Source organism: Bacillus sp. BF2-3 (assembly GCF_008368795.1).
Lineage (GTDB): Bacteria > Bacillota > Bacilli > Bacillales > Bacillaceae_G > Bacillus_A > Bacillus_A cereus.
In genome coordinates this window covers 169,762-227,432 of record NZ_QOSA01000010.1, presented here as the reverse complement: position 1 = coordinate 227,432, position 57,671 = coordinate 169,762, and the positions used below count along the sequence as shown (strand labels likewise).

Here is a 57,671-nt window from a genome sequence, read left to right as displayed (position 1 = left end):
ATAAGAAAATTGAATTGGAACATATAGATATGAAAGTTAGTAAAGTAGGGTATGTTATTGTTGAAACGAAAGAAAAGGAAGTAGACGACAGTATCACTCTTCAAAAAAAAGTACAGTATGCCCTTGGAAAAGAAGAGGATAAATGGAAGATTGAAGAGGTTCGAACAATAGAGAAAAAATAACGTGAAACTTTAATAAGTGTAGGAGTCGTACTTCCCAAAATGGTAGAAAAAAGGTTCTCATTGGCGAGAACCTTTTTTTATAGTGGTAGCATAATTTGATTTGAGCATGCCTCAATATCATCAATATCTTGACGGATTGTGGCCATTTTATTATCAAGATCTTCAGCTTTCATTGCTGCATCATGTAGTTCATCTTTTAAATACTCCGGTATTTTCCCTTCATATTTATAATAAAGTTTGTGTTCTAAACTTGCCCAAAAGTCCATTGCTAGTGTACGTAACTGAATTTCTGCAAATACATCTTTTGTACCAGAATTTAGTGATAAAGGGTATTTAATAATCATGTGTAAACTTTTATATCCGTTTCGTTTTGGGTTAGCGATATAATCTTTTACTTCTATGACTTCCATATCTTCGCGTTTTTGAATGACTTCTTTCAAATGATAGATATCTTCTACGAAGCAACATGTAATACGAATACCAATAATATCTTGTAAATGTGTTTGAGCGTTTTCAACTGTTGGTAATAAGCTTTTGCGCTCTAGTTTTTTAATAATACTTTCAGGTTGTTTTAGTCTTGTTTTTATATGTTCAAACGGGTTGTAATCCTCTAGAAATTGAGCTTCCCGGTTCATAATTTCAAATTTAGTTTTTAACTCTTCTAAAGCAAATGTATATGGTAATACAAAAGCTTTCCAGTAGTTAACTGTTGATTGATTATATTCCATTTATATACACACCTTTTCCTATTTGCAAGTGAGGTCGTTATTATACTAAATACCAAATCATATAAGCGCAAGCAGCAAATGATGAGATCATAAAGCGATATTTAGTTTTCATACTTTCAACTCCTTTCGAGTAAGATTTTATATAAATAAACGTGATTGTTAATAAGTTCACTATGTACAGTTTCTATAGTAATAGATTCGTGTGAATTTCGTATGAACTAATTGTTTCAGCTTTTTGTCTTTTTTGCTGTTAATCATAATTATTATTCGGATTTAAAGTGTTTTTATTTGATTTATCTATTTGTATAAATTAATGTATATTTGAATTTATAGTTATTAAGGAGGATATATGGTGAACTTTGAAGAATTAGCAATTGCTAGACGTTCTGCAATGAAATTTATACAAGGTATAGAAATCCCTAATGAGGATTTAAAAAAAATATTTGAGTTAACTAAGCTTTCTCCATCTTGCTATAATTTGCAGCACACACATTATGTTGTAATTCGTGATCAAGAGCGAAAAGAAAGATTAAAAGAATTAGCTTTCGGTCAATATAAAGTATCGAGTGCATCAGCGGTAGTGCTCGTTTGTGGTAATAAAAAAGCATACCAAAATGTTGAAAATATTTACTTCGGTATGAAAGTTTTAAAAATGATTGATGAATGTGAATATGAAGATACAATTAGGCAAACGAAAGGTTTATATGAAGGAAAAGGAGAGCGTTTCATGGAGGATGAAGCGATTAGAAATGCTTCGTTAAGCGCGATGACTTTTATGTACGCAGCTAAATATTATGGCTATGATACATGTCCAATGATTGGTTTCGATGAAAAAGCAGTACAAAGTGAATTAAATATGCCGGAGCATATAGTACCTATTTTAATGATTACGATCGGAAAAAGTGATATGACTAAAACTCGCCCACGAGGATATCGAAAGCCGATTAGTGAATTTGTTACATACGAATCGTTTTAATAACGTGAAACTTTTAATTAGTGGGGGTCTTACTGCCCGTTAATGCGGGAGAAAATTGATTTAACTATAAAAACAAGGGGATTCTAAATGGAATCTTCTTGTTTTTGCAATTGACAAATAGAATGAAGTTTTATAATATATAAATCGTAATCATTACGTTTTAGTTGCGATCTTTGAAAGAAAGGAGAATTAAATATGCGTGTAAATATTACATTAGCTTGTACGGAGTGCGGCGATCGTAATTACATTTCTAAGAAAAATAAACGAAACAATCCAGAACGCATCGAACTAAAAAAATATTGTCCACGATTAAAGCGAGTAACGTTACATCGTGAGACGAAGTAAAAGACTAGAGATATCTCTAGTCTTTTTTTTATAGTTCCTTGGTTTTGTTTGTTATAATTACCTTAAAATGTAATAAAGGGAGCGGTATGATGAATCAAAAAGATAAGGAAAGAAAAGAGCGAGTGGCTCATATTATTAACATTCCAGATGAATATAGTCTTGTTGTAGATGATCAAGAAGGGGTTGATGACCCGTATCATCTATTATGGTGGGAGCATAAAGAGGATCAGGAGAGAACGATACAAATTACATTGAATAGACATACTGGTAATTTAATTGAATTTAGGATAGATGATGGAAATTATTTTTCGAGTGATAAGGAAGTTATAGAGGAGAATAGGGTAAGAGAGATTGCAAATGTATTTATAAAAAAACATGTGGAAGAAGGATTAGAGTTTTATACATATGTAACTATCCAGGATGATTGGCGTGGCTGGAAAGAAATAAATTATATGCAAGAAGTAAATGGATATCCATTACCGGATACAGGATGTGTGGTGCAAGTGCATCCTTCAGGGAATGTTGTGAATTTTCATTATAACGGACGAGAAAGCATAAAAGAAAAGCCGTTATGGCCAAGTGAGATTGTTGAGGAGAATATCGTTTTAGACAACTTAAAGGCCAAACAAGATATGAGGCTTGTATTTGTAGATTTAACACATTCTTTATGTAAATATGAAAATGGAGAAGAAGTAAAAGGGTACCACCTTGTGTATGTACCAGAACCTAGTCATGTATTTATTGATGCAAGTACAGGTAAAGATTTATTTGGACCAGATCATTATAAATTACCGCCAACAGTGGCTGTTAGAAAACAAAAAAAGGGTAGCCAACAAGATGATGTATTCGATTTATTTGACTGGGATAAAGAAAGTTTTACAAAAGTAGTTGAGACGGAAAATGATGATGAAATAAGGATGAAATTTGTTCCGAAAGAGGAATTACAAAAACAGAAAGAAGAAAAGAATCCATATTTAATGAATGAATTCTTTAACAAGCATTTACCGATGTTGAAATATAATAATTTAGTTAGCGTTACAATTGATAAATTAACCAATGAATTAACTGGTTTTATAAAACTGACAGATGATAAAGAAGTAAAGCAAATACTGTCTAGAGAGGAATGTTTACAAAAAGCACTTCAATTTTTAGAACGAGTTATTCCAGATAGCAAACAATATCTGCGTCTTTGGGAGGAACGGGAAGCAGAAGAAGATGGGATTGAAAGATTTATCTTTTCTGTATATATAAATGATATTCTGGCAGAGTATAACCAATTTATGATCAACATCAATGCAGAAAATGGTGCTGTTATGCACTACTCGGGGGAGTCTAGCAACTTTATAAAAAAATTACTTACATATGAAACAACACCAAAAGTAACAAAAGAAAAAGCGTTAGAAATATACAGAGCGGCTATCCGAGTTAAATTAGAATGGTTTGTAGATCATGATGCAGAGGAAACGAAATACAAACTACTGTACAAACAAACGACAGATGAAAAATATAAAGAACCTTTTGATTGTAGTCGGGAAATTCGTTATATTGATGCCCAAACTGGGAGAAAGATTTGGAGTAAGTAAAATAAAAAGAGTTATTTTCTTTGAAAAATAACTCTTTTTATTTTTATAATTTGCCTGTTCGCTTTTCAAAAGTAAATGTGATAGGAAGATTGGAATGAGAACTATCACTTTTAAATATTACTTTCCATTCTTTAGTATGGGCTTTAATTTCAAAATTAAGAAGATTTATCGCTCTACGTTTATCTATTTCTAAAAACATATTATGAATTTCTGGTTCTTGCTGTAAATTAAGAGCCTTTAGTGTGACTGTAAATGTGAAAAAATTCTGCCCTTCATATACTATTTTTGATATTTTTGTTTTTTGTGTATTTAACAGCACATAAAAACGGTCTGATGGAGTTAATTGTACAGAGTCATCAGTAATTTCATTCTCGCTATTATGAAGTTCAACTAAGAAAGATGTACTATGGGAAGAATCTTTTTTGCTTGTAATCTGTAATTCAGTAGGAATCATCGGTATTTCATAAAAGTCATTCCTTATTATGTTATTGTAATCCTCTGAAAATTTACGGACTTCTTTTGGAAAAGAGTCTTCTTGTGTACTTAAAAAAGTTTTATGTTGCTTTGGAATTTTTTTACTAAAATTTAATGTTTCTTTAAAGTAATAATTGGATCCAGTTAAAAATAAAAAACTACAAATTAATAAAAAAATTCGATACAGATTTTGAAAATGAAAGAACAATAGTATACATGTAATAATTCCAATTACATAGAAAATAAAGATAAGTAGTTCTAGTTTTGAGTGAAACGAGAAACCATAGTTATGAAAAAATTTTATTCCAGTTATAATTTGAGCTCCAAAAAATAAAGAAATTCCAAATTGAAAAAATAATAAATCAGGCCCTCTTTTAATAACAAAAGTAATGAACGAAATGAAAAGTAAAAATACTCCTAAATAAATTGTTACATTTAATAATCGTTCTAATGTAATCATGAATAATGTCCCCTTTAATAGCATATTCATATATAAATAACAATTTTATATAATTATAATATAACAATAAATTATTTTAAATGTTGGAAGTGTTGAGTTTTATAAATAAACTGTACAGACACAAACAACCTCACGCCCACATACACATAATAAAGACCACTATTTTGGCGGAGGTGAAAGGTTTGAGTCTATTCGCCGCAATTGGATATATGGTTCGAGAAGTGTTTGTCTTTGTTTCTTATGTGAAGAATAATGCGTTCCCGCAGCCGTTATCATCAGATGATGAGAGAAAGTACTTAGAGTTAATGGAGCAAGGTGATGCTCAAGCGAGAAATCTTTTAATTGAACATAATTTACGGCTTGTAGCTCATATCGTTAAAAAATTTGAGAACACAGGAGAAGATGCAGAAGATTTAATTTCAATTGGTACGATCGGGCTCATTAAAGCGATCGAGAGCTATTCTGCTGGAAAGGGAACGAAGCTTGCGACGTATGCAGCACGCTGTATTGAAAATGAAATTTTGATGCATTTACGTGTACTAAAGAAAACGAAAAAAGATGTTTCACTTCATGATCCGATCGGGCAAGATAAAGAGGGCAATGAAATATCGCTTATTGATATATTAAAATCAGAGTCTGAAGATGTAATTGATATGATTCAGCTTAGTATGGAGTTAGAAAAAATTAAAGAGTATATCGATATTTTAGACGAAAGAGAAAAAGAAGTGATTGTGAAACGTTTTGGACTTGGGCTAGATAAGGAGAAAACACAGCGGGAAATCGCTAAGGCGCTTGGTATTTCTAGAAGCTACGTATCACGGATTGAAAAGCGTGCTTTAATGAAAATGTTCCACGAGTTTGTAAGGGCAGAGAAAGAGAAAAAAGCGAAAGAGTAAAGTGTATTAGAAGCAGCCATATTTAAAATGGGCTGCTTTTCTTATTGTAAATAAGAAAAGAAAACGCGTTATGCTAAGAAGAAATACATGTTCACTGTTGAAAATGACGGATTCTATCTGTAATATTAGAAGGTGCTAAATAATTTAAGAATAATACCATACTTAGTTTTCTGTATGTATAATAAGGCTGCTTTATATGATATGTGGGAATAAGAACCAATTTTACATATGATATAGAAAGAAAAGAAGGGAAAACTAAAGTTATAGACTGATTAGGGGGTTTCGCAATTTGCGACGTACATTATATCGACTTATGATAGAACTTACAAATGGTCGCTTTACTTCTTATATATTACGTAAATTTGCACAATCTCGTTTGAGCTCTATCATTATTCCATCGTATGCGAAAGTTTTTCAAATTAATCAAGATGAGATGGAAAAGGGTTTGAAGGAATATAGAACATTGCATGAATTATTTACGCGTAAGCTAAAAGAAGGAAAGCGTAGTATTGATACAGATGCATCGAGTATCGTTAGTCCTGTTGATGGTGTTTTTGCAGATCAAGGTCCTATTGAGGATACAAAAACATTTGATATTAAAGGAAAGCGCTATTCAATTGTGGATATGCTAGGTAATGAAGAACGTGCAACGCGATATGCAGGCGGTACATATATGGTAATTTATTTGAGTCCAAGTCATTATCATCGCATTCATAGTCCGCTTTCTGGTTCTGTGACTGAAAGATTTGTACTCGGTAGAAAATCATATCCGGTAAATGCAGCTGGTATGGAATACGGGAAAGAACCACTGTCAAAAAATTATCGTTCTGTTACAGAAGTAAGCAGTGATGGCGAGCATATGGCTCTTGTAAAAGTAGGTGCCATGTTTGTTAATAGTATTGAGCTTTTGCATGAGAGAGACACTGTTCAAAAAGGTGAAGAAATGGCATACTTTACATTTGGTTCAACAGTTGTGTTATTGTTTGAAAAAGATATGATAGAAGTAGTGCAGGAATTAAAGAGTGGACAAGAGCTTCGTCTTGGTCAAAAAATAGCTACTCGCTTAGCTCATAAATAAAGAAAAGCTTTTATAACCGTAAGTAAGAGTTATGGGCAAAGATACTTAATGATGAAATCCCCTAGATGGGAGTACTTGTTTATTCGAGAGCCATCGTAGGATGGCTCTTTTTACAGGGCATCCAATAAATTATCCTTTAACTGTTTAATTGGTAAGGGCTGATTAAACTTTCACTTTATATGTAATCAAGATGATTTGACAAGCTTGTCCTCTAATGAGCGTCTAATGATTTCTTGTTTTATAAGTAAAATGAAGTCGGGATTTAATTTTAGTTCTTTTGCTTTATAATAAGACTCAGTGAGTAACTCAGTGGATAACTGTTCCATATGTTTTGTTTTCAAGGTGAGTCACCTCCTAATAATATAAGGATTGATTCGTTGATGCATTTAATGTACCAAAAAAATATGACAGTCACAAACGAGTGGTTATCCACATACCTAGGTGGATAAAGTGTGTATAGTTTGTTAGTAAATTCCAAATTAACTGAAAAATTAATGTGGAAAATGTGTACAATTTTATCCACAGGTTATATATCGAAAAATGTTGTCGAAAAATTTTATGAAAAATCCTCAAAGAGGTGAAAGAAATTGAAACTATTTTTACCAAATGAATATGTGAAAAATGTATATCATGTTCAACCAGAAGATTTAAAAAAACGTGGGATTAAAGGCGTTATTACTGACTTAGATAACACTTTAATTGAATGGGATCGTCCCAATGCAACACCGCAACTTGAAAAATGGTTCTTGGAAATGAAAGAGCAAGGCATTCAAGTAACGGTCGTTTCAAATAATAATGAGCAACGTGTAAAAGATTTTGCTGATCCATTAGGTATTCCATTTATTCATAGTGCACGTAAACCATTTGTTCGCGCATTTAAGCGTGCGATACAAGAGATGCGTTTGCAGCCAGATGAAGTTGTAGTAATTGGAGATCAGTTACTGACGGACGTGCTTGGTGGCAACCGAGTAGGCCTTCATACAATTTTAGTTGTACCGGTAGCACAAACGGACGGATTAGTAACGCGCTTTAATCGAAAAATTGAACGAAGAATTATGAAAAATATGAAGAAAAAAGGTTTAATTAACTGGGAGGAATAAAGTTTGACTGAAACAATTAAATGTATTGGTTGCGGTGTAGAAATTCAAACAGAAAATAAAAACGAAGTGGGGTATGCTCCTGCCTCATCTTTAGAGAAAGAACAAGTTATTTGTCAACGTTGTTTTCGCTTGAAGCATTACAATGAAATTCAAGATGTATCGTTAACAGATGATGACTTCCTACGCATTTTAAATGGAATTGGAAAATCAGATGCATTAGTAGTCAAAATTGTAGATATTTTTGATTTTAATGGTAGCTGGTTACCTGGCTTACATCGTTTCGTAGGGAATAATAAAGTATTACTTGTTGGAAATAAAGCTGATTTAATTCCAAAGTCAGTAAAACATGATAAAGTAAAACATTGGATGCGCTATAGTGCAAAGCAGCTAGGATTAAAACCAGAAGATGTCTTTTTAATTAGTGCAGCGAAGGGACAAGGAATCGCTGAACTAGCAGATGCTATTGAGTATTATCGCGGCGGCAAAGATGTTTATGTTGTTGGATGTACGAATGTAGGGAAATCGACATTTATTAATCGTATGATTAAAGAATTTAGTGATGAGACTGAAAATGTAATTACAACATCTCATTTCCCAGGAACAACACTTGATTTAATTGATATTCCATTGGACGAAGAGTCTTCTTTATATGATACGCCAGGTATTATTAACCACCACCAAATGGCTCATTATGTTGGAAAGCAAAGCTTAAAGCTTATTACACCAACAAAAGAAATTAAGCCGATGGTATTCCAATTAAATGAAGAACAAACGTTATTCTTTAGTGGATTGGCACGTTTTGATTATGTAAGTGGTGGTCGTCGTGCATTTACTTGTCACTTCTCGAATCGCTTAACAATCCATCGTACAAAGCTTGAGAAAGCAGATGAATTATATAAAAATCATGCCGGGGATTTACTAAGCCCACCAACGCCAGAAGAATTAGCAAATATGCCTGAGCTAGTGAAATACGAATTTAATATTCGTGAACCTAAAACGGATGTTGTATTCTCTGGATTAGGATGGGTTACTGTGAACGAACCAGGAGCAAAAATTGTTGCACACGTACCAAAAGGAGTAAGTGTTTCACTACGTAAATCTTTAATTTAATATGGAGAGGGATTTATGAAACAATTATATGGTGTAATCGGAAATCCAATTGGACATTCATTATCACCCGTTATGCATAACGATGCATTTGAACACTTGAATATGGATGCCCATTATCATGCGTTCCTTGTTGAAGAGGAATTGCTAGGGGAAGCAGTAAGAGGTTTAAAAGCATTAGGTATTTCAGGATTTAATGTAACAACTCCGCACAAGGTTGCTATTATGGAGTATTTGGATGAGATTGACCCATTGGCAAGGAAAATCGGTGCAGTAAATACAGTGGTTCATAAGGATGGAAGATTAATTGGCTATAACACAGACGGGATTGGTTTTGTTCGAGCGCTGCAGTCAATTAGTAATGAACCACTTCAAGGGAAACGTATTTTGTTACTTGGTTCAGGTGGTGCTAGCCGAGCTATTTATTTTTCTCTTGCTGATGTAGGTGTAAAAGAGATTGATGTAGCCAATCGTACAGTAGATAAGGCAAAGGAACTTATTGCTGCACGTACGGCCGATGTTAATTCTGTTGCTTTGTCGTTAGAAAAAGCGACAGAAGAACAAGGAAATTATGATATTATCATTCAGACGACAACGATAGGTATGCATCCACACGTAGAACATACGCCATTACAAATTTGTTCGTTAAAAAAAGGAACGATTGTATCAGATATAATTTATAATCCATTTGAAACGAAAATTTTATGTGAGGCAAAAGAGCAAGGTGCAATCATTCAAAATGGTATTGATATGTTTGTTTATCAAGGAGCACTTGCATTTGAAATGTGGACAGGACGCACGCCAAATATTGAGAGAATGAAACAATTAGTTATAGAAAAGCTTGGAGGCTAACATATATGTTAACAGGAAAACAAAAAAGATTTTTACGTGCACAAGCACATCATTTAACACCAATTTTTCAAGTAGGAAAAGGCGGAGTAAATGAAAATATGATTAAACAAATCGCAGATACTTTAGAAGCTCGTGAGTTATTTAAAGTAAGTGTATTACAAAACTGTGAATTTGATCGCCGTGAGGTTGCGGAAGAACTTGCAAAAGGTGCACGTGCTGAAATCGTTCAAGTAATTGGAAGCACAATCGTTTTATACAAAGAATCAAGAGAAAATAAACAAATTAAGCTTCCTCGATAAAAAGACTAGCATGCGCTATTTTTATCGTTTATGCGTAATGATGTAGAGAGCGAAACCAATTGAACTTTTATTAATAGCAACTCTCTTCATTCCTAACCGAGGAGAGTTGCTGTATGTAAAAGGAAGGGGCGTTTCTTTTGAGAAAAATTGGCATCATTGGCGGTACATTTGATCCGCCTCACTATGGACATTTGCTAATTGCAAATGAAGTATATCACGCTTTGAACTTGGAAGAAGTATGGTTCTTGCCAAACCAGATTCCGCCACATAAACAAGGGCGGAATATTACAAGTGTAGAAAGTCGTTTACATATGTTAGAGCTCGCGACTGAGGCAGAAGAGCACTTTTCTATTTGTTTAGAAGAGCTAAGTAGGAAGGGCCCATCTTATACGTATGACACTATGTTACAATTGACGAAGAAGTATCCGGATGTGCAGTTTCACTTTATTATTGGTGGGGATATGGTTGAGTATTTACCGAAGTGGTATAACATTGAAGCTTTATTTAATCTTGTAACGTTTGTTGGAGTTGCAAGACCTGGGTATACATTGCATACACCATATAAGATTACTACAGTGGAAATTCCGGAATTTGCAGTTTCTTCATCCTTATTACGTGAGAGATATAAGGAGAAGAAAACGTGTAAATATTTACTTCCCGAAAAAGTACAGGTATATATCGAGAGGAATGGGTTGTATGAATCGTGAGAATGCACTGCATATTGTCAAACAACAAATGCATGAAAAACGTTATATACACACAATTGGTGTAATGGAGACAGCGATTGAGCTTGCTAAGTTATACGGTGTGGACGAAAAAAAAGCAGAGATGGCAGCTATATTCCATGATTATGCGAAATGTAGAGCAATTTCAGAGATGGAAGAGATTATTAAACGTGAAGATTTGCCGAAAGATTTACTTTGCTATAACAAAGAGTTATGGCATGCACCTGTTGGGGCATACTTAGTAGAAAAAGAAGTAGGCATTACGGATTCTGAAATTTTGCAAGCTATTACATATCATACAAGTGGTCATGAGAATATGACGATGTTAGATAAAGTGATTTATGTAGCTGATTACATTGAACCTGGGCGAAAGTTTCCAGGAGTGGAAGAGGCTCGTAAACTCGCATATACGGATATAAATCAAGCTTTATTATTTGCGTTAAAGAGAACAATTCAATTTTTAATGGAAAAAGATCAGACGATTTATCCATTAACATTCCAAACATACAATGCAGTTATCAAGGAGGAAATGAGTAAATGAACGATAAAGATTTATTAGTATTAGCGGCAAAAGCAGCTGATGATAAGAGAGCAGAAGATATGGTTGTCCTAAATATGCAAGGTATTTCACCAATTGCAGATTATTTCATTATTTGTCACGGGAATTCAGACAAACAAGTGCAAGCAATTGCACGTGAAATTAAATCAAAAGCACATGAGTTCCAAATCGACGTACAACGTATGGAAGGGTTTGACGAAGCACGTTGGGTATTAGTTGATCTTGGAGATGTAGTTGCTCATGTATTCCATAAAGATGAGCGTAATCACTATAATTTAGAGCGTCTATGGGGCGATGTGCCACGTGAAGATATTACAGAAGAGTTAGGCCAATGAAATACGAACAATTTGCATTGTTGTACGACGAACTAATGAATGATGTCCCTTATGATAAATGGGTGGAATTTACAGAGGAAAGTTTACAGCAGGCAGATATGAAAGAGGCAAAAATTCTTGATGTAGCATGCGGTACAGGTAATGTAACCCTGCCGCTTGTGCAAAAGGGTTACGATTTAATAGGTGTCGATCTTTCAGAAGAAATGTTAACAGTCGCTCAGCAAAAACTAGGAGGAGAGGGATACTTTATTCCTTTTTATCAACAAGACATGCGAGAGCTTGATGTTCCAGGTGAGTTTGATTGTGTAACCATCTTTTGTGATTCATTAAATTATGTATTGCAAGAAGATGGAGTACAAGAAACATTTAGAAGAGTATTTCATCATTTACGTCAAGATGGTTTGTTTTTATTTGATGTACATTCTTTATATAAAATACATCATGTATTTCAAAATGAAACGTATACAGTGAATGGAGAAGAAATATCTCTTATTTGGAATTGCTTCCCTGGTGAAGAATCAAATAGTGTAGAGCATGATTTAACATTCTTTGTTCAAGATCCGGAAGAAGATGTGTACCATCGGTTTGACGAATGTCACGTGCAACGTGCATATCAAGTGGAAGAGTTAACGAAATGGCTTGAAGAAGCAGGTTTTACAGTGCTTCGTGTAACAGGTGATTTTGAGCGACTTGAAGTTACAGAACAAACAGAGCGTATTTTCTTCATGGCGAAGAAAAACGGATAAAACAAAAGCAACCGAGAAGGTTGCTTTTGTTTTATAAAGAAGATGTATTTTTAGTTCTAGCATAATCTGAAGATTGTATGCGTAAAGTGTGGGAATAGTAGTTGAAGTGAAAATGTATTGTAAAAAAGTAAGTATTTATAAAAAGGATTTGGAATGAAAATGACGTATTTATTATGTGTGTTTATTGAATTGCTGATCAACGCATTCTAAATCTTCATCAAATTTTTCATGTGTTCGCTCGATTAACTTATGGAACATATCTCCAACGTGCTCTTCTAAAACCCGAATGCCCTCCCCAGTAACGCCGCCTTTCACGCAAACCTTTTCTTGTAAGGTAGGTAATGTGAAGATTTCTTTTTCAAGTAATTTCCCCATCCCCACGACCATTTCACTTACTAAAGTAGTAGCCTCTTCGTGTGTAATATTTGTTTTATCTACAGCAGCGTTAATGAAGCATTGTAGTAAATAACTAAAGAAAGCAGGACCGCAACTTGCTATATCAGATGAAACGCGCGTTATATCTTCTTCTATTACAAGAGGTGTAGAAATGTTTTTGAATAGACGAAGTAGTTTTTGTTGCCATTCTTCAGAGCAATTATCTCCAAATGTAAATAGTGAGGCGCCAGAGAGCGCGCGATTTGTGATACTTGGAATGATACGCGCGACGTGGCAAGGTACGAGAGTCTCTAATTGTGATGGAGATATTGGACTTGTAATAGAAACTAAGCACGTTTCATCAGAAAAATGTTCAGCGTATTTTTTTAGGATAGGGTATATATCTATCGGCTTGACACAAATAAAAATAAGTTGTGATTGTTCGATTACTTCCGGGATTGTTTTTGCTATATGAACAGAAGGGTATTTTTCTTTTATATGATATGCTTTTGCAGGCGTCCGATTAATGATTGTAAGGCACGAAGGTTTGACAGCACGGGTTTCTAAAAATGCATCGATTAGTATATTCCCCATGTTTCCTGTCCCTATAATTCCTATGTTCAAAGTTTCATCCCTCCTTCGTAACAGCTTTCTCCTAAACAATATGAATGATGTTATAAATTTATGATTAGAGGTGTAAAATGATGTGGGATTTTCCGAAAAAGTGGTTAGGTTTAGTAGCTATTATTGGAACTTTACTTTTTCTTGTTTTTTGGAAAACGAATCAGAGTGTAGAACGAATGCCTATTACAATGAATGTACAAGAGAAGGAGATCGAAAAAAAGGGTAAACCGAAAATATCGGATACAAAGGAACAGAAAAGAACAATTATAATTGATGTGAAAGGAGCGGTTAGTAAAGAAGGGGTATATGAAATGAAGGAAGGAGATCGCGTAAAGGATGCGGTTCAAAAGGCTGGTGGTTTTTTATCAGAAGTAGATATGAAAAAAGTGAATTTAGCACAAATTGTACAAGATCAAATGCTTCTTTATATACCGAGTAAAAATGAATCAGAACAAGGGGTGCTTACTTCTTCTAAGGAAGATGGCAAGATTCGAATAAATACAGCGGCGAAAGAACAACTAGAAAAAATTACAGGGATTGGCTCTCGAAAGGCAGAAAGTATTTTGAAATATCGAGAAGAACATGGTCCGTTTCAGAAAATAGAAGATTTATTAGAGATTGATGGGATTGGTGCGAAGTCTCTTGAAAAGATAAAAGATCAAATTATTATTCCGTAAAAGATTGACGAAGTTTTTCTTCTTTCGCTACACTACAAGTAGACAAAAAAGTAGGTGAAAAATATGGAACGAATTTCATGGGATCAATATTTTATGACGCAAAGCCATCTACTATCTTTGCGTAGTACATGTACAAGGCTTGCGGTAGGAGCGACAATCGTTCGCGATAAACGAATTATTGCTGGTGGATATAATGGTTCAATTAAAGGTGGCGTACATTGTATAGATGATGGTTGTTACGTAATCGATAATCATTGTGTTCGGACAATTCATGCCGAAATGAATGCTTTATTACAATGTGCCAAGTTTGGTGCGAAAACAGAGGAAGCAGAAATTTACGTTACGCATTTCCCTTGTTTACAATGTTGTAAGGCAATTATTCAAAGTGGTATTACAGCGGTTTATTATGCGCAGGATTATAAAAATCATCCATACGCCATAGAGTTATTTGAACAAGCGAATGTAACAGTGAAACACGTTCCGCTAGAATATGATATTGCTGCATTAGAGGATCAAAAACGTTATACAGAGTTGAAAGAATTATTTGCGTCTTTAGAAAAAGATAATTTATCAATGGAAGAATTACAGCATGTATTCACGAAAGCAAAAATGATGCTATAAGGAGTGAGTATAAGTTGCAAGAACAATGGGGGTATGTTGCAATCTCGTTTATAATAGGGATTGCAATTGCCTTTTCCTCGTCACTTTTATTGATAGTTTTTTGCCTCTTTTTAAATGTTTTCTTCTGTTTATATCGCACTTCGCGTAAAACCTTCATTTTTTGTATTGTAGCGTGCTTTAGTAGCGTTATATACACTTCCTATGTTCAAGTATGGAATAAGCCTCTAGGGAAGCCCTATGCAGTTACAAGAGGGGTTATACAAAACACACCGCTTGTTAATGGGGATCGCCTATCTTTTCAATTTGAAGATCAGAATAAAAATATAGTGCAGTTAAGTTATAGAATAAAATCAGCTTTGGAAAAGAAAAAAATGCAACAATTATACGCAGGGATATCATGTGTATTCGAGGGTGAGAGGAAAGAACCGGAAACAGCTCGGAATTTTCATGGTTTTAATTACCGTGATTATTTATACAAGCAACATATTCATTTCACATTTGAGGCTACATATATTTCTGAATGCTATAAAACATCATTGTCGCTCACGCAATGGATTCTTCTTTTAAGGCAACAAGCAATCTCGAAAGTTACAGAAATGTTTCCAGAGCAATCAGGTGCTTTTATGAATGCATTACTCTTTGGTGATAGACAACAAATGACGTTTGAAGTGGAAGAGCAATATCAACAATTTGGTCTTGTACATTTGTTAGCAATTTCAGGTTCACACATTGTATTGTTGATGGTGATAGTATATTTTATTTTGCTAAGAAGCGGTGCGACGAGGGAGGTAGCAACAATTTGCCTTATCATTTGTATTCCTTTGTATATGGTTTTAGCAGGGGCTTCACCCTCTGTTATAAGAGCTTCTATAACAGGGGTTTTGATGTTGATTGCTTTTATGTGCTCGATTCGTTTATCTAGTTTAGATGCTTTAAGTGTAACAGCTATATGTATGCTTATATATGACCCTTATCTTGTTTTTAATATTGGATTTCAGTTTTCTTTTGTAGGTAGCTTCGCTTTACTTTTGTCTGCTCCGTTATTGTTAGGGAGTAGCAACGGAGTAATCCGAAATTCTATTTATATTTCTATCATTTCACAGCTCGTTAGTACTCCGATTTTGTTATATCACTTTGGTTATTTTTCTCCATATAGCATTCTCCTCAATCTCTTATACGTTCCGTTTTTATCTATCATTGTATTACCATGTAGCATTATTATTTTACTGTGTATGCCAATTGTCCCGTTTCTCGCAAAAGGATTTGCGGATGTATTATCAATAGGCTTGAGTATGTCTAATGATTTTCTAAGTTATTGTGAAAGTTTACCATTTACCCAGTTTATCTTCGGGGAAACGCCCTTCAATCTTGTAGCTGTATATTGCGCGAGTATTGTCAGTATATTGATGGTTTGGGAAAGAAGAGCGCCGAAAAAAATGGTTTGTATAGTTGCGAGTGTATTTATTTTTATTAGCACATGTCATTATGTATATCCATATTTTAGGGGAAGCGGAAGTGTAACATTTATTGATGTTGGACAAGGTGATGCAATATTAATTCGCCTTCCGTATGATAAAGGGATTTATCTTATTGATACAGGTGGAACGCTTCGTGTGAATAAGGAAGAATGGCAACAAAAAAAGCATGAATTTGCTGTTGGGAATGATGTTTTAATACCCTTTTTACAAAAAGAAGGTATTAAAACAATTGATAAATTAATCGTAACGCATGGAGATGCAGATCATATAGGTGCTGCGCAAGAATTATTATCACATATACCTGTAAAAGAAGTGGTATTTGGCCGAAAGGGAAAAGATGCAGTATTAGAAAAAGTAGTCAAGAAACAGGCATTAGAAAAGGAAATGAAAATAACTGAAGTGGGGGAAGGGGCGAGTTGGAGTGTAAATGAAGCGGAATTTTTCGTTTTAGCTCCAAAAGGAAAAGAAAAAAGCGAAAATAACGCTTCAATTGTAATATGGGCAAAATTTGGAGGGTTGAAGTGGCTATTTACAGGCGATTTGGAAGAAGAAGGGGAAAAGATTTTAGTAGAGGCATATCCAGATTTACAAGTGGATGTTTTAAAAGTTGCTCATCATGGGAGTAATACGTCATCTATAGAGCCTTTTTTGAACGTCATACAGCCTCGGGTAGCGATTATATCTGTTGGTAAGCAGAATAGGTATGGACACCCGCATAAAGAAGTGATAGAGCGTTTTGAGAAGATGGGGAGTGCGATATGGCGCACGGACAAGCAAGGTGCTATTTCCTATGTTTTTAAAGGGGAAAATGGAACCTTTAAAAGTAAAATCACATATGATAAAACACATAATAGATGAAAAAGAGAAGACTGCCATGAAGTGGCAGTCTTTAAGAACCGATAAATTTAATAACAGTTGCAATGATGAAAAGTGTTGCGAAAAAACCAAATGAGACGATAAATCCTACCCCTGAATCAATAGCGTCATTGCGTTTACTTTGAACGTTTTGTTCAAAATCATTCATTTAGAATCCCTCCCCAACATTCCACTTTAGTATAAAATATTGTCAGAAAAAAATCTACAATTTCCATATGAAGAGAAAACGAGCTTTTTTGCTACTTTTAAATCATGAAGTAATGTGAGTTTTTCGTTTCCAAGCATGTTAACAGTTGGCACTTATACTCAAATTTTTATTGCGAATAATAAAGGGAAGGTGATTACCGCACACCAATAAGAAACCCGGGGCTTATTGCGTGGCGTTTAATATAAATAAAGGGACGGGTTATAAAGCCTGTTCCTTTGTACTTGTAAAACAAAAGCTAGGGCATTAGTATAAATATATATTGCCAAGTTAGGGAGTAGGAAAAAGTATGAGTGATATACATAAAAAAATTAAAAAGAAACAGTTTGCTCCGTTATATTTACTATATGGAACGGAAGCTTTTTTTATAAATGAAACGATAAAGCTTATTACGACAGAAGCACTTGAAGAAGAAGATCGAGAGTTTAATGTTGTGACATACGATTTAGAAGAAGCGTATTTAGAAGATGTGGTTGAGGATGCGCGTACGCTTCCTTTCTTCGGAGAACGGAAAGTACTGTTAATAAAATCACCGCTATTTTTGACTTCGCAAAAAGAAAAGTTAGAGCAAAATATAAAAATTTTAGAAGAATACATTGGTGAACCTTCTCCATTTTCTATTCTTGTTTTTGTTGCGCCTTACGAAAAACTTGATGAGCGAAAAAAAATTACAAAACTATTAAAGAAAACAGCAGATGTAGTAGAAGCAAATGCGATGCAAATACAGGATGTTCAGAAGTGGATTGTTGCTCGTGCAGATGAAGTGCATGTGCATATTGATAACGCGGCTGTTAGTTTGTTGCTAGAGCTTGTGGGAAGTAATGTAACAATGTTGGCGAAGGAAATGGACAAGTTAACGTTATACGTTGGTATGGGCGGAGAGATTACGACGAAACTTGTTGCAGAGCTTGTACCAAAATCCGTTGAGCAAAATGTATTCGCTTTGACAGAAAAAGTGGTGAAAAAAGATATTGCAGGTGCAATGCAAATTTTGGATGGATTATTTACGCAGCAGGAAGAGCCGATTAAATTGCTTGCGTTATTAGTGAGTCAATTCCGCTTGTTGTATCAAGTGAAAGAGCTACAGCAACGTGGTTATGGACAAAATCAAATTGCGTCTCATATTGGTGTACATCCGTATCGCGTGAAGTTGGCAATGAATCAAACGAAGTTTTTCTCTTTTGAAGAATTAAAAAAAGTGATTATAGAATTAGCGGAAGCTGATTATAGTATGAAGACGGGAAAGATGGATAAGAAACTTGTGCTCGAGTTTTTCTTAATGCGATTAAATCATATGTGATGACACAAAAAAGTTCATGTACTAAGTACATGAACTTTTTTGTGTATAAAAAAACGATCCAAATGGATCGTTTTTTAAACGCCTTACGCGTTTACTTGTTTCGCTAAGCGAGATTTTTGACGAGCTGCAGCGTTTTGGTGGATAAGACCTTTACGAGCTGCTTTGTCAAGTTTTTTAGAAGCAGTTTTGAAAGCTTCTTTAGCATTTTCAAGATCGTTATTAGTAACTAAAGCTTCTACAGTTTTAACAGCAGAACGCATGTCAGACTTGATAGAAGCGTTATGTGCACGACGCTCTTCGCTAAGTTTAGCGCGTTTGATAGCAGATTTGATGTTTGCCATACTTTTCACCTCCCTGGTGCAATCGAATGACTCGATTCTTACATAGAACAAGTGATATTCTATCAAACGGTGAAGAGAATTGCAATAGTATATCCATGAAATTTCACGTAAAGGAAAGAATGACCTTATATAACTTTGGGAAATCTAACGATATTTACTATGAATTACGGAGGAGATACGATGAAAGAACCATTAGATTTAAGTAAATATAGCATTAGAACTGACCTTGCTGTAGAAGCCCATCAAATGTTGCAAGAAAGCCAAGAGGAACAAAAAGGGATACAGGGAGTTATTGTAAAAGAGAGAGAAGAAGAGGGGACTATAATTACAAAAGTAACAATTGATGAAGCTGCCTCTGAAGCGATGGGTAAAAAGCCTGGAAATTATTTAACGCTTGAAGTTCAAGGTATACGTCAGCAAGATACAGAACTTCAACAAAAAGTGGAGCGTATTTTTGCAAAAGAATTTTCTAATTTCTTAGAAGAGGTTGGCGTTACAAAAGAAGCAAGCTGTTTAATTGTAGGTCTTGGGAATTGGAATGTAACACCAGATGCTCTTGGACCGATAGTTGTAGAAAATGTATTAGTAACGAGACATTTGTTTCAATTACAGCCTGAAAGTGTAGAAGAAGGGTTTAGGCCTGTTAGTGCAATTCGGCCGGGGGTAATGGGAATTACAGGAATCGAAACGAGCGATGTTATTTATGGGATTATTGAGCAGACGAACCCGGACTTTGTAATTGCGATTGACGCATTAGCTGCCCGTTCTATTGAACGAGTAAATAGCACGATACAAATTTCTGATACTGGAATTCATCCCGGATCGGGGGTTGGGAATAAACGTAAAGAACTAAGTAAAGACACATTAGGTATCCCTGTAATCGCGATTGGTGTTCCGACTGTGGTCGATGCTGTTTCGATTACAAGTGATACGATTGATTTTATTTTGAAACATTTCGGCCGAGAGATGAAAGAAGGAAATAAACCTTCACGCTCTTTGTTACCAGCGGGATTTTCATTTGGAGAAAAGAAAAAATTAACGGAAGAAGATATGCCGGATGAAAAGAGCAGAAATATGTTTTTAGGTGCTGTTGGTACGTTGGAAGAAGAAGAAAAAAGAAGGCTGATTTATGAAGTGCTATCTCCTCTTGGTCATAATTTAATGGTAACCCCAAAAGAAGTAGATACTTTTATTGAGGATATGGCGAATGTAATAGCGAGTGGTTTAAATGCGGCGCTGCATCATCAAATTGATCAAGATAATACGGGAGCATATACACATTGAGGGGAACAGATGATTATCGTTTGAGTCGCTTTACGCTTTTGTGTATATGTAGTGTGGCTTTATGTTTACTTATGATGATAGCAGGAGTGGCACTTGCTAATCATGGTTTGAAAAGTATGAAAGGCTATCAGCAACTGTCATATGAACAAATAGCTCATATGACAGGGACAGAAAGTACAGGTGCTGAATCAGAAATTTTGGGTAGCTCGTTTTCGGCCTCAGAAAAACAACAACAGTTAGAACGTTTAAGAAGTTTTAATGTTGTAGAAGGAATTGGGATGGCAGTAGCTAGTGTAGCTTATGAAATGACGAAGTTCGGAACGGATATCGTTGTTGGGAAAATAAAAGGAATTTTTAGCTAAGAGTAACATGGGAGGCGGTTGTTTTACTGGTTTGTAAGACAGCCGTTTTAAAATTTGAAAAGGGTTTGTCTCTTATGGTTTATTCGCATAAGATATAGATAGAATGATTTGTATCGTAAGCAGCACGAGTTTTCATTGAATCTTTGTTGCTCTATTGATATAATCAGTGCTAGTGTATATTGGCGAGACTATTAGGAGTTGAGAACATAGATGAATAAAGAAGAAAGAGCAAAAAGACAGTCCAAAATTCGTAATTTCTCTATTATTGCTCATATTGACCACGGAAAATCAACGTTAGCAGACCGTATTTTAGAGAAAACAAACGCGTTAACACAACGTGAAATGAAAGCTCAGTTGCTTGACTCTATGGATTTAGAGCGTGAGCGTGGTATTACAATCAAATTAAACGCAGTACAATTAAACTATAAAGCAAAAGATGGTGAAGAGTATATTCTTCATTTAATTGATACACCAGGACACGTCGACTTTACGTACGAAGTATCTCGTAGTTTAGCGGCTTGTGAAGGCGCGATTCTTGTAGTAGATGCAGCGCAAGGTATTGAAGCGCAAACGTTAGCAAACGTATACTTAGCGCTTGATAATAATTTGGAAATTTTACCAGTTATTAATAAAATCGACTTACCGAGTGCGGATCCAGAACGTGTACGTCAAGAGGTAGAAGATGTAATTGGTTTAGATGCATCAGAAGCGGTACTTGCTTCTGCGAAAGCTGGAATTGGTATTGAAGAAATTTTAGAACAAATCGTTGAAAAAGTACCAGCTCCGTCGGGTGATTCAGAAGAGCCATTACAATGTATGATTTTCGACTCTTTATATGATCCGTACCGCGGTGTAATTGCTTATATCCGTGTTGTAAATGGAACAGTAAAAGTTGGCGATAAAGTACGTATGATGGCAACGGGTAAAGAATTTGAAGTAACAGAAGTAGGTGTATTTACACCGAAAACTACGCAACGTGACGAGTTAACAGTAGGTGATGTAGGTTTCTTAGCAGCATCGATTAAAAATGTTGGTGACACACGTGTTGGTGATACGATTACACATGCGAAACGTCCAGCTGCAGAGCCGTTAGCAGGTTACCGTAAGTTAAACCCGATGGTATTCTGTGGTCTGTATCCAATTGACTCTGCTCGTTATAACGATTTACGTGATGCATTAGAAAAATTAGAGTTAAACGATTCTGCTCTTGAGTTTGAACCAGAAACATCTCAAGCGCTAGGATTTGGTTTCCGTTGTGGTTTCTTAGGGCTTCTTCACATGGAAATCATTCAAGAACGTATTGAACGTGAATTTAAGATTGACTTAATTACAACAGCGCCAAGCGTTATTTATAAAGTTTATTTAACTAACGGTGAAGATGTTATTGTTGATAACCCATCTAATATGCCAGATCCACAGTCTATCGATCGTGTAGAAGAGCCGTTTGTGAAGGCTTCAATTATGGTTCCGAATGACTATGTTGGAGCTGTAATGGAGATTTGCCAAGGTAAACGTGGAACGTTTATTGATATGCAATATTTAGATGAAACGCGTGTTACATTAACATATGAAATCCCGTTATCAGAAATCGTATATGACTTCTTCGATCAATTGAAATCAAATACGAAAGGGTATGCATCATTTGACTACGAGTTAATTGGCTATAAGCCATCTAAACTTGTGAAAATGGATATTCTTTTAAATAATGAACAAGTGGATGCTTTATCATTTATCGTACACCGTGATTCAGCGTATGACCGTGGTAAAGTAATCGTAGAGAAATTAAAAGAATTAATTCCGAGACAACAGTTCGAAGTGCCAATTCAGGCGACTATCGGAAATAAAGTTGTAGCACGTTCTACAATTAAAGCGATGCGTAAAAACGTACTTGCAAAATGTTACGGCGGTGACATTTCTCGTAAGCGTAAACTTCTTGATAAGCAAAAAGAAGGTAAAAAACGTATGAAGTCTGTTGGCTCTGTAGAAGTACCGCAAGAGGCATTCATGGCTGTACTGAAAATGGATGACAACTAATATTTGAAATAAAAAAGAAGTCGTTTGTGCGGCTTCTTTTTTCTGTATAATTACTTTTTAGACATCTGAGCAGCTCTCATTTACAATAATGAGAGAGCTTTTTAGTTCATATAGAGTTAGGAGATTGTTAATGTCCGAAAATATTCGAAAAGATATTCAAGATAAAATACAAAATGGTAATTTTAATTGTGAAAAGGAATTGACGCTTTCTATTATTAGTGGAAAGTGGAAAGTTGTGATACTGTGGCATCTTGGTGTGGAAGGGCCGCATCGTTTCAGTGAATTACAACGGTTATTCCCAAGCATTTCTCATAAAGTTTTGTCGAACCAATTAAAAGAGTTAATGGAAGATGGGATTGTTGATCGGACAGTATATCCCGAAATTCCTCCTCGCGTTGAGTATTATATGACGGAACTAGGCATGTCACTTTTACCGATCGTTGAAATGATGTATGATTGGGGAAAAATGCGAATGGAACAAATTCGTAATACGTTAGAGAAGTAGAGAACCCTCCGGAGTGCGGAGGTTTTCTTTTTAGAAAGGTAGGAGTTATATTTGGTACAAGCTGCATACATTCATATTCCGTTTTGTCAGCACATTTGTCACTATTGTGATTTTAATAAAGTGTTTATTGAACGCCAACCGGTTGATCAATATTTAGATTATTTAGAGAAGGAAATAATAAATACGGTTCAAAAAGTTCCATTTGATAGTATGAAAACGATTTTTGTGGGTGGGGGAACTCCGACAGCGTTAAATATGGAACAGACAAAAAAATTACTCGAGATTATTAATCGTCATTTGCGTCCGTTCGCCCCGAATTGTGAATTAACATTTGAAGCGAATCCAGGAGATTTACCGAAAGAGAAGCTAAATGTACTGCTAGAAGGTGGAGTAAATCGAATTAGTTTTGGTGTGCAAACGTTCCGTGATGAACTTCTTGAGAAGATCGGGCGCAAGCATACGAGGGAAGATGCATTCCTCGCGATTCGAGAGGCACAGGAAGTAGGCTTTAAAAATATTAATGTAGATATTATTTATGCTTTGCCAGGACAGACGATAGAAGATGTAAAAGAAACATTAGATATTGCTTTTACGCTTGGTGTACAACATTTCTCGGCATATTCATTAATTGTGGAGCCAAAAACAGTGTTTTATAACTTAATGAACAAAGGAAAATTACGTCTTCCGGGTGAAGACCATGAAGCGAAAATGTATGAAATAGTAATGGATGAAATGGAGAAACACGGTTATAACCAGTATGAAATTAGTAATTTCTCAAAAGGTGACAATAAAAGTAGACATAATCTCACATACTGGAATAATGAAGAGTATTATGGATTTGGAGCTGGAGCTCATAGTTATGTGAACGGAGAACGTATTCAAAATGTTGGTCCTCTGAAGCAATATTTTAATAAAATTGATGAAACAGGATTTCCGTATTTAGATGTTCACAAAGTGACGGAGAAAGAAAGAATGGAAGAAGAGCTGTTCTTAGGGCTTCGAAAAACAAAAGGTGTTTCTAAAACGGCGTTCCACAATAAATTTAATATAGAGATGGATCAAGTTTTCGCGAAGCAGTTACAAAGCAACCAAGAGCAGGGATTGCTTGAAGAGGAAGATGGACATGTGCGTTTAACGCGAAAAGGGAAATTATTAGGGAATGAAGTATTCCAATCATTTTTGATTGACTAATTAAATGTTCCATAGGCGTGAAAAAGTTTCATTATTTCGTGACGTTTCCGTTGACAATTGAATGTCAATTTTGGTAAGTTATTAATAGATTTAGCACTCAAAGACAAAGAGTGCTAACAGAGGTGATGATGAGATGCTTACGGAACGTCAGCTCTTAATTTTACAAACAATTATTGATGACTTTATTGGATCAGCGCAGCCCGTTGGGTCTAGAACGTTGGCTAAAAAAGATGAAATCACATTTAGTTCAGCTACTATTCGAAATGAAATGGCGGACTTAGAAGAATTAGGTTTTATTGAAAAAACGCACAGTTCTTCTGGACGTGTTCCTTCTGAGAAAGGCTACCGATTTTATGTAGACCATCTTTTAGCGCCGCAAAACTTACCGAACGCTGAAATTGTACAAATTAAAGATTTATTTGCTGAAAGAATTTTTGAAGCGGAAAAAATTGCACAGCAATCTGCTCAAATTTTATCAGAACTTACGAATTATACGGCAATTGTTCTTGGACCGAAGTTAAGTACAAATAAACTTAAAAATGTACAAATTGTGCCGCTTGATCGTCAAACTGCAGTCGCTATTATTGTAACCGATACAGGGCATGTACAAAGTAAAACGATTACCGTTCCGGAATCTGTTGATTTATCAGATTTAGAAAAAATGGTTAATATTTTAAATGAAAAGCTATCTGGCGTACCGATGGAAGAACTTCATAATAAAATCTTTAAGGAAATTGTTACAGTTTTACGTGGGTATGTTCATAATTACGATAGTGCAATAAAAATGTTGGATGGTACATTTCAAGTTCCGTTATCGGAAAAGATATACTTTGGAGGAAAAGCAAATATGCTTTCGCAGCCAGAGTTCCATGACATTCAAAAGGTTAGATCTTTACTTACCATGATTGATAATGAAGCCGAATTTTATGACATTTTGCGTCATAAACAAGTCGGGATTCAAGTGAAAATTGGTAGGGAAAACTCTTCGACGGCTATGGAGGATTGTAGTTTAATTTCTGCAACATATTCGATCGGCGAAGAGCAACTTGGAACAATTGCTATTTTAGGTCCTACGAGAATGCAATATTCTCGTGTAATTAGTTTGTTACAGTTATTTACGAGACAATTTACTGATGGGCTTAAAAAGTAAATGAGAGTAATACATTCGCTCAAGTGATGAAATTTTCATTGCTGTGTGTAATATATAATGATTAGGTAATCATGCTATGCATGATACCTAATACCTTTTAAGGAGGTGAATATTGTGGAAGAGCGTAACGAACAAGTGGTAGAAGAAGTAAAAGAAGCGCAAGTTGAAGAAGCTGTCACGCCAGAAAACAGTGAAGAAACTGTAGAAGAAAAAAGTGAGGCTGCTCTTTTACAAGAAAAAGTAGATGAGTTACAAGCGAAACTAACGGAAACGGAAGGTCGCACATTACGTCTACAAGCTGATTTTGAAAATTATAAGCGCCGTGTCCAAATGGATAAACAGGCTGCTGAAAAATATAGAGCACAAAGTCTAGTTTCAGACATCTTGCCAGCTCTTGATAATTTTGAAAGAGCAATGCAAGTGGAAGCGACTGATGAGCAAACGAAATCATTGTTACAAGGTATGGAGATGGTGCATCGTCAATTGTTAGAAGCGCTGACTAAAGAAGGTGTGGAAGTGATTGAAGCTGTTGGTAAACAGTTTGATCCTAATGAACACCAAGCTATTATGCAAGTGGAAGATAGTGAATTTGAATCAAACGCGGTTGTGGAAGAATTCCAAAAAGGTTATAAATTAAAAGACCGTGTGATTCGCCCATCAATGGTAAAAGTAAATCAATAATTTACATAAAACTAGGAGGATTCGCCATGAGTAAAATTATCGGTATTGACTTAGGTACAACAAACTCTTGTGTAGCTGTTATGGAAGGTGGAGAACCAAAGGTTATCCCAAATCCAGAAGGGAACCGTACAACACCTTCTGTTGTAGCTTTCAAAAATGAAGAACGTCAAGTTGGGGAAGTTGCAAAGCGCCAAGCAATTACAAACCCAAATACAATCATGTCTGTTAAACGTCATATGGGTACAGACTACAAAGTAGAAGTTGAAGGTAAAGATTATACACCTCAAGAAATTTCTGCAATCATTTTACAAAATTTAAAAGCTTCTGCTGAAGCATACTTAGGTGAAACAGTAACGAAAGCTGTTATTACAGTACCTGCATACTTCAACGATGCAGAGCGTCAAGCAACGAAAGATGCTGGTCGTATCGCTGGTTTAGAAGTTGAGCGTATCATTAACGAGCCAACAGCAGCAGCACTTGCTTACGGTTTAGAAAAACAAGACGAAGAACAAAAAATCTTAGTATATGACTTAGGTGGCGGTACATTTGACGTATCTATCCTTGAGTTAGCAGACGGCACATTCGAAGTTATTTCAACTGCTGGTGACAACCGTCTTGGTGGCGATGACTTTGACCAAGTTATCATCGATCACTTAGTAGCTGAGTTCAAAAAAGAAAATAACATTGATTTAAGCCAAGATAAAATGGCGCTTCAACGCTTGAAAGATGCAGCTGAAAAAGCGAAAAAAGATCTTTCTGGTGTAACACAAACTCAAATTTCATTACCATTCATTAGTGCGGGAGCTGCTGGTCCATTACACTTAGAATTAACGTTAACAAGAGCGAAATTCGAAGAGCTTTCAGCAGGTCTTGTTGAAAGAACATTAGAGCCAACTCGTCGTGCATTAAAAGACGCTGGTTTTGCTCCAAGCGAATTAGATAAAGTTATTCTTGTTGGTGGATCTACTCGTATCCCAGCTGTACAAGAAGCTATTAAACGTGAAACTGGTAAAGAGCCATATAAAGGTGTAAACCCTGATGAAGTTGTAGCATTAGGTGCTGCAGTTCAAGGTGGCGTACTTACTGGTGATGTAGAAGGCGTTCTATTATTAGACGTAACTCCACTTTCTTTAGGTATTGAAACTATGGGTGGCGTGTTCACGAAATTAATCGAGCGTAACACTACAATTCCAACAAGTAAGTCACAAGTATTCTCGACAGCTGCTGATAATCAACCAGCAGTAGACATTCACGTATTACAAGGTGAGCGTCCGATGTCAGCTGACAACAAAACGTTAGGTCGTTTCCAATTAACTGACCTTCCACCAGCACCACGTGGTATTCCACAAATCGAAGTAACATTCGATATTGATGCGAACGGTATCGTTAACGTACGTGCGAAAGACTTAGGAACAAGCAAAGAGCAAGCTATTACAATCCAATCTTCTTCAGGTCTTTCTGATGAAGAAGTAGAACGTATGGTACAAGAAGCGGAAGCAAATGCTGACGCTGACCAAAAACGTAAGGAAGAAGTTGAACTTCGTAATGAAGCTGACCAACTTGTATTCCAAACAGACAAAGTTGTAAAAGATTTAGAAGGTAAAGTAGATGCAGCTGAAGTTGCAAAAGCAACAGAAGCGAAAGAAGCATTACAAGCTGCAATCGAGAAAAACGAGCTTGAAGAAATTCGTGCGAAAAAAGATGCTTTACAAGAAATCGTACAACAATTAACTGTTAAATTATACGAGCAAGCTCAAGCAGCTGCTGGTCAAGCAGAAGGTGCGCAAGGTGCACAAGACGCTGGCGCGAAGAAAGACAATGTAGTTGACGCTGAGTTTGAAGAAGTAAAAGAAGACAAGTAATTCAACTGTAAACATAATAAGTAAGATGACAAAAAGTCAAAGTCAAGCGTGCCTTGACTTTGGCTTTTTTCACGAATGAGAAGCGATGTGTGAGGATCTTAAGTTTTTCGCTTTGCATACTGTAAGTGAGGAAACTTTGTTGCAAAGCACTTTCTTTCGGTGTTAAAATTACGTTTATGTGAAAGATTCGGGGGTTGTAAATTTATGAGTAAACGAGACTATTATGAGGTCCTTGGACTTAGCAAGGGCGCTTCAACAGATGAAATAAAAAAAGCGTATCGTCGTTTGGCTAAAAAATACCATCCAGACGTAAGCAAAGAAGAAAATGCAATTGAAAAGTTTAAAGAAGTACAAGAAGCATACGAAGTGTTAAGTGATGATCAAAAGCGTGCGCAGTACGATCAATTTGGTCATGCTGGTGCAAATCAAGGATTCGGTGGATTTGGCGGCGGAGGAGACTTCGGTGGTGGCTTCGGTTTTGAAGATATATTTAGTTCTTTCTTTGGCGGTGGCGGCGGCAGACGTCGTGATCCAAATGCTCCGCGCCAAGGCGCTGACTTACAATATCAAGTCACTTTAGATTTTGAAGAAGCTATTTTTGGTAAGGAATTAAATGTGGAAATTCCAGTAGAAGATCCATGTGATACTTGTAAAGGTAGTGGAGCAAAACCAGGAACTTCAAAAGAAACATGTAAACATTGTTCAGGTTCTGGTCAAGTGAGTGTTGAACAAAACACACCGTTTGGTCGTATCGTAAACCGTCAAGCTTGTGGTCATTGTTCAGGAACTGGACAAATTATTAAAGAAAAATGTACGACATGTCACGGTTCAGGTAAAGTTCGTAAACGTAAAAAAATTAATGTTAAAATTCCAGCGGGTATTGATAATGGTCAACAAATTCGTGTGTCTGGAAAAGGTGAAGCCGGCGTAAATGGCGGACCAGCAGGAGACTTATATGTTGTTGTTCATGTAAGAAATCATGAATTCTTCGAGCGTGAAGGAGACCACATTATTTGCGAAATGCCATTAACATTTGCACAAATGGCACTTGGTGCTGAAGTGGAAGTTCCTACTGTTCATGGTAAAGTGAAGCTGAAAATCCCAGCAGGAACACAAACTGGAACAGAGTTCCGCTTAAAAGGAAAAGGTGCTCCGAACGTACGTGGATACGGTCAAGGAGATCAATATGTAGTCGTTCGTGTTGTTGTACCGACGAAATTGACTTCACAGCAAAAAGATTTATTACGTGAATTTGCAGGACAAGAAGAGCAGGATGATAGTTTATTCGGAAAGCTTAAACGTGCTTTCAAAGGGGAATAATGGAAATAAAAAATGGAGTTGGTAAATTGTGAAATGGTCAGAAATTAGTATTCATACAACAGAAGAAGCAGTAGAAGCTGTCTCTCATATTTTACATGAAGCTGGTGCTAGCGGAGTTGCGATTGAGGATCCAGCGGAGTTAACGAAAGAGCGCGAGCAACAATATGGTGAAATTTATGCATTGAATCCAGATGAATATCCGGCGGAAGGTGTATTAATAAAAGCATATTTCCCGCAAACCGATTCTTTACATGAAACGATTGCAGGTGTAAAATCATCTATTGATGTGCTTCCATCTTACGACATCGAAATTGGTACTGGAAATATTACCGTTAACGAAGTCAATGAAGAAGATTGGGCTACTGCTTGGAAAAAATATTACCATCCAGTACAAATTTCTGATACATTCACAATCGTACCGACTTGGGAAGAATATACACCATCTTCTCCTGATGAAAAAATCATTGAATTAGACCCGGGTATGGCGTTTGGTACAGGAACTCATCCAACAACAACGATGTGTATCCGTGCTTTAGAAAAAACAGTACAGCCAGGTGACGCTATTATTGATGTAGGAACAGGTTCTGGTGTACTTAGTATTGCAGCAGCAAAATTAGGTGCGTCTTCTGTTCAAGCGTATGATTTAGATCCGGTTGCGGTTGAAAGTGCAGAAATGAATGTACGTTTAAATAAAACAGATGATATCGTGTCTGTTGGACAAAATAGTCTTTTAGAAGGTATTGAAGGTCCTGTTGATTTAATCGTAGCTAACTTATTAGCAGAAATTATTCTATTATTCCCTGAAGATGCAGCAAGAGTTGTGAAGTCAGGTGGATTATTTATTACATCGGGCATTATTGCTGCGAAGGAAAAAGTAATTTCTGAGGCGCTAGAAAAAGCTGGATTTACAATTGAAGAAGTGTTACGAATGGAAGATTGGGTAGCAATTATTGCACGAAATGCGTAATATAGATTTTAGTCTATAATGAAAAGGGGAGTCTCTCACTATAAGGTGAGGGACTTGCCGTTTGTTATATGAAAAATGATAACGTTTCGTTCTTTTCGTAAGTGTTGACTTACGAAAGGAACGAAACTCTACTAAGGTGATTATATGCAACGTTATTTTGTAGAAGAGAAATATGTAAATGAGACAAGTATTCGCATTGTAGGTGATGACGTACATCATATCGCAAGAGTGATGCGTATGTCAGCTGGTGATCATATTTATTGCTGTGTAAATGGAAAAACAGCAGTATGTTCAATTGATGAAATTACCAGTGAATTTATTAATACGGCTATTGTAGAATGGGTAGAGGCGTCAAGTGAACTTCCTGTTTTCGTGACGATTGCAAGTGGACTGCCAAAAGGAGACAAGCTAGAGTTAATTTTTCAAAAAGGAACTGAGCTTGGGGCAGCTGCATTCTTACCATTTCAAGCATCTCGCTCTATCGTAAAATGGGATGCGAAAAAAGCTGATAAAAAAGTTGAGCGTTTAAGAAAAATTGTGAAAGAAGCTGCGGAACAATCACATAGAAGTGAAATTCCAGAAGTACATGCTCCAGCATCATTTAAGCAATTGCTTTCAATGAGTGGTGAGTATGATGCTTGTCTTGTTGCTTACGAAGAGGAAGCAAAACAAGGCGAGAAATCTAATTTTGCGAAAGCTTTAACGACAATGAAACCAGGTCAAAAGCTATTGATTGTATTTGGCCCAGAAGGCGGTTTAGCTGAGGAAGAGATTACAGCGCTTCGTGAACATAAATTTGTACCATGTAGTTTAGGACCAAGAATTTTAAGAACAGAAACGGCGCCGTTATACGCGTTAAGTGCTGCTTCGTATCATTTTGAATTGATGGGGTGATGATCAATGTCAACTGTTGCGTTCCATACGTTAGGTTGTAAAGTAAACCACTATGAAACAGAAGCCATTTGGCAATTGTTTAAACAAGGTGGTTATGAAAGAACAGAATATGAAAAGAAAGCTGATGTATATGTTATTAACACATGTACAGTAACGAATACTGGGGACAAAAAAAGCCGTCAAGTAATCAGACGTGCTGTGCGTCAAAATCCAGATGCAGTTATTTGTGTAACGGGATGTTATGCACAAACATCTCCAGCTGAAATTATGGCGATCCCGGGTGTGGATATTGTAGTTGGTACACAGGATCGTGAAAAGATGTTAGGTTACATCGAAGAATTCCGTAAAGAGCGTCAACCAATTAATGCTGTCCGCAATATTATGAAAACACGTGTGTACGAAGAACTTGATGTACCTTATTTCACGGATCGTACACGTGCGTCTTTAAAAATACAAGAGGGTTGCAATAACTTCTGTACATTCTGTATCATTCCTTGGGCGCGCGGTTTAATGCGTTCTCGTGATGGAAAAGAAGTTATTAAACAAGCGCAACAATTAGTGGATGCAGGCTATAAAGAAATCGTATTAACGGGTATTCATACAGGTGGATACGGCGAAGACATAAAAGATTATAACTTAGCTGGATTACTTCGTGATATGGAAGCGGAAGTAGGCGGATTAAAACGTCTTCGTATTTCTTCTATTGAAGCGAGTCAAATTTCAGATGAAGTAATTGAAGTGTTAGATAAATCTGAAGTAGTTGTACGCCACTTGCATATTCCGTTGCAATCTGGTTCTAATACTGTATTAAAACGTATGCGTCGTAAATATACGATGGAATTCTTCCAAGAGCGTTTAGATCGTTTGAAAGAAGCGTTACCAGGCCTTGCGATTACATCTGACGTAATCGTTGGTTTCCCAGGTGAAACAGAAGAAGAATTCATGGAAACATACAATTTCATTAAAGAGAACCGCTTCTCTGAGTTACATGTGTTCCCTTACTCAAAACGTACAGGAACACCTGCAGCGCGCATGGAAGATCAAGTTCCTGAAGATGTGAAGAACGATCGTGTTCATCGTTTAATTGAGCTATCTAATCAATTAGCGAAAGAGTACGCATCAGCGTTTGAAGGTGAAGTGCTTGAAATCATTCCGGAAGAGCAATTTAAAGAGGGCGACCGTGAAGGGTTATATGTAGGTTATACAGATAACTACTTGAAAATTGTATTTGAAGGATCAGAAGAATTAATTGGTAAGCTAGTGAAAGTGAAAATTACGAAAGCTGGTTATCCATATAACGAAGCGCAATTTGTTCGTGTTCTTGAAGATGATGTGAAAAAAGAATCAGCTAGCGCATAAAAAGAGCGTGCAACCGGAAACGGTTTGCATGCTTTCTTTATTTGAAGCGGTTAAGTAATAGAAGGTGGGGAGGCGTTTCATGCATCCCTGTATGAAAAAAGATGAAATGATAAAAATATAGTTGTCTTCATCAGTGAAGGATACTAGTTATTTGCATAACTTTTGAAAAGGAAATGCTTCTATTCTTCTTTTATTCTGCCAAATAGTTGACCTGAAGTGATAAAATGTATTATAATCGTAAAAGACATGCTGAAGAAGTGTTTCTTTTTGCATGCTGAAGTTAGTATGTAAGTGTGATGTTTCGGAGGGAGGGAAAGAGAATGTCAAAAACAGTCGTTCGTAAAAACGAGTCTTTGGAGGATGCACTTCGCCGTTTTAAAAGATCGGTTTCTAAAACTGGTACACTTGCTGAAGCAAGAAAGCGCGAGTTTTATGAAAAACCAAGTGTAAAACGTAAGAAGAAATCTGAAGCGGCAAGAAAGCGTAAATTCTAAGAGAGGGTGTAAGTTATGAGTCTTCTCGGTCGTTTAAACGATGATATGAAACAAGCGATGAAGAATAAACAAAAAGAAAAATTAACCGTTATTCGTATGGTTAAGGCTGCTTTACAAAATGAAGGTATTAAACTGCAACATACTCTTACTGAAGAAGAGGAAATAACAGTTTTAGCTCGTGAAGTAAAACAGTATAAGGACTCCCTCCTTGAATTTAAAAAAGCTGGTCGTGAAGACCTTGTTAATAAACTGCAAAGTGAAATTCAGATTTTAAGCGCATATTTGCCAGAGCAATTAACTGAAGAAGAACTAGTTGATGTAATCAAGCAAGTTATTTCTGAAGTTGGTGCGACTTCTAAAGCAGATATGGGTAAGGTGATGACTGCTGTTATGCCGAAAGTAAAAGGTAAAACAGACGGATCACTTGTGAATAAGCTGGTTATCCAGCTATTAGCATAAAAAAACGTCTCATTTCGTATGAGACGTTTTTTTATTGTTCTGATTAAGGAGAAACGCTATATTGCTTAAAAAGCGTTTCTGTAAGTGATAAAAACCCCTCTAGTTAAAGTTTCAATTTATTATTTCCTTGTATAATTCCGATTCTACACCTATTCTTACTTCCTTGACTAAAACTTCTTTCGCGAATAAAAGCTAAGTACCGAGCCTTCTGAAACTCAGATTGAAGTTTTATAGCTTGCTCTTCAGCATAATCCTCAAAGGTAACGAAAGAGATTCTAACTATTTTAGATTTTGCATCAGTTGCATAAAATGGCTGGATATTACTGTCGGTAACTTGTTTTATAACATTCAAAACTTCTTGACCAAAGCCGATTTCCTTTCGTATTTCCTCATTTATTAATTCATTTTTTAATGAACCCTAATATTTTTTGAAATTCATATAACAACCATCTATAAAATATTCTTACTTACAACGTAACATTCAGAGTGAAGAAATTTTCTTTTTTTTTGATTTTATCCCGCATTAACGGGTAGCCCGATTGGTGAGGATTGATTATAGTTTTACTTTATCTCAGTTGTCCAATAAATGACAACTACTTATTCTATGGTCAGTATGTCACGTCCAGAACGAATTGTAACAGGTTTTTTCAAGTTTCCCACTTCTCGCTAGGCTCAATTTCTTAATGTAACTTGTACTGATATCCTGTAGGGGCGCATATTCTTGTATTAATACTTCTATTATTAAAGGTAACATCCTCTGATCCATCATTGTCCTGACAAATATGATTTCATATAGCGACTGTTTTAATTAACATGATATGAACTCTTGCAGAATATAGTTATGTTAGTGAAGTCGTTATAACACGATAGGCACTTGTGAAGAAATACATATATATGGGATGAGAGGGGGTCTTTCGAGATGAAGAAATTAGAACAAATGAAAAATTGGTTGACAAAACAAGTAGACCTACCAGTGGATGTATTAATGGATCTACCTCGGATTACTCTTGTTGGGCAAATACATATTTATATAGAAAATCATCGGGGGTTATTAGTGTTTTCAGATAAAGAAGTGCGATTGCTTTTAAAACACGGTCAATTATTAATTAAAGGACAATCCTTTGTTATTAAAACGATTCTTCCAGAAGAGCTTTTACTCGAGGGGATAATTGAGCAAGTAACATTTTTAGAAAATGAAAAAAAAGGTGATTGAAGTGAAACTTCCATTTGTGAAGTTTTTCTTCTTTATCCTGTAAAAGTTCCGTTGATAGAGACTGATTACAGTTTTACTCTGTTTTATTTTAGTACGAGCTATTTTAATGCTTCAAATAAAAAGTAGTATATCTACTTTTAGAAAGGTAGTGAAGGTGGTAAATGAAAAATAAATGGTTTATAAAGTGGCTTGGATATGTAAAAGTGCGAATTGAAGGTAGAGGAGCGGAACGGTTTGTTAATGAATGTGTACGGAGGAATTTATTAGTTTGGGATGTTAAAAAGATAGCTGATGAAACGTTAGTTTTTTGTATGTTGTTACGCGATGTGAAAAAAATAAAACCAATTTATAGAAAAAATGAATGTAAATTATATTTTATTGGACGTTATGGTTTTCCTTTTTGGAATAAACGTTTAATTAAAAACAGTGGATTTTTAATTGGTTTTTTAATTTTCTTTTTTGGTGTGATTGCAATGTCAAATATGGTTTGGAAAATTGAAATTACAGGAGCTAAACCTGAAACAGAATATATATTGATGAAAGAATTGGATAAAATGGGTATTAAAAAAGGGAAACTACAATTTCAAATGCCGAATGTAGAAGATGTACAACGCCATTTGACAGATAATATTAATGCCATTACTTGGGCGGGACTAGAAGTAAGGGGAACGACTTATCATTTTAAAATTGTTGAAAAAAACGAACCGAAGAAAGAAAAGGAACAAAGGCCGCAAAATTTAGTAGCAAAAAAAGAAGCGATTATTACAAAAACGTTTGTAGAAGTTGGAAAGCCGGTTGTACTGAAAAATGATCATGTAGAAAAAGGACAGATTCTCGTATCGGGAATATATGGTAATGAGGAAAGTCCGACGATTGTTTCAGCGAAAGGTATTGTATATGGCGAAACGTGGTATACATCTAAGGTGGATGTCCCGTTAAAGACGCAATTCCAAGTGTATACTGGTAATGTATACAATGAACATTTTCTTAAATTTGGGGATACGAAAATAAAAATATGGGGATTTCAGCATGATAAGTATAAACGCTCTCGTACTGAAAGTGTAAAGCATGATGTGAAATTATTTGGTTTTACACTGCCGATTGCATATGAAAAAGATGTTGTGAGAGAAGAGGAAGAAGCGAATCGAGAATATACAGAAAAGCAAGCGCTGAAAGTAGCGAAGGAGATGGCCGAAAAAGAACTAAAGAAAAAATTGGATGAACATGCTATGATTGTAAGTGATAAGATTTTGAGTAAAGAGGTTGAGGCGGATCAACTAAAAGTTACATTGCATTATACTGTGGTTGAAAATATTGCAGAGCCACAACCAATATCCGAATCCGATATTCAAGGAGACTGAGTAATGGCAGAACAATTAGTAGAAATGAACCAACAATTGGAAAATGCTAACGAAGCAATCGCTCTTTTTGGAGTTAATGATGCGCATTTAAAAGTAATTGAACGAGAACTGAATGTATCGATCGTAACTAGAGGAGAAACTGTTCATGTATCTGGGGCAGTTGAAACGGTGGCACTCGTAGAAAAAATCTTACAGCAATTACTTGTTGTAATTCGTAAAAGTATATCAATTTCAGAGAGAGATGTTGCGTATGCGATTCAGCTTGCACAACAAGGGAAAATTGCTCAATTTGAAGAGTTATATGAGGAAGAAATTTTCAAGACTGCAAAAGGTAAATCCATTCGTGTAAAAACAATGGGGCAAAGAAGATATATTCATGCGATGAAGAAGAATGATATTGTCTTTGGGATAGGGCCTGCAGGAACTGGAAAAACATATTTAGCTGTAGTAATGGCTGTGAGGGCTTTAAAACAAGGATATGTAAAGAAAATTATTTTAACAAGACCTGCTGTAGAAGCTGGAGAAAATTTAGGTTTTTTACCAGGGGATTTGAAAGAGAAGGTAGATCCATACTTACGCCCGTTATATGATGCTTTACATGATATTCTTGGACAAGAATATACGCAGCGTATGATGGAGCGAGGAGTAATTGAAATAGCTCCGCTTGCTTATATGAGGGGGCGTACGCTTGATGATTCATTTGTTATTTTAGATGAGGCTCAAAATACAACGGGTGCTCAAATAAAAATGTTTTTAACAAGATTAGGTTTTAGTTCTAAAATGGTTATTACAGGGGACCCTTCACAAGTAGACTTGCCAAAAGGGGTAAAATCAGGGCTATCTATAGCTGCTAATATTTTATCTGGTGTATCAGGTCTGTCATTTATTACATTAGAACAAACGGACGTTGTGAGACATCCATTGGTGCAACGTATTATTGAGGCATATGATAAAATGGAATGATCCTATTTGTCAGGATCATTTCTTTTTGTATGATAAGGTTGGCGAACGTCATATTTTTTACTATCATGAAAGATAAGGAAAATAAACTATTGGTACTAGTGTATAAAATATTGCCTCAAAGTATCGTTTGGTAGAAGAAATGAAAGCTATAAATAGTTTCACTTTATTTCTGGAGAGGAGAAGGTATTGAAATCATGTCAAGATCTCAAGAAATTTCTAAGTGGTTTCGTAATTTACAACATTCGAAAAAACTAAGTTGGATTTCTTACGTTGTGTTAGGAGCAGTGCTGTTTTTTGCGCTTATGAATAATGTAAAACCAGAACAATTAGATGTTAATATGTATTCTATTGCGAAAAAGACAATCCATTCTCCTATAAAAATTGAAGATAAAGTTACAACGGATAAAAAGAAAAAAGAAGCCGCTACAAAAGTTGAAGATCAATATACATATAAAAGTGAGTATAAACAAAACAAAGTTGATATTGTGAATGACGTCTTTGCTAAAGTGGATGAAGTGGTGCAAGAGATTAAAGCTGTTGGACCGGATGATCAAAAAAAGATGACTGATGCTGAGAAAGTGGACAAGTTAAAAAAGAAACTACCCGCTGACTTAACGAAAGAGTTATCTGATTCAAACTTACTGAATTTGATTAATGCAGATCCGAGCCAATTAGTATTAGCGAAAGATGCTGCGGTCACAGCGATTAATAGTATCATGACTGAGCATATTAAAATGGACGAATTGAAAGATGCGAAAGAACGATATGTAAGTGAGATGAATAGTGTTAATGTTGATAATGGTTTAAAAGAATCAATTAAGGCGCTAGGAAGATATGCAATTTCAGCTAACTATTTTTATGACCCAATCTTAACGAAAGAGAAGAGAAAAGCAGAGGAAGATTTAGTTCCACCTGTTTATATTCTTCAAGGACAAGTTCTTGTTAGAGAAGGTGAAACAATTTCAAGTGATGTGTATAATCAGTTGAAATTAGTTGGTTTGTTAGAAAAAGGGAACGGTTTTCAACCTTATGTTGGATTAGCGGTACTCATTGGTGTGTTACTATACTTTATGCATAAACAATTTGAATTATTTTTAAAGAGAAAAAGAGAAGATAGACCGTATGTTTTAGCGTATATTACAATTTTGTCTATCACAATCGTCTTAATGAAAATCATTAGTTTGTTTCAAAAACTTGAATACGCAGGGATTGCATATGTTGTCCCAGTTGCGATGGGAACAATACTTGTAAAACTAATGATTGGTGATCGATTTGTCTTTTTAACGAGTATGATTTTTTCTGTATGCGGAAGTATTATGTTTAATGAAGGAGTAACGAGTACATTAAATTATAGTGTAGGGATTTACGTATTGTTAAGTTCGTTATCGGTTAGTATTTTCTTGCGAGAAAAAAATCGTCGTACAATGATTTTACAAGCTGGTATACTCGTTTCTGTATTAAATGTAGTCGTATTGGCGGCGCTTTTATTATTACGTAATGGGAATTTTTCGCCTCTTGAAATTGGTACGCAATTATTAATGGCTTCACTTTCAGGGATTATATCATCCGTTTTGGCTATGGGGATTTTACCATATTTAGAAAGTGGACTTGGAATCGTATCAAGTATGAAGCTTATGGAACTATCAAGTCCAAATCATCCGCTTTTACGCAGAATTTTGTTAGAAGCGCCAGGGACATATCATCATAGTGTAATGGTAGCGAATCTTTCTGAGGCTGCTTGTGAAGCAGTTGGGGCAAATGGTGTATTAGCGCGTGTAGGGGCATATTATCATGATGTAGGAAAAACAGTACAACCGCAATTCTTTATTGAAAACCAAATGGGAATTAAAAACCCGCATGATAAATTAGATCCTGTAACGAGTAAAGATATTATAATTGCTCACGTAACGGATGGAGTAAGAATGCTCGAAGAATATCATATTCCACAAGAAATTATTGATATCGCTGGGCAACATCACGGTACAACGTTACTGAAATATTTTTATTATAAAGCTATTAAAGAAGATAAAGAAAAATATACAGAAGAGATGTTCCGTTATCCAGGTTCAAAAGCAACTTCGAAAGAATCGGCAATTGTTGGTATTGCTGATAGTGTAGAAGCTGCGGTACGTTCTATGAATCACCCAACGCCAGAACAAATTAATAATTTGGTGCAAAGTATTATTAAAGATCGACTGCAAGACGGTCAATTTAGTGAATGTGATTTGACGTTTAAGGAACTACAAATCGTTGGAAAAACGTTGTGTGAAACGTTAAATGGTATTTTCCATTCGCGTATTACATATCCGGAACCTCCGGAAGAAAAGGAGAAAGAATGAATTTGTTAATTGATTTTATTGATGAAACAGAAGAAGTAAAAGAAGAGTATATGAGTTTAATTCGTGAAGTGTTAGAAAAAGCAGCTCAAATGGAAAATATCGAGGATGGTGCGGAGGTATCGGTGACATTTGTAGATAATGAGCGCATTAGAGAAATTAATCGTGATTACCGAGATAAAGATCAACCTACAGATGTAATATCCTTTGCCATGGAAGAGATGGGAGAAGGAGAAATGGAGATTGTTGGTGCAGAGATGCCGCGCATGTTAGGGGATCTTATTATCTCTATTCCAAGGGCGAAAGAGCAAGCTGAAGAGTACGGACATTCTTTCGATCGTGAACTTGGATTTTTGGCGTTACATGGCTTTTTACATTTACTTGGTTATGATCACATGACAGAAGAAGATGAAAAAGAAATGTTCGGAAGACAAAAAGAAATTTTAGAAGCTTTTGGATTAGGACGATGAAAAAAGGAAAACTTATAGATAGTTTTGGATATGCTATAGCTGGTATATTCTTTTGTTTTCGTCATGAACGAAATATGAAAATCCATTATTTAGCCGCAGTCATTGTTATATGCTGCGGCTTTTATTTCCATATTACGAAAATAGAGTGGATGATATTACTTATTGTAATAGGGAGTGTAATGAGTTTAGAGATGGTAAATACGGCTGTGGAAAAAACGGTAGATTTAGCGACTGCCGATATTCATCCGTTTGCAAAAATTGCAAAGGATGTTGCGGCAGGAGCGGTTTTATTGTTTGCAATTATAGCTGTTATAATTGGTGCTATTATCTTTTTACCGTATATGGTATAGTTGCATTCCGAAGCTTTTATTAAGCTTTGGAAGTGCCGTAAGGGCCTTTAATGAGAGAGTGTATCTCTTCATAGCTGTGAACAGGAAGGATGCGGGAATATGAATAGTAAACAATTAATTCTAGAAGCAATCGAAGCGCGTAAACAAGCGTACGTACCATATTCTAAATTTCAAGTAGGTGCAGCATTATTAACGCGCGATGGAAAAGTGTATCGTGGATGTAATGTTGAGAATGCATCATATGGCTTATGTAATTGTGCTGAAAGAACAGCTTTATTTAAGGCGGTTTCTGAAGGGGATAACGAATTTGTAGCCATTGCGGTTGTAGCAGATACAAAGCGTCCAGTACCTCCTTGTGGAGCATGTCGACAAGTTATGGTAGAATTATGTAAACAGGATACGAAAGTATACTTATCAAACTTACATGGTGACGTTCAAGAGACGACAGTCGGAGAATTGTTACCAGGAGCATTTTTAGCGGAGGATTTACATGAATAGAAAAGGTTATAAATCAGGTTTTGTCTCTATTATTGGCAGACCGAATGTTGGAAAATCTACATTTTTAAACCGTATTATCGGCCAGAAAATTGCTATTATGAGTGATAAGCCACAAACGACTCGTAATAAAATTCAAGGTGTATATACAGAAAATGATGCACAAGTTATTTTCATTGATACACCAGGAATACATAAACCTAAACATAAATTAGGCGACTTCATGGTAAAGATGGCGCAAACGACATTAAAAGAAGTTGATATTGTTCTGTTTATGGTTAATGCAGTTGAAGGATTTGGTCGTGGTGAGGAATTCATCATTGAGAAATTAAAAGAAACGAAACAACCAGTATTTTTAGTCATTAATAAAATTGACCAACTTCATCCAGAGCAATTACTAGAGTTAATTGATCAATATCGTAAACTACATGAATTTGCAGAGATTGTACCAATTTCTGCGTTAGACGGTAATAATGTGGACGCTTTAATTGGAACAATTAAAAAGTATTTACCAGAAGGACCACAATACTATCCAGAGAATCAAGTAACGGATCATCCGGAGAGATTTATTATTGCAGAGCTTATTCGTGAGAAAGTACTACATTTAACACGTGAAGAAGTGCCGCATTCTGTGGCTGTTGTTATCGATGCGATTCAAAAGCGTGAGGGCGGGGCAGTTTATATAAATGCAACGATTGTTGTTGAACGTGCATCACAAAAAGGAATCATCATCGGAAAACAAGGAAAAATGTTAAAAGAAGTTGGTAAGCGAGCTCGTTTTGATATTGAAGCGCTACTTGGTTCTAAAGTATTTTTAGAAGTATGGGTAAAAGTGCAAAAAGATTGGCGTAATAAAATGTCTCAGCTTCGTGACCTAGGTTTCCGCGAGGATGAGTACTAAAATAGAGTAAAGTTGTAATCAGTGGATGGTTGGTTCATCCACTGATTATTGGTTTTTATGAACTTTGATAAATTAGGAAAAATTTTTCTCACATGAAAATGGACAAAATGGGTCAATTTAATAACAACAAAGGAAATTGGTTTATAGGCTACGCTTATTGAGAAAGGTGGATTCTTATGCTAGATTTTACCTGGAAGTTTTTCTCCAAAACAGGAAGCATTGAAACGTACTTGCTTTTGAAAGAAATGGAAAAAGACGTAAACGATGAGATGGATCAACATGAAGAGGAGCTAGCGCATCTAGACTCTCCAATTTCTTGACCCGTTTTGTTCAAACCTTGGATGGTGACGAACATGTTTCAAAAAGTTGAGGGCATCGTTATCCGTACGACAGATTACGGAGAAACGAACAAAATTGTTACAATATTCTCAAGAGAACTTGGTAAGGTAAGTGCAATGGCAAGAGGGGCAAAAAAACCGAAAAGCCGATTAGCATCTGTGTCGCAATTAATGACACATGGCCATTTTCTAATTCAAATGGGATCTGGGCTTGGAACATTGCAACAAGGCGAGATTATTTCAACTATGAAAGAAATTCGCGAGGATATATTTTTAACTGCTTATGCATCATTTATTGTTGAGTTAACTGATAAAGCAACAGAAGATAAAAAACATAATCCGTATTTATTTGAAATGTTATATCAAACGTTGCATTATATGTGTGAGGGTGTTGATCCAGAAGTATTATCATTAATTTATCAAACGAAAATGCTTCCGGTATTAGGGATGCGCCCGTACTTTGATACATGTGCGATTTGTCATCAAGAAACAGACTTTGTCGCCTTCTCCGTCAGGGAAGGCGGTTTTCTGTGCTCACGTCATGCAGAGCAAGACCCATATCGTATACCGGTAGGAGAAGCTGTTCATAAATTATTACGTCTTTTCTTCCATTTCGATTTACATAGGCTCGGAAATGTATCGGTAAAGGATAGCACAAAAAAACAAATGCGTTTAGTATTGAATACATATTATGATGAATATTGCGGAATTTATTTGAAATCAAGACGTTTTTTAGAACAACTTGATAAGTTTCAAATATAATTTTGGGCCGTATACGGTCCTTTTTACATACTTTCTTTTTCGAATAGCATATTTAGTATATAATATTTAAGAGATAGTATAACTTTTTTCGTTGTGCATTAAAGGTGGTGATTATCATAGAGCTGAATAAACGGCAAGAACATATCATTCAGATTGTAAAAGATCACGGTCCTATTACAGGGGAATCAATTGCAGCGCAATTGGGTCTAACACGTGCGACGCTAAGACCAGACTTAGCAATTTTAACGATGGCTGGTTATTTAGAAGCACGTCCACGCGTAGGTTATTTTTATACGGGTAAAACTGGGGGGCAGCTATTATCTGAAGCTGTTAAGAAAATTAAAGTACAAGATTATCAATCTAGACCGGTTGTAATTGATAAAAATGTTTCCGTATACGATGCAATTTGTACGATGTTTTTAGAGGACGTTGGTACATTGTTCGTTGTAGATCAGATGACTCTATTAGTTGGTGTTGTGTCTCGTAAAGATTTATTAAGAGCGAGCTTAGGAAAGCAGGATTTAACCTCTCTTCCGGTTAATATTATCATGACAAGGATGCCAAACATTGCGATGTGTCGTAGAGAGGATTCTTTATATGATATTGCGATGGAATTAATAGAAAGACAGATTGATGCAATGCCAGTTGTAAAAGATACGAAACAAGGTTTAGAAGTGATTGGGCGAATTACAAAAACAAATATTACACGTGCGTTTGTAAATTTAGTAAATAACGAATAAGTGTAATTTGTTTAAAGTGAGGTAATGTAATGGATAATAAAATCGTATATGTCGTATCTGACTCTGTAGGGGAAACGGCTGATTTGGTTGTTCGAGCAGCAATGGGGCAATTCCCATTTGCTCCTGATATTAGACGTGTACCGTATGTAGAAGATACAGGGACATTAAAAGAAGTGATTTCGATTGCTAAGAGTAATCAAGCACTTATATGTTTTACGTTAGTTAAGCCTGATATGCGCCAGTATTTAGTAACAGAGGCTGCAAAAGAAGGGGTAGAGGCATACGATATTATCGGCCCTCTTATTGATCAAATTGAAGAAATTACGGGGCAAGTGCCGAGATATGAGCCAGGTGTTGTCCGTAGGTTAGATGAAGAATACTTTAAAAAGATTGAAGCGATTGAGTTTGCTGTGAAGTATGATGACGGCAGAGATGCACGAGGTATTTTAAAAGCAGATATCGTGTTGATTGGTGTTTCGCGTACATCAAAAACACCACTTTCCCAATATTTAGCTCATAACAAACGCTTGAAAGTTGCGAATGTACCACTCGTGCCAGAAGTTGACCCACCTGAAGAACTATATCAAGTGGCAAAAGAAAAATGTTTCGGTTTGAAAATTACGCCAGATAAGTTAAATCATATTCGAAAAGAACGATTAAAATCACTTGGATTAAGTGATGGAGCAACATATGCAAATATTAATCGTATTCAAGAAGAAATTGATCATTTTGAGGAAGTAATTAGTAAAATAAATTGCCAAGTAATCGATGTATCGAATAAAGCGATTGAAGAAACAGCAAATATTATTGTGAATGCAGTGCAAAACCAAAAAATGTTTTAGCACATTTACCAAAGGTGAATGTGCTTTTTTCGCTCGTGTGAAATATGATACCTATGGATTTTGTAATAGATTGTAGTGTAATGGTTATACTTATACTCCTTTGTCTTTTAGTATATTCAAGGTGTGAGTTTGTCATCCTGAAATGTAAGATGAAAAAATAAAGGGATATGTAGCGTAGTTGAAGAAAATATATTATAATAAAAAATTGTGATAAAAACCTATATTTTACGTTTAGACTTTAATTTTTCAGAATAAACTAGGGATAGGATTTACGAAAAAGACATGTAATTACGTTAAATCGACAAAATCTATACAAGAAAACGCACATTATGGAAGGATTCACAGAAGGGATGTAGAATACAGAAATATGCAAAACATCAACAACATATTAGTTGGTGTAGATGTATATCCCGTGAAGGCTGAAATTGTGCAAGTTGGAGCGGAATTTCATGTCGGAATTTTGTTTGTCGCATCATATGCTCATCCTTTAAGGAAATAGCAAGGCAATTGGATCATTGTAGATACTGAACAAAATGGAGTTGATTGTTATATGGATCAACATGAAAAAGTTACAGATCTCAAGATCAAACAGTATATGTGGCTTGCTACTCTTCTTGGAAAAAGGTGTATATGTATTGTTTCTAAGAGATACATTTGTAACAGATGAGCAAATGTATACAATTTTATATAGCAAGTATGTATATGCGATTTATGCAGATAAAGGACCTATAGGAAAGGTTCAAAATCGTTTATACAATGTAATCGGCAACACTTTCTAACAAGTTTAGAAAAATATTGTCGAATTATAAAGGAATTTTTTAATTTATATCGAATACAAAATACGACACGGAGATGGAGTTATGGGGAACAGAATTCCCGAAGAAGTTGTTGAACAGATTCGGACATCATCCGATATTGTAGAAGTCATTGGTGAATACGTTCAACTTAGAAAACAGGGGCGTAACTATTTCGGCCTTTGTCCATTTCATGGTGAGAATTCTCCTTCATTCTCTGTTTCATCTGATAAGCAAATTTTTCATTGCTTCGGATGTGGAGAAGGTGGAAATGTATTTTCCTTTCTAATGAAAATGGAAGGACTGGCTTTTACCGAGGCTGTTCAAAAGCTAGGCGAAAGAAATGGAATTGCGGTTGCAGAGTACACATCAGGACAAGGACAACAAGAAGACATATCTGATGACACTGTCATCATGCAACAAGCTCATGAATTATTGAAAAAGTATTATCATCATTTATTAGTAAATACGGAAGAGGGAAATGAAGCACTTTCATATTTATTAAACCGTGGTATTACGAAAGAGATGATTGAGAAGTTTGAAATTGGTTATGCATCACCTGCTTGGGATGCGGCGACGAAAATTTTACAAAAAAGAGGTTTATCGCTGTCTAGTATGGAACAAGCTGGCCTTCTAATAAGAAGTGAGAAGGATGGTAGTCATTACGATCGCTTCCGTGGAAGAGTTATGTTCCCGATCTATACGTTACAAGGTAAGGTGATAGCGTTTAGTGGAAGGGCGTTAGGGGATGACACTCCGAAATATTTAAATAGCCCTGAAACACCGATTTTTCACAAAAGTAAATTGTTGTATAACTTCCACCAAGCAAGACCGTTTATTAGAAAGCGTGGGCAAGTGGTTCTTTTTGAAGGATATGCCGATGTGCTAGCTGCGGTAAAAAGTGGTGTGGAAGAAGCTGTTGCGACAATGGGAACAGCTTTAACTGAAGAACAAGCAAAACTTCTGCGACGTAACGTTGAAACTGTTGTTCTTTGCTATGATGGTGATAAAGCAGGGCGAGAAGCGACGATGAAAGCAGGGCAATTATTGCTAAAAGTTGGTTGCCAAGTGAAAGTCACATCCTTGCCAGATAAGCTTGATCCTGATGAATATGTGCAACAATATGGGACTACCGCTTTTGAAAATCTTGTGAAATCAAGTGTGAGTTTTGTTGGTTTTAAAATAAATTATTTGCGTTTAGGGAAAAATTTGCAAGATGAGTCTGGCAAAGAAGAATATGTGAAAAGTGTTTTAAAAGAGTTATCGTTGTTACAAGATGCGATGCAGGCAGAGTCATATTTGAAGTCATTATCGCAAGAATTTTCGTATTCAATGGAAACACTTTTGAATCAATTGCACCAATATCGCAAAGAACAAAAGGTACAGCAAAAACAAATAAAGCAGGTTGCTAAACCGTCTCAAGTCGTTCAAACAAAACCGAAGTTAACAGGTTTTGAAAGAGCGGAAAGAGAAATTATTTACCATATGTTGCAAAGTGCAGAAGTAGCTGTTCGTATGGAATCCCATATAGAAGATTTTCATACAGAAGAACATAAAGGGATTTTATATGAACTATACGCATATTATGAAAAGGGAAATGAACCTTCAGTTGGAACATTTTTAAGTTGGCTCTCTGATGAAAAGTTGAAAAATATTATCACTGATATTTCGACGGATGAATTTATTAATCCAGAATACACAGAAGAAGTGTTACAAGGCCATTTGGAGACGCTTAGACGGCATCAGGAAAAACTTGAAAAGATGGAGATCATCTTTAAAGTGAAACAAATGGAAAAAACAGATCCTGTAGAGGCTGCTAAATATTATGTAGCATATTTACAAAATCAAAAAGCGAGAAAATAGCTTTTTTGATAAAGTTTTAGTATAATGAATGTTTGTATCTCGCGTAAGGAGGGGAACAGATGGCTGACAAACCAGCTCGTTCTAAACAAATTGAAACTGAAATGACCCTTGAGCAAGTGAAAGAACAACTCACTGAGCTCGGAAAAAAACGTGGCGTTCTTACATATGAAGAGATTGCAGAACGCATGAATGGATTTGAAATTGAATCCGATCAAATGGATGAATACTATGAATATTTAGGTGAACAAGGCATTGACTTAGTTGGTGATAATGACAACGAAGAAGGCCCTAATAATCGCCAAATTTCAAAAACAGAAGAAGAGTTTGACCTCAATGATTTAAGTGTACCACCAGGGGTTAAAATCAACGATCCTGTTCGTATGTATTTAAAAGAAATTGGTCGTGTAGACTTACTATCTGCAGAAGAAGAAATTCGACTTGCAACGCGTATTGAAGAAGGCGATGAAGAAGCAAAACGTCGTCTTGCAGAAGCAAACTTACGTCTTGTAGTAAGTATTGCAAAGCGCTATGTAGGCCGTGGTATGCTTTTCTTAGACTTAATTCAAGAAGGTAATATGGGTCTAATTAAAGCTGTTGAAAAGTTCGATTATCGTAAAGGTTTCAAATTTAGTACGTATGCAACTTGGTGGATTCGCCAAGCTATTACACGTGCCATTGCAGACCAAGCGCGAACAATTCGTATTCCAGTCCATATGGTTGAAACGATTAACAAGTTAATTCGTGTACAACGCCAATTATTACAAGATTTAGGTCGTGAACCGTCTCCTGAAGAGATTGGTGAAGAAATGGATCTTGCTCCAGAAAAAGTACGTGAAATCTTAAAAATTGCACAGGAGCCAGTTTCTCTTGAAACACCAATTGGTGAAGAAGATGACTCCCATTTAGGTGACTTTATTGAAGACCAAGAAGCAACATCGCCTGCGGACCATGCAGCCTATGAATTGCTAAAAGAACAATTAGAAGATGTGTTAGATACGCTAACAGATCGTGAAGAAAATGTTCTACGTCTTCGTTTCGGTTTAGATGATGGACGAACTCGTACGCTTGAAGAAGTTGGGAAAGTATTTGGCGTAACAAGAGAGCGTATCCGTCAAATTGAAGCAAAAGCACTTCGCAAATTAAGACATCCAAGCCGTAGTAAGCGTCTTAAGGATTTCTTAGAATAGGTTATTTTTTAAGTTTACTTCACCATTGTGAAGTAAACTTTTTTATTTTGTTAATTTTTGTTAAAATTTAGCTATCGGCAACGATTACAATTTCTTGTAATTTATTTTACAGAATTGTCTTTTGATTTGCAAATGCTCATTTTTCGATTTTTCGATTAATTTTGTTTATTCTATACAAAAATATATGTAGAAAAGCGAAAAATATGATGAGAAACGTTAATAATTATCGAAATAATAAGCGATATGACAATAAAAAACAATAAACTGAATTTATGGAATGTTTTTAACAAGTGGTAGTTTACTCTTTTCTGATAGAGCGTTTTCAAGTACAATGGAAATGACTGAATCATCTAACTATTTAGGGGTATAGAGGGGGGAGAAGAGATATGAAACGTAATCCGCTGATTCCGTTCGCTCTTATTGCAGCATTGGGTATTATCGTTATGTTTGTATTTTCATTTCAGGGGCTAAATAAATCTAAAGAGTTAGCTGATGCAAAAAATGGCGGGAAGCCAGCACAAACGGCATCAAAACCAGAAGATATTGTGAAGCAAAGCTGTACGAGCTGCCATGGTGATCAGTTACAAGGGGCAGTTGGACCTAACTTGCAAAAAATTGGTGGGAAACTTTCAAAGGATGAAATTAAAGAAATTCTTTCGAAAGGAAAAGGCAATATGCCTGCCAATATAGTTCCAGCTGATCAAGCCGCTAAAGTAGCTGATTGGTTATCGAAGAAAAAATAAAGTTCCGTATGACAAGCCTTTTGCTTATGCAAAGGGCTTGTTTTTCTATATTTTCTAAAATACGATGAATGATAGAGCAGTGAATTGTTGTTATGGGCTTGCAACAACTACTATAAATTCATTATCATGGAGACAGACTGACAAGAGAAGGAGTAATGGAAATACATGAATGAAGTAAAGCTTTCAAAACGATTAGAAGAAGTTGTACGTGAAATACCAGTAGGATCTACAGTCGCTGATATTGGATCGGATCATGCGTATTTACCGTGTTATACAATTATAAATAATATTGCTACAAAAGCAGTTGCAGGAGAGGTCGTAGATGGACCATTTCGCTCTGCGCAAGCAACTGTAGCTGAAAGTGGTTTACAAGATAAAGTAGATGTGCGTAAAGGGAATGGATTAGCTGTTATCGCACCAGGAGAAGTAGATGTAATTACAGTTGCCGGAATGGGCGGAGCGTTAATTCGTGACATTTTAGAAAGTGGTAAAGAAAAATTAGAAGGTGTAACACGTTTAATTTTACAGCCTAATATTGCAGCGCATCATATTCGTGAATGGTTTATTGAGAATGGTTGGGAGCTTATCCATGAAAAAATCGTAAAAGAAGATGGGAAAATTTACGAAATTTTAGTAGGGGAGCGAGGAAATGTTGCAGCGCCTTACTCTGAAAATAAACAAGCTGAATTGTTTATGGGACCATTTTTAATAACAGAAAAAAGTGAAGCCTTCGTTGAAAAATGGGAAGGAGAATTAAAAAACTTCCAAAATATTTTAAAACAGTTAGAACGTGCAGCTGATTCTGAAGAAACAAAAGCGAAGCGTGGGGAAGTAGAAGCGAAAATGAAAATGATAGGGGAGGTTTTATCATGAGTAAAATTCCAAATGGCCATGAAATTATTTCTTTATTTGAAAGTATGTATCCGAAGCATTTGGCGATGGAAGGAGATAAGATTGGCCTGCAGATTGGAGCGCTTAATAAACCGGTGCGGCACGTATTGATTGCGTTAGATGTAACGGAAGAAGTTGTGGATGAAGCAATTCAATTAGGGGCAAATGTCATTATTGCTCATCATCCTTTAATTTTTAACCCGTTAAAAGCGATTCATACAGATAAGGCGTATGGGAAAATTATTGAAAAGTGTATTAAAAATGATATTGCAATCTATGCAGCGCATACAAATGTGGATGTTGCTAAGGGCGGGGTAAATGATTTACTTGCTGAGGCGTTAGGATTGCAAAATACAGAAGTTTTGGCACCGACATATGCAGAAGAAATGAAAAAAGTTGTTGTGTTTGTGCCAGTCACTCATGCAGAAGAAGTAAGGAATGCATTAGGAGACGCAGGTGCTGGTCATATCGGCAATTATAGCCACTGTACGTTTAGTAGCGAGGGTACAGGCACATTTGTACCTCAAGAGGGGACAAATCCTTATATCGGGGAAACTGGACAGTTAGAACGTGTAGAAGAAGTGCGAATCGAAACGATTATTCCAGCTTCATTACAGCGGAAAGTGATTAAAGCAATGGTAACGGCGCACCCTTATGAAGAAGTAGCATACGATGTGTATCCGCTTGATAATAAAGGTGAAACGTTAGGCCTAGGAAAAATAGGATACTTACAAGAAGAAATGACGCTTGGTCAATTTGCAGAACATGTGAAACAATCATTAGACGTGAAGGGCGCAAGAGTTGTCGGTAAGTTAGACGATAAAGTGCGTAAAGTAGCTGTACTTGGTGGAGATGGTAATAAATATATAAACCAAGCGAAATTTAAAGGAGCAGATGTATATGTAACTGGTGACATGTACTATCATGTTGCTCATGATGCGATGATGCTCGGTTTAAATATAGTTGACCCAGGACATAATGTTGAAAAAGTAATGAAACAAGGTGTACAAAAGCAATTACAAGAAAAAGTAGATGCAAAGAAACTCAATGTACACATTCATGCTTCGCAGTTACATACAGATCCATTTATATTTGTATAAGAAAAATAAAAACCGTTGCTCATGCAAGCAACGGTTTTTATTATTGTTCTTTTTTCACTTTCACGCGAGGTAATATTTTTTGTAACGGTACTTTTCGAACTCTTTCCCATGTAGCGGGATTCATTGGGTTATATTGCTCTAAGAAAGCGATAACTTCTTTCGTAATTGGCGTTGGAGTAGAAGCACCTGCTGTAACAGCTACGTTTTCTACACCTTGTAGCCACTCTAATTGAATTTCGCTTACATCAGCAACTCGATATGCTTTTGTACCCGCGATTTCTTGTGATACTTGTGCTAAGCGATTTGAATTGTTACTTTTCGGATCACCAACAACAATTGTTAAGTCTGCAACATCAGCTTGTTTAGCGACAGCTTCTTGGCGAACTTGAGTTGCTAAACAAATTTCTTTATGGAATTCTGCTGTTGGGAATTTTTTTTGAATGTCCTCCATTAAATGTTGAACATCCCATTGACTCATCGTTGTTTGATTTGTTACTAAAATTTTATCTGTTGGGATTTCTAATGTTTTTAAATCATCGGCTCTTTCGATAAGGTGAACGATGTCAGGTGCAATACCAACTGCGCCTTCTGGCTCTGGATGATTTTTTTTACCGATATAAATGACATGATACCCTTCCGCTTTCTTAGCTTCGATAAGGTCATGCGTCTTGGTAACATCTGGGCAAGTAGCATCGATTGTCGTTAAACCTTTTTCTTTTGCGCGTTGTTTAACTTCTGGAGAAACACCGTGTGCAGTGAAAATAACAGTACCAGAATCAATTTTATCTAAAATTTCTAAGCGACTTGGACCGTCTAATGTGATGATTCCATCTTCTTCAAAAGCGTCTGTAACATGTTTATTGTGAACAATCATACCTAAAATATAAATGGGTCTCGGCAATGATTTATCTAATGCGGCGTTACGTGCAATTACCATTGCATCGACAACACCGTAGCAATAACCACGAGGGGAAATTTTAACAATTTTCATATGAGTAATCCTCTCCTTCTAAACAAGGGATACTTTTGTGCATAGTCTTTTACATTATAAAGGAGGAGTGGATAGAAAACAAAGGATTGTTACACATATAGTTTTGGTTTTGTTGCTGTTTGTTGAACTGGTTCTTTCGGTAACTCTTTTTCTATTACAGGTTCAATCACTATTTTCTTTCGTTTTCGTTTCTTTTTTTGAGGTGCAGGAGGCGGACTTTCTACTTCAACTGGCTCTGTTACATTTTCCGTTTGATTTTCTTCCGTGCTTTTTCCAGAGGTGAGGATTTTAACAATGCTTGGTAGACTACGCATAATAGGACCGTACTGTTCGACGACAGGACCTACAGATTGAACGACTTGGGATACTTTTTCGATGTTATTTATCATATTAGTTGGATTTGAAATTAAGTTCGAAAAAAAACTGCCGATGCCACTGCTTGCTGTTGCCGCAGCTGTAGTTGTGCCCCCGCGCGTTTCAGTTGATTCATACATTTGAGGCGGTATCATTTGCTCAGGATATTGCTGCATGTATGGTTGATATTGTGGATGTTGCTGCGGATATTGTTGTTGGTATTGCTGCGGATATTGCTGTTGATATTGGGGCGGTGGTGGTTGCTGATGCATCATCGGTTGCCCTTCCATTTGTCGGTAAGGTGGAACCATTTGCATAAAAGGCTCGGTTGGATCGTGTTTTTTAAAAAGCTTAGCAAGAAAACCTTTCTTTTTTTGTGCCATTGGTGGTAGTTGTGGAATTGGATATGGTGTATAAGGTTGCTGCCCTGGATTCGGATACATTTGCCTTGTAGGGGATTTCGGAAACATGTGAGAAATCCTCCTTTCTTCAGTTAGGTATATACACATACAATATGCAATAAAAGGGAAGAAGGTTAGTTTTTGAAGTGAAAACCTAAACTAAAGATGGATTTTACTTGTAGATTTCGATATAATGTAGACTTGACTGATTTGTGCGCGCAGTAGAAATTTTAGAAAGAAGGTGTAACTTATGACACAACAAACTTTTACACAGTATGATTTTAAACCATTTTTAATAGATGCAGTTCGTGAACTACGCTTTACAGAGCCGACAGGAATTCAGCAGAAAATTTTCCCAGTCGTGAAAAAAGGTGTAAGTGTAATTGGACAATCCCAAACAGGTTCTGGGAAAACACATGCATACTTACTTCCTACATTAAACAGAATTAATGCAAGTCGTGAAGAAGTACAACTTGTTATTACAGCGCCTACTCGTGAGTTAGCACAACAAATTTACGAAGAAATCGTGAAATTAACAAAGTTTTGTGCGGAAGACCAAATGATTACAGCACGTTGTTTAATTGGTGGAACTGATAAACAACGTTCAATTGAGAAATTGAAAAAACAACCTCATATCGTAGTTGGGACACCAGGACGTATTAAAGACTTAGTTGAAGAACAAGCATTATTTGTTCATAAAGCAAATACGATTATTGTCGATGAAGCAGACTTAATGCTTGATATGGGATTCATTCATGATGTAGACAAAATTGCAGCACGCATGCCTAAAAACTTGCAAATGTTAGTTTTCTCTGCAACAATTCCTCAAAAACTAAAACCGTTTCTGAAGAAATATATGGAGAATCCAGAGCATATTCATATCAATCCAAAACAAGTTGCAGCTGGAAACATTGAACACTATTTAGTGCCTTCTAAACATCGTAATAAAATTGATTTAGTGCATAAAATGCTACTTCAATTTAAACCGTATTTAGCAGTTGTTTTCACGAATACGAAAAAGATGGCAGACCAAGTTGCTGATGGATTAATGGAACGTGGCTTAAAAGTTGGACGAATTCATGGGGATTTATCACCACGTGATCGTAAAAAAATGATGAAACAAATTCGTGACCTTGAATTCCAATATATTGTTGCGACTGATTTAGCAGCACGTGGTATTGATATTGAAGGGATTAGCCATGTTATTAACTATGAGCTACCATCAGATTTAGATTTCTTCGTTCACCGCGTTGGAAGAACAGCACGTGCGGGGCATTCTGGTATTGCAGTGACGATTTATGATCCAGCAAACGAAGAAGCGTTAGATAGCTTAGAAAAACAACGTCATATCGAGTTTAAACATGTAGATTTACGTGGAGATGAGTGGGCAGATTTAGGTGAGCGTCGTCGTCGTAAGAGCCGTAAAAAACCAAATGACGAACTTGATGTTATGGCAACGAAAGTTATTAAAAAACCGAAAAAAGTAAAACCAAACTATAAACGTAAACTTGCAACAGAACGTGACAAAGTGAAGAGAAAATATAGCAATAAAAAAAGATAAGGGGTTTCCCTTATCTTTTTTTAATCCCGCTAATTTAAATGAAGAGTATAGTCTGTCTAAATAGTCATATGAATTTGTGTAGTGCGTCTTTTGTGAACAAACAATTCACTACATATTTCTACAAATTATGCTATCATTATATCTATTGTATATTGAAGAGGTGATTGTATGTTAAAGATTGGATCTCATGTTTCTATGAGTGGTAAGAAAATGTTATTAGCAGCAAGTGAAGAGGCTGTTTCATACGGTGCAACAACGTTTATGATTTATACAGGTGCACCGCAAAATACACGAAGAAAACCAATTGAAGAATTGAACATAGAAGCAGGAAGAAAACATATGGAGCTGAACGGAATTGAGGAAATTATCGTCCATGCGCCGTATATTATTAATGTTGGGAATACGACGAAGCCAGAAACATTCCAATTAGGCGTAGACTTTCTTCGCATGGAAATTGAAAGAACATCGGCATTAGGTGTAGCGAAACAAATTGTTCTTCACCCAGGAGCGCACGTTGGTGCTGGAGCAGATGCTGGTATTCAACAAATTATTAAAGGGCTTAATGAAGTGTTAACGCCAGAACAGACGGTTAACATTGCTTTAGAGACGATGGCAGGAAAAGGAACAGAATGCGGTCGTAGCTTTGAAGAAATTGCAAAGATTATTGATGGTGTAAAATATAATGAAAAGCTATCCGTATGCTTTGATACGTGTCATACGCACGATGCAGGATATGATATTGTAAATGACTTTGACGGCGTATTAAACGAATTTGATAAGATCGTTGGTATAGATCGTTTACAAGTACTTCATATTAATGATAGTAAAAATGTACGCGGAGCAGGAAAAGACCGTCATGAAAACATTGGATTTGGTCACATTGGGTATAAAGCATTGCATCACATTGTACATCATCCACAGTTAATGCATGTACCAAAAATTCTTGAAACACCGTATGTAGGGGAAGATAAAAAAGATAAGAAGCCCCCATATAAATTGGAAATCGAAATGCTGAAAAACGGCACTTTTGATGAAGGGCTTCTTGAAAAAATTAAAGCGCAATAAGGAGGGGAAATCCCCTCCTTATTTTAGTAGTTGCTGAAATAATGTATTTACTTGTTGGGCAGTGGCAGGGGAAGTTACTTTTGCGATCTGTTTTAAGAGCTCTAGTCGCTCGTTGTTATCGTAAATATTAATATTTTTACCCTTCATAAGTAAAACGATTTGGTCAGCTTGTGCGGCTGTAATAGGAACTTCGTATTCTTTGCTATATTTTAATAACTCTTTTGTAGAAATATGATTTAATTTTTTATTAACAATTTGTTTAATGAGGTTCATCTTATTATCCTCCTTCACGCGTTCTTCTATCGAAATATATGAGCATGTAGCTTGTACATATTCGTATGGAGTTTCTTTTTTCATGAGGAAAAGAAGCGTATGTTATAATATAAGGACGAAACTACAGAAAAAGAGTACAGGGAGGGCTTATGGAGCAAAAGCAACATCGAAAAGAAAGTGTTATTCATCTCATTTATCGTTTAGTTATGATTATTTTTGGAGCAGCATGCGCGGCGGTGGCGATTGAACTATTTTTAATGCCAAATAAAATTATTGATGGTGGAATTATTGGTATTTCTCTTATATTAGATTATCTTACTCCTAACATTTGGTGGTTAAGTTTTTCTACTTTAGTCGTTGTTCTCAATATCCCATTTATGTATTCCGGTTATAAGCAAATTGGAAAAACATTTATGTTATCTTCGACATTTGGTATTGTAGCGTTAGCTTTCATTGAGTCAACGTTACATGCGGTGCCACCATTTACAACAGAACCTATTTTAGCGACAGTGTTTGGTGGGCTTATTTTAGGTCTTGGTGTAGGACTTGTAATTCGTCATGGTGGGTCGTTAGATGGAACTGAAATTATGGGGATTTTATTAACGAAGAAACTACCGTTCTCTGTTGGTGAATTCGTAATGTTTGTGAACTTATTTATTTTTGCATGGGCAGCATTTGTGTTTGGTGTGGAACAAGCGATGTATTCTGTTATGACGTACTATATCGCATTTAAAACAATCGATACAGTAATTCAAGGGCTAGATGAAACGAAGGCGGTTTTAATTGTATCTGATCAATATGAGGAAGTATCAAACGCGATTTTGCATCGTCTTGGCCGTGGAACGACAAAGCTTGTAGCGAAAGGTGGTTACACGGATAAAGAAAAAGAAGTTATTTATGCAGTTGTAACGCGTCTAGAAGTGACGAAATTAAAGTCAATTGTGCATGAAATTGATGAAAATGCGTTTGTTACGATTATGAGCACGCAAGAGACAAATGGTGGTAAGTTTAAATCGGCTATTCACTAAAAAGTTTATAGGAATATTTTTTGAAAGCAGAGAATTTTTCTCTGCTTTTTGTTATAATAGTAAGGTTTCTTGAAAAAATAGATATATTTTAGGCAGATTGGTTTACAACTATAATAAGCTGTACTATAATTCAAATAGATATAAATCGGAATCATTCTGAATTAAAATAGGTGAGATGCTATGAATAATATATTAGAAATTGAAGGTTTAACATTCCGATATGAAGATCGGAATGTGTTAGAAAATATTAATTTGCAAGTTCCGAAGGGAGCTTTTTTAGGTTTAGTGGGACCGAATGGTTCAGGTAAATCAACTTTACTTAAGTGTTTATTAGGCGTTTTAAAGCCAAAAGAAGGAAGCATACGCGTGTTTGGCGTTGATAGTAAGAAGTTTAAGGAATGGAACAAAGTTGGTTATGTATCCCAAAAGGCAAATAGTTTCAATTCTGGTTTTCCAGCAACTGTTTCTGAAGTTGTCTCAATGGGACTTGTTTCGAAAAAAGGGCTTTTTCGCTTTTTTACAAAAGAGGATAAAAAAAAGGTAGAAAAAGCAATTGCTGATGTAGGGATGAGTGAGTTTCAAGGTCGTAACATTGGAGAGCTTTCTGGTGGACAGCAACAGCGTGTATTTATTGCTCGTGCGCTCGTTAGTGATCCTGAATTGCTTATTTTGGACGAGCCTACTGTTGGAATCGATGTGAAAAATGTGGAAAGTTTTTACGAAATATTAGAGGATTTAAACAAAAGGCTCGGGATCACATTAATTCTTGTTACTCATGATATGGGAGCTGTTACTGAAAAAGTAACACATGTTGCATGCCTGAACCAACATCTACATTTCCATGGAAATGTAGAGAAGTTCCGAGAGTTAGAAGATGCAGAAATGTCCGTCTTATATGGACATCATGTTCATCGTTTAGAACACGAACATGAGCATCACGGGAGGATATAATGATACAAGATTTTTTACAATATGACTTTTTACGTAATTCTTTATACGCAGGTATTTTAATTGGACTTGTTGCACCGCTAATTGGTGTGTTTGTTGTTATTCGTCGTTTATCTCTTATTGCGGATGCATTAAGTCACGTGACGTTATCGGGTATTGCAGCAAGTTTATTACTTGAAAAAACCATTTTTACAGGT

General features: G+C 35.9%; 64 protein-coding genes (2 of these 64 only partly in view). 55 read left to right on the top strand and 9 right to left on the bottom strand.

Going from position 1 to position 57,671, the window contains the following annotated elements:
- Window positions 1-182, top strand: partial view of a hypothetical protein gene (locus DN401_RS10295; RefSeq protein WP_000792894.1) — the end only. Its footprint begins 286 nt before the window's first position; only the last 182 of its 468 coding nucleotides appear in the window; its start codon lies off the left edge, out of view; it ends in the stop codon at window positions 180-182.
- A 77-nt stretch (window positions 183-259) separates the two neighbouring features.
- On the opposite strand, the gene DN401_RS10290 is transcribed toward DN401_RS10295, so the two are convergent.
- Entirely contained in the window at window positions 260-910 is a 651-nt protein-coding gene (locus DN401_RS10290) for a GTP pyrophosphokinase (RefSeq protein WP_000456230.1), read from the bottom strand.
- A 349-nt stretch (window positions 911-1,259) separates the two neighbouring features.
- Between DN401_RS10290 and DN401_RS10285 the strand changes: the two genes are divergently transcribed.
- The 3 genes from DN401_RS10285 to DN401_RS10275 all read left to right on the top strand — a co-directional run bounded on the left by DN401_RS10285 (window position 1,260) and on the right by DN401_RS10275 (window position 3,814).
- Window positions 1,260-1,886: a nitroreductase family protein gene (locus tag DN401_RS10285; RefSeq protein ID WP_149287667.1), complete on the top strand. Its 627-nt coding sequence runs from the start codon at window positions 1,260-1,262 to the stop codon at window positions 1,884-1,886.
- 195 nt (window positions 1,887-2,081) lie between these two features.
- Entirely contained in the window at window positions 2,082-2,231 is a 150-nt protein-coding gene (gene rpmG / locus DN401_RS10280; RefSeq protein ID WP_001265617.1) for a 50S ribosomal protein L33, read from the top strand.
- An 86-nt stretch (window positions 2,232-2,317) separates the two neighbouring features.
- Window positions 2,318-3,814, top strand: coding sequence for a YcdB/YcdC domain-containing protein (locus tag DN401_RS10275; protein ID WP_033688951.1), 1,497 nt, complete (start codon window positions 2,318-2,320; stop codon window positions 3,812-3,814).
- Between the two features lie 43 nt (window positions 3,815-3,857).
- On the opposite strand, the gene DN401_RS10270 is transcribed toward DN401_RS10275, so the two are convergent.
- Window positions 3,858-4,778: a hypothetical protein gene (locus tag DN401_RS10270; protein WP_002198192.1), complete on the bottom strand. Its 921-nt coding sequence runs from the start codon at window positions 4,776-4,778 to the stop codon at window positions 3,858-3,860.
- Window positions 4,779-4,930: 152 nt separating this feature from the next.
- Here DN401_RS10270 and sigK point away from each other — a divergent pair, with 152 nt between their 5' ends.
- The gene (sigK, locus tag DN401_RS10265) at window positions 4,931-5,644 is read left to right on the top strand and encodes an RNA polymerase sporulation sigma factor SigK (protein ID WP_000051382.1); all 714 of its coding nucleotides are present in this window, start codon (window positions 4,931-4,933) and stop codon (window positions 5,642-5,644) included.
- Between the two features lie 289 nt (window positions 5,645-5,933).
- Window positions 5,934-6,722, top strand: a complete 789-nt coding sequence (locus DN401_RS10260) for a phosphatidylserine decarboxylase (RefSeq protein WP_001255003.1) — start codon at window positions 5,934-5,936, stop codon at window positions 6,720-6,722.
- 185 nt (window positions 6,723-6,907) lie between these two features.
- Here the strand turns inward: DN401_RS10260 and sda are convergent, their stop codons facing one another.
- Window positions 6,908-7,063: a sporulation histidine kinase inhibitor Sda gene (sda, locus tag DN401_RS10255; protein WP_000850094.1), complete on the bottom strand. Its 156-nt coding sequence runs from the start codon at window positions 7,061-7,063 to the stop codon at window positions 6,908-6,910.
- Between the two features lie 246 nt (window positions 7,064-7,309).
- Between sda and DN401_RS10250 the strand changes: the two genes are divergently transcribed.
- The 8 genes from DN401_RS10250 to DN401_RS10215 all read left to right on the top strand — a co-directional run bounded on the left by DN401_RS10250 (window position 7,310) and on the right by DN401_RS10215 (window position 12,445).
- Window positions 7,310-7,822 carry a YqeG family HAD IIIA-type phosphatase gene (locus DN401_RS10250; RefSeq protein WP_000765314.1) on the top strand — a complete coding sequence of 171 codons (513 nt, stop codon included), beginning with the start codon at window positions 7,310-7,312 and terminating at the stop codon, window positions 7,820-7,822.
- 3 nt (window positions 7,823-7,825) lie between these two features.
- Window positions 7,826-8,932 (top strand): ribosome biogenesis GTPase YqeH, encoded by a 1,107-nt coding sequence (yqeH, locus tag DN401_RS10245; protein ID WP_000140799.1) that lies wholly within the window; start codon window positions 7,826-7,828, stop codon window positions 8,930-8,932.
- 15 nt (window positions 8,933-8,947) lie between these two features.
- Window positions 8,948-9,781 (top strand): shikimate dehydrogenase, encoded by an 834-nt coding sequence (gene aroE, locus DN401_RS10240; RefSeq protein WP_000812076.1) that lies wholly within the window; start codon window positions 8,948-8,950, stop codon window positions 9,779-9,781.
- 5 nt (window positions 9,782-9,786) lie between these two features.
- Window positions 9,787-10,080: a ribosome assembly RNA-binding protein YhbY gene (gene yhbY / locus DN401_RS10235; protein WP_000955224.1), complete on the top strand. Its 294-nt coding sequence runs from the start codon at window positions 9,787-9,789 to the stop codon at window positions 10,078-10,080.
- Window positions 10,081-10,217: 137 nt separating this feature from the next.
- Window positions 10,218-10,787 (top strand): nicotinate-nucleotide adenylyltransferase, encoded by a 570-nt coding sequence (gene nadD, locus DN401_RS10230; protein WP_001226046.1) that lies wholly within the window; start codon window positions 10,218-10,220, stop codon window positions 10,785-10,787.
- Window positions 10,777-11,346 carry a bis(5'-nucleosyl)-tetraphosphatase (symmetrical) YqeK gene (gene yqeK, locus DN401_RS10225; protein ID WP_001078477.1) on the top strand — a complete coding sequence of 190 codons (570 nt, stop codon included), beginning with the start codon at window positions 10,777-10,779 and terminating at the stop codon, window positions 11,344-11,346. The genes nadD and yqeK overlap by 11 nt, the downstream gene beginning before the upstream one ends.
- Window positions 11,343-11,699, top strand: coding sequence for a ribosome silencing factor (gene rsfS / locus DN401_RS10220; RefSeq protein WP_000998173.1), 357 nt, complete (start codon window positions 11,343-11,345; stop codon window positions 11,697-11,699). Before yqeK ends, rsfS begins: the two co-directional genes overlap by 4 nt.
- Entirely contained in the window at window positions 11,696-12,445 is a 750-nt protein-coding gene (locus tag DN401_RS10215; protein ID WP_000873069.1) for a class I SAM-dependent methyltransferase, read from the top strand. The genes rsfS and DN401_RS10215 overlap by 4 nt, the downstream gene beginning before the upstream one ends.
- Before the next feature lie 171 nt (window positions 12,446-12,616).
- Here the strand turns inward: DN401_RS10215 and comER are convergent, their stop codons facing one another.
- Window positions 12,617-13,444, bottom strand: a complete 828-nt coding sequence (gene comER, locus DN401_RS10210) for a late competence protein ComER (protein ID WP_001020554.1) — start codon at window positions 13,442-13,444, stop codon at window positions 12,617-12,619.
- A gap of 77 nt (window positions 13,445-13,521) precedes the next feature.
- Here comER and DN401_RS10205 point away from each other — a divergent pair, with 77 nt between their 5' ends.
- From DN401_RS10205 to DN401_RS10195, 3 genes are all read left to right on the top strand, one after another.
- Window positions 13,522-14,121, top strand: coding sequence for a helix-hairpin-helix domain-containing protein (locus DN401_RS10205; RefSeq protein ID WP_000989932.1), 600 nt, complete (start codon window positions 13,522-13,524; stop codon window positions 14,119-14,121).
- A 63-nt stretch (window positions 14,122-14,184) separates the two neighbouring features.
- The gene (locus DN401_RS10200; protein WP_000439769.1) at window positions 14,185-14,742 is read left to right on the top strand and encodes a ComE operon protein 2; all 558 of its coding nucleotides are present in this window, start codon (window positions 14,185-14,187) and stop codon (window positions 14,740-14,742) included.
- 14 nt (window positions 14,743-14,756) lie between these two features.
- Entirely contained in the window at window positions 14,757-17,078 is a 2,322-nt protein-coding gene (locus DN401_RS10195) for a DNA internalization-related competence protein ComEC/Rec2 (protein ID WP_001157836.1), read from the top strand.
- A gap of 31 nt (window positions 17,079-17,109) precedes the next feature.
- On the opposite strand, the gene DN401_RS10190 is transcribed toward DN401_RS10195, so the two are convergent.
- Complete coding sequence (locus tag DN401_RS10190) at window positions 17,110-17,244, bottom strand: YqzM family protein (protein WP_000997609.1); 135 nt, start codon at window positions 17,242-17,244, stop codon at window positions 17,110-17,112.
- A 346-nt stretch (window positions 17,245-17,590) separates the two neighbouring features.
- On the opposite strand from DN401_RS10190, the gene holA reads away from it, so the two are divergent.
- Window positions 17,591-18,601, top strand: coding sequence for a DNA polymerase III subunit delta (holA, locus tag DN401_RS10185; protein ID WP_001279916.1), 1,011 nt, complete (start codon window positions 17,591-17,593; stop codon window positions 18,599-18,601).
- Between the two features lie 83 nt (window positions 18,602-18,684).
- Here holA and rpsT read toward each other — a convergent pair whose 3' ends face one another.
- Window positions 18,685-18,942: a 30S ribosomal protein S20 gene (gene rpsT, locus DN401_RS10180; protein WP_001274011.1), complete on the bottom strand. Its 258-nt coding sequence runs from the start codon at window positions 18,940-18,942 to the stop codon at window positions 18,685-18,687.
- Between the two features lie 180 nt (window positions 18,943-19,122).
- Here rpsT and gpr point away from each other — a divergent pair, with 180 nt between their 5' ends.
- The 32 genes from gpr to DN401_RS10020 all read left to right on the top strand — a co-directional run bounded on the left by gpr (window position 19,123) and on the right by DN401_RS10020 (window position 50,853).
- The gene (gene gpr / locus DN401_RS10175) at window positions 19,123-20,226 is read left to right on the top strand and encodes a GPR endopeptidase (protein WP_000662620.1); all 1,104 of its coding nucleotides are present in this window, start codon (window positions 19,123-19,125) and stop codon (window positions 20,224-20,226) included.
- Entirely contained in the window at window positions 20,223-20,588 is a 366-nt protein-coding gene (locus DN401_RS10170; protein ID WP_001215037.1) for a YqxA family protein, read from the top strand. Before gpr ends, DN401_RS10170 begins: the two co-directional genes overlap by 4 nt.
- A gap of 210 nt (window positions 20,589-20,798) precedes the next feature.
- The gene (lepA, locus tag DN401_RS10165) at window positions 20,799-22,622 is read left to right on the top strand and encodes an elongation factor 4 (protein ID WP_001030951.1); all 1,824 of its coding nucleotides are present in this window, start codon (window positions 20,799-20,801) and stop codon (window positions 22,620-22,622) included.
- A 130-nt stretch (window positions 22,623-22,752) separates the two neighbouring features.
- Window positions 22,753-23,127 carry a winged helix-turn-helix transcriptional regulator gene (locus tag DN401_RS10160; protein ID WP_001293539.1) on the top strand — a complete coding sequence of 125 codons (375 nt, stop codon included), beginning with the start codon at window positions 22,753-22,755 and terminating at the stop codon, window positions 23,125-23,127.
- Between the two features lie 51 nt (window positions 23,128-23,178).
- Window positions 23,179-24,318, top strand: coding sequence for a radical SAM family heme chaperone HemW (hemW, locus tag DN401_RS10155; RefSeq protein WP_000249431.1), 1,140 nt, complete (start codon window positions 23,179-23,181; stop codon window positions 24,316-24,318).
- Window positions 24,319-24,451: 133 nt separating this feature from the next.
- Window positions 24,452-25,468 carry a heat-inducible transcriptional repressor HrcA gene (hrcA, locus tag DN401_RS10150; protein WP_000954941.1) on the top strand — a complete coding sequence of 339 codons (1,017 nt, stop codon included), beginning with the start codon at window positions 24,452-24,454 and terminating at the stop codon, window positions 25,466-25,468.
- 114 nt (window positions 25,469-25,582) lie between these two features.
- Window positions 25,583-26,149: a nucleotide exchange factor GrpE gene (grpE, locus tag DN401_RS10145; RefSeq protein WP_000392711.1), complete on the top strand. Its 567-nt coding sequence runs from the start codon at window positions 25,583-25,585 to the stop codon at window positions 26,147-26,149.
- Between the two features lie 26 nt (window positions 26,150-26,175).
- Window positions 26,176-28,011 (top strand): chaperone protein DnaK, encoded by a 1,836-nt coding sequence (gene dnaK, locus DN401_RS10140; RefSeq protein ID WP_000034700.1) that lies wholly within the window; start codon window positions 26,176-26,178, stop codon window positions 28,009-28,011.
- 204 nt (window positions 28,012-28,215) lie between these two features.
- Window positions 28,216-29,331 carry a chaperone protein DnaJ gene (gene dnaJ, locus DN401_RS10135; protein WP_000043946.1) on the top strand — a complete coding sequence of 372 codons (1,116 nt, stop codon included), beginning with the start codon at window positions 28,216-28,218 and terminating at the stop codon, window positions 29,329-29,331.
- A 28-nt stretch (window positions 29,332-29,359) separates the two neighbouring features.
- A complete protein-coding gene (gene prmA / locus DN401_RS10130) occupies window positions 29,360-30,298 on the top strand; it encodes a 50S ribosomal protein L11 methyltransferase (RefSeq protein WP_000872097.1) in 939 nt (312 codons plus the stop codon).
- A 144-nt stretch (window positions 30,299-30,442) separates the two neighbouring features.
- A complete protein-coding gene (locus DN401_RS10125; RefSeq protein ID WP_001190154.1) occupies window positions 30,443-31,192 on the top strand; it encodes a 16S rRNA (uracil(1498)-N(3))-methyltransferase in 750 nt (249 codons plus the stop codon).
- 6 nt (window positions 31,193-31,198) lie between these two features.
- A complete protein-coding gene (gene mtaB, locus DN401_RS10120; protein ID WP_000108680.1) occupies window positions 31,199-32,551 on the top strand; it encodes a tRNA (N(6)-L-threonylcarbamoyladenosine(37)-C(2))-methylthiotransferase MtaB in 1,353 nt (450 codons plus the stop codon).
- A gap of 320 nt (window positions 32,552-32,871) precedes the next feature.
- Window positions 32,872-33,045, top strand: a complete 174-nt coding sequence (rpsU, locus tag DN401_RS10115) for a 30S ribosomal protein S21 (RefSeq protein ID WP_000048061.1) — start codon at window positions 32,872-32,874, stop codon at window positions 33,043-33,045.
- Between the two features lie 15 nt (window positions 33,046-33,060).
- Window positions 33,061-33,504, top strand: coding sequence for a GatB/YqeY domain-containing protein (locus tag DN401_RS10110; protein WP_000054562.1), 444 nt, complete (start codon window positions 33,061-33,063; stop codon window positions 33,502-33,504).
- A 919-nt stretch (window positions 33,505-34,423) separates the two neighbouring features.
- The gene (yqfC, locus tag DN401_RS10100) at window positions 34,424-34,717 is read left to right on the top strand and encodes a sporulation protein YqfC (protein ID WP_000732269.1); all 294 of its coding nucleotides are present in this window, start codon (window positions 34,424-34,426) and stop codon (window positions 34,715-34,717) included.
- A 161-nt stretch (window positions 34,718-34,878) separates the two neighbouring features.
- A complete protein-coding gene (gene yqfD, locus DN401_RS10095) occupies window positions 34,879-36,078 on the top strand; it encodes a sporulation protein YqfD (protein ID WP_000792498.1) in 1,200 nt (399 codons plus the stop codon).
- Between the two features lie 3 nt (window positions 36,079-36,081).
- On the top strand, window positions 36,082-37,041 hold the full coding sequence (locus DN401_RS10090) for a PhoH family protein (RefSeq protein ID WP_000840501.1): 960 nt from the start codon (window positions 36,082-36,084) through the stop codon (window positions 37,039-37,041).
- Between the two features lie 194 nt (window positions 37,042-37,235).
- Window positions 37,236-39,380 carry an HD family phosphohydrolase gene (locus tag DN401_RS10085; protein ID WP_000091510.1) on the top strand — a complete coding sequence of 715 codons (2,145 nt, stop codon included), beginning with the start codon at window positions 37,236-37,238 and terminating at the stop codon, window positions 39,378-39,380.
- Complete coding sequence (gene ybeY / locus DN401_RS10080; protein ID WP_001050397.1) at window positions 39,377-39,847, top strand: rRNA maturation RNase YbeY; 471 nt, start codon at window positions 39,377-39,379, stop codon at window positions 39,845-39,847. The genes DN401_RS10085 and ybeY overlap by 4 nt, the downstream gene beginning before the upstream one ends.
- The gene (locus tag DN401_RS10075) at window positions 39,844-40,197 is read left to right on the top strand and encodes a diacylglycerol kinase family protein (RefSeq protein ID WP_000715464.1); all 354 of its coding nucleotides are present in this window, start codon (window positions 39,844-39,846) and stop codon (window positions 40,195-40,197) included. Before ybeY ends, DN401_RS10075 begins: the two co-directional genes overlap by 4 nt.
- Before the next feature lie 99 nt (window positions 40,198-40,296).
- Window positions 40,297-40,695, top strand: coding sequence for a cytidine deaminase (locus tag DN401_RS10070; protein ID WP_001086283.1), 399 nt, complete (start codon window positions 40,297-40,299; stop codon window positions 40,693-40,695).
- Window positions 40,688-41,593: a GTPase Era gene (era, locus tag DN401_RS10065; RefSeq protein WP_001080230.1), complete on the top strand. Its 906-nt coding sequence runs from the start codon at window positions 40,688-40,690 to the stop codon at window positions 41,591-41,593. The genes DN401_RS10070 and era overlap by 8 nt, the downstream gene beginning before the upstream one ends.
- 176 nt (window positions 41,594-41,769) lie before the next feature.
- Complete coding sequence (locus DN401_RS10060) at window positions 41,770-41,913, top strand: YqzL family protein (RefSeq protein WP_000883924.1); 144 nt, start codon at window positions 41,770-41,772, stop codon at window positions 41,911-41,913.
- A 33-nt stretch (window positions 41,914-41,946) separates the two neighbouring features.
- Window positions 41,947-42,693, top strand: a complete 747-nt coding sequence (gene recO, locus DN401_RS10055; RefSeq protein WP_000487009.1) for a DNA repair protein RecO — start codon at window positions 41,947-41,949, stop codon at window positions 42,691-42,693.
- 107 nt (window positions 42,694-42,800) lie between these two features.
- Window positions 42,801-43,433: a transcriptional regulator CcpN gene (locus tag DN401_RS10050; RefSeq protein ID WP_000583756.1), complete on the top strand. Its 633-nt coding sequence runs from the start codon at window positions 42,801-42,803 to the stop codon at window positions 43,431-43,433.
- Window positions 43,434-43,462: 29 nt separating this feature from the next.
- Complete coding sequence (locus DN401_RS10045) at window positions 43,463-44,275, top strand: pyruvate, water dikinase regulatory protein (protein ID WP_000368944.1); 813 nt, start codon at window positions 43,463-43,465, stop codon at window positions 44,273-44,275.
- 635 nt (window positions 44,276-44,910) lie between these two features.
- On the top strand, window positions 44,911-45,054 hold the full coding sequence (locus DN401_RS29760) for a hypothetical protein (protein WP_000479733.1): 144 nt from the start codon (window positions 44,911-44,913) through the stop codon (window positions 45,052-45,054).
- An 81-nt stretch (window positions 45,055-45,135) separates the two neighbouring features.
- A complete protein-coding gene (gene dnaG / locus DN401_RS10040; protein WP_000528221.1) occupies window positions 45,136-46,932 on the top strand; it encodes a DNA primase in 1,797 nt (598 codons plus the stop codon).
- 59 nt (window positions 46,933-46,991) lie between these two features.
- Window positions 46,992-48,119, top strand: coding sequence for an RNA polymerase sigma factor RpoD (gene rpoD / locus DN401_RS10035; RefSeq protein WP_000764065.1), 1,128 nt, complete (start codon window positions 46,992-46,994; stop codon window positions 48,117-48,119).
- 386 nt (window positions 48,120-48,505) lie between these two features.
- Window positions 48,506-48,862 carry a cytochrome c550 gene (gene cccA / locus DN401_RS10030; protein ID WP_000828141.1) on the top strand — a complete coding sequence of 119 codons (357 nt, stop codon included), beginning with the start codon at window positions 48,506-48,508 and terminating at the stop codon, window positions 48,860-48,862.
- A gap of 165 nt (window positions 48,863-49,027) precedes the next feature.
- Window positions 49,028-49,735, top strand: a complete 708-nt coding sequence (locus tag DN401_RS10025) for a tRNA (adenine(22)-N(1))-methyltransferase (protein ID WP_001006542.1) — start codon at window positions 49,028-49,030, stop codon at window positions 49,733-49,735.
- On the top strand, window positions 49,732-50,853 hold the full coding sequence (locus tag DN401_RS10020) for a Nif3-like dinuclear metal center hexameric protein (RefSeq protein ID WP_000036243.1): 1,122 nt from the start codon (window positions 49,732-49,734) through the stop codon (window positions 50,851-50,853). The genes DN401_RS10025 and DN401_RS10020 overlap by 4 nt, the downstream gene beginning before the upstream one ends.
- 40 nt (window positions 50,854-50,893) lie before the next feature.
- Here DN401_RS10020 and DN401_RS10015 read toward each other — a convergent pair whose 3' ends face one another.
- Together DN401_RS10015 and DN401_RS10010 are read right to left on the bottom strand one after the other, a co-directional pair.
- On the bottom strand, window positions 50,894-51,844 hold the full coding sequence (locus tag DN401_RS10015; RefSeq protein WP_000706662.1) for a 4-hydroxy-3-methylbut-2-enyl diphosphate reductase: 951 nt from the start codon (window positions 51,842-51,844) through the stop codon (window positions 50,894-50,896).
- Window positions 51,845-51,933: 89 nt separating this feature from the next.
- Window positions 51,934-52,668 (bottom strand): YqfQ family protein, encoded by a 735-nt coding sequence (locus DN401_RS10010; RefSeq protein ID WP_000484167.1) that lies wholly within the window; start codon window positions 52,666-52,668, stop codon window positions 51,934-51,936.
- Window positions 52,669-52,849: 181 nt separating this feature from the next.
- Between DN401_RS10010 and DN401_RS10005 the strand changes: the two genes are divergently transcribed.
- Both DN401_RS10005 and DN401_RS10000 read left to right on the top strand, forming a co-directional pair.
- Window positions 52,850-54,160 (top strand): DEAD/DEAH box helicase, encoded by a 1,311-nt coding sequence (locus DN401_RS10005; protein WP_000194017.1) that lies wholly within the window; start codon window positions 52,850-52,852, stop codon window positions 54,158-54,160.
- Window positions 54,161-54,328: 168 nt separating this feature from the next.
- Window positions 54,329-55,225 (top strand): deoxyribonuclease IV, encoded by an 897-nt coding sequence (locus DN401_RS10000; RefSeq protein ID WP_000912460.1) that lies wholly within the window; start codon window positions 54,329-54,331, stop codon window positions 55,223-55,225.
- An 18-nt stretch (window positions 55,226-55,243) separates the two neighbouring features.
- Here DN401_RS10000 and DN401_RS09995 read toward each other — a convergent pair whose 3' ends face one another.
- Window positions 55,244-55,498 carry a DUF2624 domain-containing protein gene (locus DN401_RS09995; protein ID WP_001048954.1) on the bottom strand — a complete coding sequence of 85 codons (255 nt, stop codon included), beginning with the start codon at window positions 55,496-55,498 and terminating at the stop codon, window positions 55,244-55,246.
- A gap of 149 nt (window positions 55,499-55,647) precedes the next feature.
- Here DN401_RS09995 and DN401_RS09990 point away from each other — a divergent pair, with 149 nt between their 5' ends.
- The 3 genes from DN401_RS09990 to DN401_RS09980 form a co-directional block, all read left to right on the top strand.
- Window positions 55,648-56,526 (top strand): YitT family protein, encoded by an 879-nt coding sequence (locus DN401_RS09990; protein WP_000435963.1) that lies wholly within the window; start codon window positions 55,648-55,650, stop codon window positions 56,524-56,526.
- Window positions 56,527-56,706: 180 nt separating this feature from the next.
- Window positions 56,707-57,477, top strand: coding sequence for a metal ABC transporter ATP-binding protein (locus tag DN401_RS09985; protein WP_001059662.1), 771 nt, complete (start codon window positions 56,707-56,709; stop codon window positions 57,475-57,477).
- A protein-coding gene (locus DN401_RS09980) for a metal ABC transporter permease (protein ID WP_000613815.1) crosses the window boundary here: on the top strand, window positions 57,477-57,671 show its 5' end (the start). It continues 639 nt past the right edge of the window; the window shows 195 of its 834 coding nt (coding positions 1-195); the start codon lies at window positions 57,477-57,479; the stop codon falls past the right edge of the window. Before DN401_RS09985 ends, DN401_RS09980 begins: the two co-directional genes overlap by 1 nt.

Excerpts from the sequence above, each read along its gene's own strand:
- DN401_RS10290 (WP_000456230.1), bottom strand. The coding sequence starts at position 910 with ATGGAATATAATCAATCAACAGTTAACTACTGGAAAGCTTTTGTATTA.
- DN401_RS10285 (WP_149287667.1), top strand. The coding sequence starts at position 1,260 with ATGGTGAACTTTGAAGAATTAGCAATTGCTAGACGTTCTGCAATGAAA.
- rpmG (WP_001265617.1), top strand. The coding sequence starts at position 2,082 with ATGCGTGTAAATATTACATTAGCTTGTACGGAGTGCGGCGATCGTAAT.
- DN401_RS10275 (WP_033688951.1), top strand. The coding sequence starts at position 2,318 with ATGATGAATCAAAAAGATAAGGAAAGAAAAGAGCGAGTGGCTCATATT.
- DN401_RS10270 (WP_002198192.1), bottom strand. The coding sequence starts at position 4,778 with ATGAATATGCTATTAAAGGGGACATTATTCATGATTACATTAGAACGA.
- aroE (WP_000812076.1), top strand. The coding sequence starts at position 8,948 with ATGAAACAATTATATGGTGTAATCGGAAATCCAATTGGACATTCATTA.
- yhbY (WP_000955224.1), top strand. The coding sequence starts at position 9,787 with ATGTTAACAGGAAAACAAAAAAGATTTTTACGTGCACAAGCACATCAT.
- yqeK (WP_001078477.1), top strand. The coding sequence starts at position 10,777 with ATGAATCGTGAGAATGCACTGCATATTGTCAAACAACAAATGCATGAA.
- rsfS (WP_000998173.1), top strand. The coding sequence starts at position 11,343 with ATGAACGATAAAGATTTATTAGTATTAGCGGCAAAAGCAGCTGATGAT.
- DN401_RS10215 (WP_000873069.1), top strand. The coding sequence starts at position 11,696 with ATGAAATACGAACAATTTGCATTGTTGTACGACGAACTAATGAATGAT.
- DN401_RS10205 (WP_000989932.1), top strand. The coding sequence starts at position 13,522 with ATGATGTGGGATTTTCCGAAAAAGTGGTTAGGTTTAGTAGCTATTATT.
- DN401_RS10200 (WP_000439769.1), top strand. The coding sequence starts at position 14,185 with ATGGAACGAATTTCATGGGATCAATATTTTATGACGCAAAGCCATCTA.
- DN401_RS10190 (WP_000997609.1), bottom strand. The coding sequence starts at position 17,244 with ATGAATGATTTTGAACAAAACGTTCAAAGTAAACGCAATGACGCTATT.
- holA (WP_001279916.1), top strand. The coding sequence starts at position 17,591 with ATGAGTGATATACATAAAAAAATTAAAAAGAAACAGTTTGCTCCGTTA.
- rpsT (WP_001274011.1), bottom strand. The coding sequence starts at position 18,942 with ATGGCAAACATCAAATCTGCTATCAAACGCGCTAAACTTAGCGAAGAG.
- gpr (WP_000662620.1), top strand. The coding sequence starts at position 19,123 with ATGAAAGAACCATTAGATTTAAGTAAATATAGCATTAGAACTGACCTT.
- lepA (WP_001030951.1), top strand. The coding sequence starts at position 20,799 with ATGAATAAAGAAGAAAGAGCAAAAAGACAGTCCAAAATTCGTAATTTC.
- DN401_RS10160 (WP_001293539.1), top strand. The coding sequence starts at position 22,753 with ATGTCCGAAAATATTCGAAAAGATATTCAAGATAAAATACAAAATGGT.
- hrcA (WP_000954941.1), top strand. The coding sequence starts at position 24,452 with ATGCTTACGGAACGTCAGCTCTTAATTTTACAAACAATTATTGATGAC.
- dnaK (WP_000034700.1), top strand. The coding sequence starts at position 26,176 with ATGAGTAAAATTATCGGTATTGACTTAGGTACAACAAACTCTTGTGTA.
- dnaJ (WP_000043946.1), top strand. The coding sequence starts at position 28,216 with ATGAGTAAACGAGACTATTATGAGGTCCTTGGACTTAGCAAGGGCGCT.
- DN401_RS10125 (WP_001190154.1), top strand. The coding sequence starts at position 30,443 with ATGCAACGTTATTTTGTAGAAGAGAAATATGTAAATGAGACAAGTATT.
- mtaB (WP_000108680.1), top strand. The coding sequence starts at position 31,199 with ATGTCAACTGTTGCGTTCCATACGTTAGGTTGTAAAGTAAACCACTAT.
- rpsU (WP_000048061.1), top strand. The coding sequence starts at position 32,872 with ATGTCAAAAACAGTCGTTCGTAAAAACGAGTCTTTGGAGGATGCACTT.
- DN401_RS10110 (WP_000054562.1), top strand. The coding sequence starts at position 33,061 with ATGAGTCTTCTCGGTCGTTTAAACGATGATATGAAACAAGCGATGAAG.
- yqfC (WP_000732269.1), top strand. The coding sequence starts at position 34,424 with ATGAAGAAATTAGAACAAATGAAAAATTGGTTGACAAAACAAGTAGAC.
- yqfD (WP_000792498.1), top strand. The coding sequence starts at position 34,879 with ATGAAAAATAAATGGTTTATAAAGTGGCTTGGATATGTAAAAGTGCGA.
- DN401_RS10090 (WP_000840501.1), top strand. The coding sequence starts at position 36,082 with ATGGCAGAACAATTAGTAGAAATGAACCAACAATTGGAAAATGCTAAC.
- DN401_RS10085 (WP_000091510.1), top strand. The coding sequence starts at position 37,236 with ATGTCAAGATCTCAAGAAATTTCTAAGTGGTTTCGTAATTTACAACAT.
- ybeY (WP_001050397.1), top strand. The coding sequence starts at position 39,377 with ATGAATTTGTTAATTGATTTTATTGATGAAACAGAAGAAGTAAAAGAA.
- DN401_RS10075 (WP_000715464.1), top strand. The coding sequence starts at position 39,844 with ATGAAAAAAGGAAAACTTATAGATAGTTTTGGATATGCTATAGCTGGT.
- DN401_RS10070 (WP_001086283.1), top strand. The coding sequence starts at position 40,297 with ATGAATAGTAAACAATTAATTCTAGAAGCAATCGAAGCGCGTAAACAA.
- era (WP_001080230.1), top strand. The coding sequence starts at position 40,688 with ATGAATAGAAAAGGTTATAAATCAGGTTTTGTCTCTATTATTGGCAGA.
- DN401_RS10060 (WP_000883924.1), top strand. The coding sequence starts at position 41,770 with ATGCTAGATTTTACCTGGAAGTTTTTCTCCAAAACAGGAAGCATTGAA.
- recO (WP_000487009.1), top strand. The coding sequence starts at position 41,947 with ATGTTTCAAAAAGTTGAGGGCATCGTTATCCGTACGACAGATTACGGA.
- DN401_RS10045 (WP_000368944.1), top strand. The coding sequence starts at position 43,463 with ATGGATAATAAAATCGTATATGTCGTATCTGACTCTGTAGGGGAAACG.
- dnaG (WP_000528221.1), top strand. The coding sequence starts at position 45,136 with ATGGGGAACAGAATTCCCGAAGAAGTTGTTGAACAGATTCGGACATCA.
- rpoD (WP_000764065.1), top strand. The coding sequence starts at position 46,992 with ATGGCTGACAAACCAGCTCGTTCTAAACAAATTGAAACTGAAATGACC.
- cccA (WP_000828141.1), top strand. The coding sequence starts at position 48,506 with ATGAAACGTAATCCGCTGATTCCGTTCGCTCTTATTGCAGCATTGGGT.
- DN401_RS10025 (WP_001006542.1), top strand. The coding sequence starts at position 49,028 with ATGAATGAAGTAAAGCTTTCAAAACGATTAGAAGAAGTTGTACGTGAA.
- DN401_RS10020 (WP_000036243.1), top strand. The coding sequence starts at position 49,732 with ATGAGTAAAATTCCAAATGGCCATGAAATTATTTCTTTATTTGAAAGT.
- DN401_RS10015 (WP_000706662.1), bottom strand. The coding sequence starts at position 51,844 with ATGAAAATTGTTAAAATTTCCCCTCGTGGTTATTGCTACGGTGTTGTC.
- DN401_RS10010 (WP_000484167.1), bottom strand. The coding sequence starts at position 52,668 with ATGTTTCCGAAATCCCCTACAAGGCAAATGTATCCGAATCCAGGGCAG.
- DN401_RS10005 (WP_000194017.1), top strand. The coding sequence starts at position 52,850 with ATGACACAACAAACTTTTACACAGTATGATTTTAAACCATTTTTAATA.
- DN401_RS10000 (WP_000912460.1), top strand. The coding sequence starts at position 54,329 with ATGTTAAAGATTGGATCTCATGTTTCTATGAGTGGTAAGAAAATGTTA.
- DN401_RS09995 (WP_001048954.1), bottom strand. The coding sequence starts at position 55,498 with ATGAACCTCATTAAACAAATTGTTAATAAAAAATTAAATCATATTTCT.
- DN401_RS09990 (WP_000435963.1), top strand. The coding sequence starts at position 55,648 with ATGGAGCAAAAGCAACATCGAAAAGAAAGTGTTATTCATCTCATTTAT.
- DN401_RS09985 (WP_001059662.1), top strand. The coding sequence starts at position 56,707 with ATGAATAATATATTAGAAATTGAAGGTTTAACATTCCGATATGAAGAT.